The sequence below is a fragment of the Ramlibacter sp. GCM10027632 genome (assembly GCF_042675325.1).
Lineage (GTDB): Bacteria > Pseudomonadota > Gammaproteobacteria > Burkholderiales > Burkholderiaceae_C > Ramlibacter.
Map to the genome: position 1 here is coordinate 1 of NZ_JBHTGW010000015.1, position 54718 is coordinate 54718.

The 54718-nt window shown below is 71.5% G+C and carries 52 protein-coding genes, 1 tRNA gene and 1 riboswitch (1 of these 54 cut by a window edge); of the genes, 30 read left to right on the plus strand and 23 right to left on the minus strand.

The genetic code is table 11. The annotated features are described in order from the left end of the window. Positions 1-169 precede the first annotated feature (169 nt). From ACFQZY_RS17870 to ACFQZY_RS17880, 3 genes are all read right to left on the minus strand, one after another. Positions 170-580 (minus strand): hypothetical protein, encoded by a 411-nt coding sequence (locus ACFQZY_RS17870; RefSeq protein WP_377418435.1) that lies wholly within the window; start codon positions 578-580, stop codon positions 170-172. 165 nt (positions 581-745) lie between these two features. After that, complete coding sequence (locus ACFQZY_RS17875) at positions 746-988, minus strand: hypothetical protein (RefSeq protein WP_377418438.1); 243 nt, start codon at positions 986-988, stop codon at positions 746-748. 86 nt (positions 989-1074) lie between these two features. Beyond that, entirely contained in the window at positions 1075-1809 is a 735-nt protein-coding gene (locus tag ACFQZY_RS17880; protein ID WP_377418441.1) for a tyrosine-protein phosphatase, read from the minus strand. 97 nt (positions 1810-1906) lie between these two features. On the opposite strand from ACFQZY_RS17880, the gene ACFQZY_RS17885 reads away from it, so the two are divergent. Continuing rightward, positions 1907-2914: a DUF72 domain-containing protein gene (locus ACFQZY_RS17885; protein WP_377418444.1), complete on the plus strand. Its 1008-nt coding sequence runs from the start codon at positions 1907-1909 to the stop codon at positions 2912-2914. 61 nt (positions 2915-2975) lie between these two features. On the opposite strand, the gene ACFQZY_RS17890 is transcribed toward ACFQZY_RS17885, so the two are convergent. From ACFQZY_RS17890 to ACFQZY_RS17900, 3 genes are all read right to left on the minus strand, one after another. Then, entirely contained in the window at positions 2976-3719 is a 744-nt protein-coding gene (locus ACFQZY_RS17890; RefSeq protein ID WP_377418447.1) for a DUF4142 domain-containing protein, read from the minus strand. A 26-nt stretch (positions 3720-3745) separates the two neighbouring features. Then, a complete protein-coding gene (locus tag ACFQZY_RS17895) occupies positions 3746-4693 on the minus strand; it encodes a hypothetical protein (RefSeq protein ID WP_377418450.1) in 948 nt (315 codons plus the stop codon). A gap of 154 nt (positions 4694-4847) precedes the next feature. After that, complete coding sequence (locus ACFQZY_RS17900; protein WP_377418452.1) at positions 4848-5696, minus strand: ZIP family metal transporter; 849 nt, start codon at positions 5694-5696, stop codon at positions 4848-4850. A gap of 138 nt (positions 5697-5834) precedes the next feature. On the opposite strand from ACFQZY_RS17900, the gene ACFQZY_RS17905 reads away from it, so the two are divergent. Together ACFQZY_RS17905 and ACFQZY_RS17910 are read left to right on the plus strand one after the other, a co-directional pair. Next, the gene (locus ACFQZY_RS17905; RefSeq protein ID WP_377418455.1) at positions 5835-6023 is read left to right on the plus strand and encodes a 4-oxalocrotonate tautomerase; all 189 of its coding nucleotides are present in this window, start codon (positions 5835-5837) and stop codon (positions 6021-6023) included. Further along, a complete protein-coding gene (locus tag ACFQZY_RS17910; protein ID WP_377418458.1) occupies positions 6005-6343 on the plus strand; it encodes an I78 family peptidase inhibitor in 339 nt (112 codons plus the stop codon). The genes ACFQZY_RS17905 and ACFQZY_RS17910 overlap by 19 nt, the downstream gene beginning before the upstream one ends. A gap of 26 nt (positions 6344-6369) precedes the next feature. Here the strand turns inward: ACFQZY_RS17910 and ACFQZY_RS17915 are convergent, their stop codons facing one another. After that, positions 6370-7065: a LuxR C-terminal-related transcriptional regulator gene (locus ACFQZY_RS17915; protein ID WP_377418461.1), complete on the minus strand. Its 696-nt coding sequence runs from the start codon at positions 7063-7065 to the stop codon at positions 6370-6372. 185 nt (positions 7066-7250) lie between these two features. Between ACFQZY_RS17915 and ACFQZY_RS17920 the strand changes: the two genes are divergently transcribed. The 13 genes from ACFQZY_RS17920 to ACFQZY_RS17980 all read left to right on the plus strand — a co-directional run bounded on the left by ACFQZY_RS17920 (position 7251) and on the right by ACFQZY_RS17980 (position 18363). After that, complete coding sequence (locus ACFQZY_RS17920) at positions 7251-7553, plus strand: PilZ domain-containing protein (protein WP_377418463.1); 303 nt, start codon at positions 7251-7253, stop codon at positions 7551-7553. 222 nt (positions 7554-7775) lie between these two features. Then, a complete protein-coding gene (locus tag ACFQZY_RS17925; protein ID WP_377418466.1) occupies positions 7776-8318 on the plus strand; it encodes a prepilin peptidase in 543 nt (180 codons plus the stop codon). Positions 8319-8345: 27 nt separating this feature from the next. Further along, positions 8346-9218 (plus strand): Flp pilus assembly protein CpaB, encoded by an 873-nt coding sequence (cpaB, locus tag ACFQZY_RS17930; protein ID WP_377418632.1) that lies wholly within the window; start codon positions 8346-8348, stop codon positions 9216-9218. 32 nt (positions 9219-9250) lie between these two features. Then, positions 9251-10918 carry a type II and III secretion system protein family protein gene (locus tag ACFQZY_RS17935; RefSeq protein ID WP_377418469.1) on the plus strand — a complete coding sequence of 556 codons (1668 nt, stop codon included), beginning with the start codon at positions 9251-9253 and terminating at the stop codon, positions 10916-10918. 16 nt (positions 10919-10934) lie between these two features. Then, on the plus strand, positions 10935-11210 hold the full coding sequence (locus ACFQZY_RS17940; RefSeq protein WP_377418472.1) for a hypothetical protein: 276 nt from the start codon (positions 10935-10937) through the stop codon (positions 11208-11210). Between the two features lie 105 nt (positions 11211-11315). Then, complete coding sequence (locus tag ACFQZY_RS17945; RefSeq protein ID WP_377418475.1) at positions 11316-11504, plus strand: Flp family type IVb pilin; 189 nt, start codon at positions 11316-11318, stop codon at positions 11502-11504. 78 nt (positions 11505-11582) lie between these two features. Continuing rightward, positions 11583-12875 (plus strand): pilus assembly protein TadG-related protein, encoded by a 1293-nt coding sequence (locus tag ACFQZY_RS17950; RefSeq protein WP_377418478.1) that lies wholly within the window; start codon positions 11583-11585, stop codon positions 12873-12875. A gap of 9 nt (positions 12876-12884) precedes the next feature. Then, the gene (locus tag ACFQZY_RS17955; protein ID WP_377418481.1) at positions 12885-13340 is read left to right on the plus strand and encodes a TadE/TadG family type IV pilus assembly protein; all 456 of its coding nucleotides are present in this window, start codon (positions 12885-12887) and stop codon (positions 13338-13340) included. Then, positions 13337-13774 carry a TadE/TadG family type IV pilus assembly protein gene (locus tag ACFQZY_RS17960; RefSeq protein WP_377418484.1) on the plus strand — a complete coding sequence of 146 codons (438 nt, stop codon included), beginning with the start codon at positions 13337-13339 and terminating at the stop codon, positions 13772-13774. Before ACFQZY_RS17955 ends, ACFQZY_RS17960 begins: the two co-directional genes overlap by 4 nt. 10 nt (positions 13775-13784) lie before the next feature. Continuing rightward, positions 13785-14936: an AAA family ATPase gene (locus tag ACFQZY_RS17965; RefSeq protein ID WP_377418487.1), complete on the plus strand. Its 1152-nt coding sequence runs from the start codon at positions 13785-13787 to the stop codon at positions 14934-14936. A gap of 86 nt (positions 14937-15022) precedes the next feature. Continuing rightward, on the plus strand, positions 15023-16417 hold the full coding sequence (locus ACFQZY_RS17970) for a CpaF family protein (RefSeq protein ID WP_377418635.1): 1395 nt from the start codon (positions 15023-15025) through the stop codon (positions 16415-16417). A 28-nt stretch (positions 16418-16445) separates the two neighbouring features. Continuing rightward, a complete protein-coding gene (locus tag ACFQZY_RS17975) occupies positions 16446-17435 on the plus strand; it encodes a type II secretion system F family protein (protein WP_377418490.1) in 990 nt (329 codons plus the stop codon). Positions 17436-17445: 10 nt separating this feature from the next. Then, positions 17446-18363, plus strand: a complete 918-nt coding sequence (locus tag ACFQZY_RS17980) for a type II secretion system F family protein (protein WP_377418493.1) — start codon at positions 17446-17448, stop codon at positions 18361-18363. A gap of 24 nt (positions 18364-18387) precedes the next feature. Here ACFQZY_RS17980 and polA read toward each other — a convergent pair whose 3' ends face one another. Next, positions 18388-21222, minus strand: coding sequence for a DNA polymerase I (polA, locus tag ACFQZY_RS17985; RefSeq protein WP_377418496.1), 2835 nt, complete (start codon positions 21220-21222; stop codon positions 18388-18390). A 43-nt stretch (positions 21223-21265) separates the two neighbouring features. Here polA and ACFQZY_RS17990 point away from each other — a divergent pair, with 43 nt between their 5' ends. From ACFQZY_RS17990 to ACFQZY_RS18005, 4 genes are all read left to right on the plus strand, one after another. Continuing rightward, positions 21266-21583 (plus strand): hypothetical protein, encoded by a 318-nt coding sequence (locus ACFQZY_RS17990; protein ID WP_377418498.1) that lies wholly within the window; start codon positions 21266-21268, stop codon positions 21581-21583. 18 nt (positions 21584-21601) lie between these two features. Further along, positions 21602-22576: a homoserine kinase gene (locus tag ACFQZY_RS17995; protein ID WP_377418501.1), complete on the plus strand. Its 975-nt coding sequence runs from the start codon at positions 21602-21604 to the stop codon at positions 22574-22576. Positions 22577-22601: 25 nt separating this feature from the next. After that, entirely contained in the window at positions 22602-23372 is a 771-nt protein-coding gene (locus ACFQZY_RS18000) for a BPSS1780 family membrane protein (RefSeq protein WP_377418504.1), read from the plus strand. Positions 23373-23467: 95 nt separating this feature from the next. Further along, complete coding sequence (locus ACFQZY_RS18005) at positions 23468-23677, plus strand: hypothetical protein (protein WP_377418507.1); 210 nt, start codon at positions 23468-23470, stop codon at positions 23675-23677. A gap of 36 nt (positions 23678-23713) precedes the next feature. Here ACFQZY_RS18005 and ACFQZY_RS18010 read toward each other — a convergent pair whose 3' ends face one another. Then, positions 23714-26131, minus strand: a complete 2418-nt coding sequence (locus ACFQZY_RS18010) for a UvrD-helicase domain-containing protein (RefSeq protein ID WP_377418510.1) — start codon at positions 26129-26131, stop codon at positions 23714-23716. Positions 26132-26338: 207 nt separating this feature from the next. Between ACFQZY_RS18010 and ACFQZY_RS18015 the strand changes: the two genes are divergently transcribed. Both ACFQZY_RS18015 and ACFQZY_RS18020 read left to right on the plus strand, forming a co-directional pair. After that, on the plus strand, positions 26339-27316 hold the full coding sequence (locus ACFQZY_RS18015; protein WP_377418513.1) for a GMP reductase: 978 nt from the start codon (positions 26339-26341) through the stop codon (positions 27314-27316). 53 nt (positions 27317-27369) lie between these two features. After that, complete coding sequence (locus ACFQZY_RS18020) at positions 27370-31023, plus strand: DUF748 domain-containing protein (protein WP_377418516.1); 3654 nt, start codon at positions 27370-27372, stop codon at positions 31021-31023. Here the strand turns inward: ACFQZY_RS18020 and ACFQZY_RS18025 are convergent. Together ACFQZY_RS18025 and ACFQZY_RS18030 are read right to left on the minus strand one after the other, a co-directional pair. Continuing rightward, positions 30995-31840, minus strand: a complete 846-nt coding sequence (locus ACFQZY_RS18025; protein ID WP_377418519.1) for an alpha/beta hydrolase — start codon at positions 31838-31840, stop codon at positions 30995-30997. The two genes, ACFQZY_RS18020 and ACFQZY_RS18025, sit on opposite strands and share 29 nt — an antisense overlap. 46 nt (positions 31841-31886) lie before the next feature. Then, complete coding sequence (locus ACFQZY_RS18030) at positions 31887-33992, minus strand: hypothetical protein (protein WP_377418522.1); 2106 nt, start codon at positions 33990-33992, stop codon at positions 31887-31889. A gap of 203 nt (positions 33993-34195) precedes the next feature. Here ACFQZY_RS18030 and ACFQZY_RS18035 point away from each other — a divergent pair. After that, a tRNA-Ala gene (locus ACFQZY_RS18035) sits at positions 34196-34271 on the plus strand. Positions 34272-34352: 81 nt separating this feature from the next. On the opposite strand, the gene ACFQZY_RS18040 is transcribed toward ACFQZY_RS18035, so the two are convergent. Beyond that, positions 34353-35252 carry a LysR family transcriptional regulator gene (locus tag ACFQZY_RS18040; protein ID WP_377418525.1) on the minus strand — a complete coding sequence of 300 codons (900 nt, stop codon included), beginning with the start codon at positions 35250-35252 and terminating at the stop codon, positions 34353-34355. Positions 35253-35389: 137 nt separating this feature from the next. Between ACFQZY_RS18040 and ACFQZY_RS18045 the strand changes: the two genes are divergently transcribed. From ACFQZY_RS18045 to ACFQZY_RS18055, 3 genes are all read left to right on the plus strand, one after another. Beyond that, on the plus strand, positions 35390-36388 hold the full coding sequence (locus tag ACFQZY_RS18045; protein WP_377418528.1) for a Bug family tripartite tricarboxylate transporter substrate binding protein: 999 nt from the start codon (positions 35390-35392) through the stop codon (positions 36386-36388). 8 nt (positions 36389-36396) lie between these two features. Next, a complete protein-coding gene (locus ACFQZY_RS18050) occupies positions 36397-37590 on the plus strand; it encodes a M20 aminoacylase family protein (protein ID WP_377418531.1) in 1194 nt (397 codons plus the stop codon). An 11-nt stretch (positions 37591-37601) separates the two neighbouring features. Further along, a riboswitch (glycine riboswitch) is annotated at positions 37602-37692 on the plus strand. Positions 37693-37854: 162 nt separating this feature from the next. Then, positions 37855-39129, plus strand: a complete 1275-nt coding sequence (locus tag ACFQZY_RS18055) for a D-amino acid dehydrogenase (RefSeq protein WP_377418534.1) — start codon at positions 37855-37857, stop codon at positions 39127-39129. Between the two features lie 69 nt (positions 39130-39198). On the opposite strand, the gene ACFQZY_RS18060 is transcribed toward ACFQZY_RS18055, so the two are convergent. Together ACFQZY_RS18060 and ACFQZY_RS18065 are read right to left on the minus strand one after the other, a co-directional pair. Then, a complete protein-coding gene (locus ACFQZY_RS18060) occupies positions 39199-40284 on the minus strand; it encodes a TRAP transporter substrate-binding protein (RefSeq protein WP_377418537.1) in 1086 nt (361 codons plus the stop codon). A 36-nt stretch (positions 40285-40320) separates the two neighbouring features. Continuing rightward, positions 40321-41253 carry a dioxygenase gene (locus tag ACFQZY_RS18065; protein ID WP_377418540.1) on the minus strand — a complete coding sequence of 311 codons (933 nt, stop codon included), beginning with the start codon at positions 41251-41253 and terminating at the stop codon, positions 40321-40323. A gap of 158 nt (positions 41254-41411) precedes the next feature. On the opposite strand from ACFQZY_RS18065, the gene ACFQZY_RS18070 reads away from it, so the two are divergent. Beyond that, entirely contained in the window at positions 41412-42299 is an 888-nt protein-coding gene (locus ACFQZY_RS18070) for a LysR substrate-binding domain-containing protein (RefSeq protein ID WP_377418543.1), read from the plus strand. Between the two features lie 40 nt (positions 42300-42339). Here ACFQZY_RS18070 and ACFQZY_RS18075 read toward each other — a convergent pair whose 3' ends face one another. Beyond that, entirely contained in the window at positions 42340-43116 is a 777-nt protein-coding gene (locus ACFQZY_RS18075; protein WP_377418546.1) for an alpha/beta fold hydrolase, read from the minus strand. Between the two features lie 199 nt (positions 43117-43315). Beyond that, positions 43316-44227: a LysR family transcriptional regulator gene (locus tag ACFQZY_RS18080; protein WP_377418549.1), complete on the minus strand. Its 912-nt coding sequence runs from the start codon at positions 44225-44227 to the stop codon at positions 43316-43318. 130 nt (positions 44228-44357) lie between these two features. Between ACFQZY_RS18080 and ACFQZY_RS18085 the strand changes: the two genes are divergently transcribed. Both ACFQZY_RS18085 and ACFQZY_RS18090 read left to right on the plus strand, forming a co-directional pair. Then, complete coding sequence (locus tag ACFQZY_RS18085) at positions 44358-45659, plus strand: sulfatase-like hydrolase/transferase (protein ID WP_377418552.1); 1302 nt, start codon at positions 44358-44360, stop codon at positions 45657-45659. A 60-nt stretch (positions 45660-45719) separates the two neighbouring features. Beyond that, positions 45720-46712 (plus strand): Bug family tripartite tricarboxylate transporter substrate binding protein, encoded by a 993-nt coding sequence (locus ACFQZY_RS18090; protein WP_377418555.1) that lies wholly within the window; start codon positions 45720-45722, stop codon positions 46710-46712. 49 nt (positions 46713-46761) lie between these two features. On the opposite strand, the gene ACFQZY_RS18095 is transcribed toward ACFQZY_RS18090, so the two are convergent. The 7 genes from ACFQZY_RS18095 to catA all read right to left on the minus strand — a co-directional run bounded on the left by ACFQZY_RS18095 (position 46762) and on the right by catA (position 53881). Beyond that, positions 46762-47586, minus strand: a complete 825-nt coding sequence (locus tag ACFQZY_RS18095) for a 3-keto-5-aminohexanoate cleavage protein (protein WP_377418558.1) — start codon at positions 47584-47586, stop codon at positions 46762-46764. 76 nt (positions 47587-47662) lie between these two features. Continuing rightward, positions 47663-49018, minus strand: a complete 1356-nt coding sequence (locus ACFQZY_RS18100) for an MFS transporter (RefSeq protein WP_377418561.1) — start codon at positions 49016-49018, stop codon at positions 47663-47665. A gap of 48 nt (positions 49019-49066) precedes the next feature. Continuing rightward, on the minus strand, positions 49067-49843 hold the full coding sequence (locus tag ACFQZY_RS18105) for a 1,6-dihydroxycyclohexa-2,4-diene-1-carboxylate dehydrogenase (RefSeq protein ID WP_377418564.1): 777 nt from the start codon (positions 49841-49843) through the stop codon (positions 49067-49069). A 10-nt stretch (positions 49844-49853) separates the two neighbouring features. Continuing rightward, positions 49854-50861, minus strand: a complete 1008-nt coding sequence (gene benC, locus ACFQZY_RS18110; RefSeq protein ID WP_377418568.1) for a benzoate 1,2-dioxygenase electron transfer component BenC — start codon at positions 50859-50861, stop codon at positions 49854-49856. A 58-nt stretch (positions 50862-50919) separates the two neighbouring features. After that, positions 50920-51405: a benzoate 1,2-dioxygenase small subunit gene (gene benB / locus ACFQZY_RS18115; RefSeq protein ID WP_377418571.1), complete on the minus strand. Its 486-nt coding sequence runs from the start codon at positions 51403-51405 to the stop codon at positions 50920-50922. Positions 51406-51417: 12 nt separating this feature from the next. After that, positions 51418-52833, minus strand: a complete 1416-nt coding sequence (gene benA / locus ACFQZY_RS18120) for a benzoate 1,2-dioxygenase large subunit (RefSeq protein ID WP_377418574.1) — start codon at positions 52831-52833, stop codon at positions 51418-51420. Between the two features lie 133 nt (positions 52834-52966). Continuing rightward, positions 52967-53881 carry a catechol 1,2-dioxygenase gene (gene catA / locus ACFQZY_RS18125; protein WP_377418577.1) on the minus strand — a complete coding sequence of 305 codons (915 nt, stop codon included), beginning with the start codon at positions 53879-53881 and terminating at the stop codon, positions 52967-52969. A gap of 108 nt (positions 53882-53989) precedes the next feature. Between catA and ACFQZY_RS18130 the strand changes: the two genes are divergently transcribed. Further along, positions 53990-54718, plus strand: the 5' portion of a protein-coding gene (locus tag ACFQZY_RS18130) for a LysR family transcriptional regulator (protein WP_377418580.1). Its footprint extends 216 nt past the window's final position; only the first 729 of its 945 coding nucleotides appear in the window; it begins with the start codon at positions 53990-53992; its stop codon lies off the right edge, out of view.

The following is a 54718-nucleotide window of genomic DNA, read 5'->3' on the forward strand; positions in this document are numbered from 1 at the left end:
TTCGCCGGCGCGCGCATCGGGCTGCTGCGGCGCGGCGGTCTCGCGGGCGCCGGAGGCGGGCGGCCCGCGGCCCTCGCCGCCGCGGCCGCAGCCCGCCAGCGCGAGGACTGCCACCGCGCAGGGCAGGACCACGGCCGGCCAGGCCGGGCCGGCGGCAGGCGCGCGCATCTCAGCGCACCGGCGGGGTGCCCGTGGTGCCGGTCGTGCCCGTGGCAGTGGAGGGCATCGAGGTGCCGGGGGCCGAGGCGCCGCCCATCGTGGCGCCGCCGGGGGTCGTTCCCGTGGTGCCCGAAGTCCCGGCCGTGCCGCCCGCGCCCGAGGTACCTGCCGTGCCCGTGCTGCCCGTGCTGCCCGTGCTGCCCGTGCTGCCCGTGCTGCCCGTGCTGCCCGTGCTGCCCGTGCTGCCCGTGCTGCCCGTGCTGCCGGGGGAGGTGGCGGTGCTGCCGGCGGTGCCCCCTCCCGGGGTGCCCGAGCCGCCGGTGGTGGTGTCGGAGCCGCCGCGGTTGCAGGCGGACAGCACGAGGCAGGCGCCCAGGACGGCGGCCAGCGCGGCGCCGCGGGTGACGGGGGATTGCTTCATCGGGACACTCCTTGGGTCATGGTGGTGAGGCGACGCCCTCGCCCTCGCGACGGCGACCGCGGCACCGTAGGTCGAGGTCGGCCGCGGCCGTGTCGGCACGGGCTGCGGGGCGGTGTAGGAGCGTTGCGCCCTCGGCTGCCCCGCGGCACGCGCCCGGCCGCCGCATCAGCGCCGCTCGCGCTCGCGGCCAGGACCTTCGCGCGGCGGCGCCGCCCCCGATGACGGGGCGGCGGCCGGGGGCGGAGACGGGGACGCGCGGGGCTCGTCGTCGGGCGCATCGACGCTGCTGGCGTCCTCGGGCTGCATGTCGGCGGCGGGCGTGGTCTTGGCGCTGTCGTCGCGAGCCGCGCCCGGGCCGTTCGCCTGGGGATGGGGCTGTCCGTGGACGTTGTCCTGCGGCTGGTGCATGGCGCGCTCCTCGTCGATCCGGACTGCCGATGCTCGCCGCGCAGCAAGCGCGCGGCGTCGGCCGGCCGCGCGCCAGGGCGTAGGCGTCAGCCTTGCAGGTACAGCGCGCGCAGGCGCTCGTGCTCCCGGGGCCCCAGGCCGAGCGCCTCGCGCAGGTAGGCGTCGAGGCTGCCGTGGTCGGCCTCGACGGCCTCGAAGGCGGCGGTCAGGAACTCCGGCTGCACGCCCCACAGCACCGCCGCGACCTCGGGCGCGAGCGTCCCGCCGATGCCCGGCGGCGGGCGCAGGCGCTGGTTGGTCAGGAGGTAGTCGGCCAGGATCTCCTCGCGGCTGGCGCCCAGCGCATGCAGCAGCAGCGCCGCGGCGAAGCCGGTGCGGTCCTTGCCCGCGGTGCAGTGGAACACCGTGGGCTCGCCCGAGGCCAGCAGCAGCCCGAAGAACTCGGCGAAGCGCGCCGAGTTGTGCTGCACGAAGCCCCGGTAGGTGTCCTGCATGTGGTGCACCACGTCGGCCGGGGTGAGGCGGTGGCCGGCCGCGGACAGGTCGGCCAGCACCTGCACGATGGTGGGCTCGATCGCCAGCGAGTGCACCGTCACGCCCGGCACCGCGCAGGCGGCGGCCTCGCGCTCGCGCTCGCCGCGGAAGTCGATCACCCGGACCAGGCGCAGCGCCTGCAGCCGCTCGATGTCGCCCGGGGTGAGGCGGCCGAGGTGGTCAGAGCGGAACAGGGTGTCGCGGCGCAGCGGCACGCGCGGGTGCACGGCGTCGCTGAGGTCACGGAAGTTGGTGGGCGAACGGGTGGAGGCACGCGCGGCGGTCATGGGGACCATTGTGGGCCAGCCGCACGGCCGGCCCGTGTCGCCCGCGTTGCGGCCGCCGCCCCTGCGCCCCACGCACGCCTTGCGCTCTAATGGCGCCATGGACAACATCCGCGTCGGCACCGCCTCGTGGACGGACAAGAGCCTCATCGACTGCGGCCGCTTCTACCCGCGCAAGACCCTCAGCGCCGAGGAGCGCCTGCGGTTCTACGCCTCGCGCTTCCCGCTGGTGGAGGTCGACTCGAGCTACTACGCCATCCCCTCGCCCGCCAACGCCCGCCTGTGGGCCGAGCGCACCCCGCCGGGCTTCGAGTTCAACGTCAAGGCCTTCCGCCTCTTCACCGGCCACCAGACGCCCCCGGTGGTCCTGCACAAGGACATCCGGCAGGCGCTGGGGCCGCGCGTACCGCAGGTCCTGTACTACCGTCAGCTGCCGCCCGAGCTCCGCGACGAGCTGTGGCGGCGCTTCCACGAGGCGCTGGCGCCGCTGCAGGCGGCCGGCAAGCTGGTGGCGGTGCACTTCCAGTTCGCGCCCTGGGTGCGCAACACCCGCGAGGGCCGCGCCCAGGTGGCCCACTGCGTCGAGCGCATGGGCGGGCAGCTGGTGTCGGTGGAGTTCCGCCACCGCAGCTGGTTCGAGGGCGCGCAGTACGAGGCCACGCTGGACTTCGAACGCTCGCTGCAGGTGGCCCACACCATCGTCGACGCGCCGCAGGGCTTCGACAACAGCGTGCCCCCGGTGTGGGCGGTGACCGACCCGCGCCTGGCGCTGCTGCGCCTGCATGGCCGCAATGCCGCGACCTGGAACGTCCAGGGCGCCAGCGCGGCCTCGGACCGCTTCAACTACCTGTACTCGCACGAGGAGCTGGCCGGGCTGGTGCCGCCCCTGCGCGAGGTGGCGGCGCTGGCGCGGCGCGCCCATGTCCTGTTCAACAACAACATGGAGGACCAGGGGCAGGTCTGCGCCCGCGAGATGCGGGCGCTGCTGGACGCTGCGCAGGCAGCGCAGGCAGCGCAGGCGCCGAACCCCGCGGGTGCCGCGAGTTCTGCAGGACACCCGGGCCACGCGGACCGCGGCGCGGCGGCGGCCGGGCCCGGCCGCGCCTAGGGCCTGTCAGCAAATTCCCCGGGCCCGCGAGAAATTCGCTGACAGGCCCTGGCGCATCGCCTCAGCTGCCGCCGCGGTTGGCGCCGTTGCCGCCCCCCGTGCCGCCGGGCCCGCCCATGCTGCGCGTGGCCCCGCCCGAGCGGGCCGAGTCGGCCGCCTTGGCGCCGGCCTGCGGCAGGTTCTGGGCCGCCGCGAGGTGCTGCTGCAGCATCGGCAGCTGCTTGTCGATCCAGGCCTTGAGCTGGGGATCCTTGACGTCCTTGGCGGCCTTCTGGAAGGCCTTGATGTCCTTCTCGTGCTCCTTCACGCCGACCTCGCGGACGAACTCGCGGTCGAAATCGGCGCCGGTCTTCTTGCCCAGCTTCTCGATCTCGTTGCGCATCGCGCGCTTGGGCGCGGGCGGCAGCTCCAGGCCGAGGCTGTTGGCGAGCTGGTTCAACTCGCCGTTGGCGCTCGCGTGGTGGTCGGCCATCTTGCTGGCCAGCGCCTTCACCGCGGGGTCGGTGGCCCGGGTGCTGGCGAGTTGCGCGGCCTGCACCTCGAACTGGCCGCTGGCGGCCGCGTCCTCGATGAACTTGCGGTCGCCGCGCGAGAGCTTCGCGTCGGTCTTCGGCGTGTTGCGCGTGCCCGTGCCGGGCTGGACGGCCGGCGGGGTCGGCGCAGCCGCGCCGGCCCCGGTACCGGTACCGGTGCTGCCCGCGCCCGTGGCGCCGGTGCCCGAGCCGTAGCCGGACTGCGCCCAGGCCGCGCCCAGCGCGAGGGCCAGCACGCCAGCCGAGAAGGTTCGTGTGATGCGTCGGTTCATGGGATCTCCTGGCAGGGGGGTGGGGGTCACTTGGACTTGCCGGCCGGGTTCGAGGCCGGGTTCGCGCTGGCGGAGGCGCCGCTGCCCGCGGCGCCAGGCTCGCTGCCCGGCGTGGCACCGGACGACGCCGAGGCGCTGCCGAAGTTGCCGCCGGTGCTGGACGAGGGCGTGCCGGACTGGCGCGCGGCACGCCAGGTGCTGAACTCGTCGGAGAACTTGCGATAGCGGTCCTGCCGCCACTGGTGGTAGTCGGCATCGAGGTTGCGAAGCTGCTCCTCGCGCCACTGGTGGTAGTCGTGGTCGTGCAGGTAGGGGGCCTGCCCCTGGCCTGGGCCCGGTCCCGGCGCGTAGCCCGGCATGCCGCCCTGCGGCGGCGCGACCTGGCCCGCGCCCGGCCCGCCGTGCAAACCGCCGGACGGGACGTAGGTGGAGGTGCCGGACTGCGCCGACCCGCCGTGGCTGCCGCCGTAGCCGCCCGCCCCCGGGCCGGCCTGACCACCGCCGGCCGGCGAGCCGCCCCAGGCCGGCCCGCCCTGCTGCCCCTGGGCCCCGCCCCAGCTGCCTTGCTGGCCGCTGCCGTAGGCCGCGCCCTGCAGGCTGCCGCCGTAGCCGCCGCCCAGGCCGGCTCCCTGGGTGCTGCCCCAGCCGCCGCCGCGGCCCGGCTCGCCGCCCCACTCGCCGCGGCCCGGCCCGGCGCCGCCATGCTCGGGGCCGCCGCGGCCATAGCCATGCGCCTCGCCGCCGTAACCGCCGTAGCCGCCGGACGAGGGCGAGCCGAACTCGCCGCCGCGCCCGGAGCCCGGCGCGCCCATGCCGCCCTGCGCCTGCCCGCCCTCGCGGCGGCCCTCCGGGCGCTGCTCGCCGCTCCAGCCGCCCGGACCGCGGCCCGGGCCCTGGCCCTGGCCAGGTGAGGGCTCCTCCCAGCGACCGGCCTGCGCGTGCCGCTCGCGGTCCTCGAACTCGCGTGATGCCATTCAAGCTCTCCTTGGAAAGCCGCCACCTTAGGCAGCGGCCGCAAGGCGGGCCTGTCGGACGCGGGCGGGCCCGGCGTAGGAAAAGCGAGCCAGCCGGCGCGCGCGGGCGCCGGCGCCGGCCTCGGCCGGGCCGCTCAGGGCGTGCCCGCCGGCCTCAATGGAAATGGGCGAGGCGGCTGGCCAGCGCGACGAGGCCGATGCCCGCCAGCAGCCAGGCCACCTGGAGCACCGTGGCGCGCGCACCCAGGCGCTTTTGCAGCTGCGGGATCAGGTCGGCCAGGGCCACGTAGATGAAGCTGCTGCTGGCGACCGTGAGGAAGAACGGCAGGTAGGCCTGGAGGTGCTCCACCAGCCACCAGCCGGCCAGGCCGCCCAGCGGCGTGACCGCGCCCGCCAGCGAGACCTTCACCAGCGCGGCGCGGCGGCTGCCGCCGGTGCGGGCCAGCACGATCAGGTCGCCGATGTGGTGCGGCACCTCGTGCGCCAGCACCGACAGCGCCGCGACCACGCCCAGGCGCAGGTCGGCCATGAAGGCCGAGGCGATGAGGATGCCGTCGCCGAAGCAGTGCACGCTGTCGCCCGTGAGCAGGGTCCAGCCGCCGGAGCGGGCGCCATGGTCATGGCCATGACCGTGGTGGTGGGCGTGGCCATGGCCGCCGTGGGCATGGTCGCGGGCCTGGGACGGCGCCTCGTGGCCTTGGTGGTGCTCGTGGCCGTGGTGCCAGAGTTCGGCCTTGTCCAGGAGGAAGAAGAACACCAGCCCGACCAGCAGCACGGGGAACAGCACATGGGCCTCGACCGCGCCCTCGAAGGCCTCGGGCAGCAGGTGCATGAAGGCGGTGGCCAGCAGCGCGCCGGCCGCCAGGCTCAGGAGGTGCTGGGCGCCGACGCCGGCCTGGCCATCGTCGGCGCTGCGCACGCCCAGGCGCATCATCAGCGCGGCCAGCCAGACGCTGCCGATGCCGGCGGACAGGGTGGCGGCGAGGATGGCGATCAATTGCATCGTTGTTCTTGTCGTGAGTCGGCGGGGCCGGGTGCGATCTTAGCAACCGGGTCGGGCGCCCCGCCGACACCGGGACGCGGCGCCCGCCGGATAATCCCCGCGCAGACTCCCTCAACCCCGCACCGAAAGGATCCCCGAATGCCCACCCTCCGCGTCGAACTCATGGAAGGCCGCACCGTCGAACAGAAACGCGCCCTGGCGCAGGCGCTCACGCAGGCCGTGGTCGAGACCCTGGGCAGCAAGCCCGAGTCGGTCGATATCCTCATGTTCGACATCAAGCGCCACGACTGGGCCACCGGGGGCGAGCTGTGGGTCGACAAGTCCTGAACCTCGTCGCCTGGGGCCTGGCGCTGGCGCTGCCGGCCTGTGCCCAGGCGCCCTCGTCCGGGCCGCAACCGGCCTCGCTCACCGGCCAGACCGTGCACGCGGCCACGCCGCCGAACCGCTGCGAGGCGGGGCCGGCGGTCAAGGCCATCGTCGGCCAGCGCGCCACGCGCGAGCTGCTGGAGCAGGCCCGCGCCCGGGCCGGCGCGCGCATCCTGCGCGTGATCGGCCACGACCAGATGGTCACCCAGGAATTCAATGACTCGCGCCTGTCGGTGCTGCTCGATGCGCAGGGGCGCGTCGCCGAGGTGAGCTGCGGCTGAACGCCGCGGCGCCCGGCGTCCGGCGTTCAGAACTGCGAGCCGCGCGCGTCCAGCAGGTCCTGCCGGTGGCGGGTGGCGAAGGCGAACAGCTCGAGCCGGTTGCTCAGGCCCAGCTTGCCGTAGATGGAGCTGAGGTGGTTGCGCAGGGTGTGCTCGCTGATGCACAGGTGCTGCGCGATCACCTTGCCCGGGGCGCCGGTTTCCCGGGCGACGGCGCGGATCATCTCGCGCTCGCGCAGCGTGAGCGAGCGGATGCGGGCCAGCTCCGGGTCGCTCTTCTCGTGCGCCTTGCGGCGCATCAGGTCCATGAAGATGCGGCTGGTGGCGCCGCGATCGATCCACAGCTCGCCGCTGCACACGCGGTCGAGGGCCTTGAGCAGCACCTGCGGCGCGTCGTCGCGGCCGACGATGCCGTGCACGCCCGAGATCACCGCATGGTCCAGCGTGGCCTCGTCCTGGCAGCCGGTGACCAGCACCACGCGCGCCGGGGTCCAGCGGGCGATCCGGTCGATGAGGCCCTCGGGCGGCACGCCGTCGAGGTCCATCACCAGCGCATCGGCGTCGGGCAGGACCGCCAGGTCCTCCAGGTCGGCGGGCCGGGCCACCGAAGCCAGGTGCTCGAAGGCGGGCGCGCCCGATTCGATGAGCCGCTCCAGCCCCCAGCATGTGAGCTGGGGCGCAACGAGGATGACGCGAAACGGGTGTCCGGCTAGCTCTCTCATCGTCGTACCCACCTGGCAATAGCGATCGGGCTATTCATGCTATTCATATTGAAGAGCGAGTCAACAGCCTGTTGCAATTTTTCTGGCGCCTTGCATTCGCGGCGGAATGACCTATGACAACAAGCCTGCCCCGGCTGGGTGCGTCCTCCCTGTCGACGCGTGCCCGGCCCGACCAGACTTGCACGATGACCGAACGCCGCGTCGAACCCAGGACCTTCCTGCGCCTGCCGCTGGAGGTGGAGGGCGTGGGCACGGCGGTCACCCGGGACGTCAGCCCCGGCGGGCTGTACGTGTATGTGCCCAATGGCCTGCGCTTCGTGGGGCCTCTGGTGTTCGAGGTCGAATTCGGCGCGGCCGGCCTGGGCGCTCGGGCGTATGCCGAGGTGGTCCGCATCGAGCCGGGCCAGCTGCGCACCGGCATGGCGCTGCGGCTTCGCGACCTGGAGCTGACGCCGGTGGCCTCGCGCCGCCGCGCGCGTCGCCGCTGACCTCTAAGAAATTTCCGAAGTAGTGAATCGCGTCGCCCTCGCCGGGCGAGGCGCAGCGGCCTGCGCATGCCCTCCTGCGCATGTCCTTCCCTGCCTGGACGATCCGGGGCATGACATCCCATGACAAGCCACCCATCGCGATCGGGACGATCGACTGATGCCGCCGCCGCGGGCGCTTCCTAGAGTCAATGCCATCGCAACGACCCTTCACCGCGCACCGCCATGTCCCTCCTGCCCGACTTCGTATCCACCACGCTGTGGCCCCTGGCCAGCAGCCCGGGATGGGGCGGCCTGATCGCGCTGCTGGCCCTCGCCGCGGTGATCGACCTGCGCAGCGGGCGCATCCCCAACTGGCTCACCGTCACCGGCATGGGCTGGGGGCTGGCGTTCAGCGCCAGCCAGGGCCTGGGCACGGGCGCCGGCCTGGCTACCGGCCTGGCGGGACTGGCCACCGGCCTGGCGGTGATGCTGCCCCTGTACCTGCTGCGCGCCACAGGGGCCGGCGACGTGAAGCTGATGGCCATGACCGGCGCCTTCCTCGGCACGCAGCCGATGCTGGTCACGACGCTGTTCGTGTTCATCGCGGGCGGCGTGATGGCGTTGCTGCACCTGGCCCTGCGGGCCGCCGCACGCCAGGCGGCCGCCCGCCCGCAGGCCGGGCCCGCAACGCCGGCGCCCGCATCCCTCGGCCGCATCCGCTACGGCGCCAGCATCTTCGCCGGCACCCTGGCCTTCCTCGTGCTGCGCCAGCTGGCGCAGCGGTGAAACACGCTCCCAGGAGGCAACATGATCATCCGGAACATCAAGGCCCTCTCCCTGCTGGTGCTGGCGGTGCTCACCGCCCTGGCCGCGGCGGCCTACGCCTCGCGCTGGATCTCGCAGCGAGGCAGCACGCAGACCGTGCAGGTGGTGGTGGCCGCGGTCGACATCGAGCTGGGCAGCCGCATCAACCCGCAGATGCTCACCACGGTGGCCTGGCCCGCCAGCGCCGTGCCCACCGGCACATTCGCCGACCTGTCCAAGCTGCGCGAGCGCGTGGTCAAGGTGGCCATCCCCCGCGGCGACGCGATCCTCGAGCGCAAGCTCGCGCCCGCCGGGACGCAGGGCGGCCTGTCGGCGGTGATCGCCGAGGGCAAGCGTGCGATGACCGTGCGGGTCAACGACGTGGTCGGCGTGGCCGGCTTCGCCCTCCCCGGCAACTACGTGGACGTGATGGTCAACATGCCGCAGGACCGCCAGGGCGGCAAGGACAGCCAGATCAGCCTGACCGTTCTCGAGCAGGTGCTGGTGCTCGCCGTGGCCCAGGAGGCCAGCCGCGACGACCTCAAGCCCAAGGTCGTGAGTGCCGTGACCCTGGAGCTGTCGCCGCAGGACGCCGAGAAGCTGGACCTGGCGCGCAGCGTGGGCACGCTGTCCCTGGTCCTGCGCAACCAGCTGGACAAGGAGTCGGTCGCCACCCAGGGCATCACGCGGGACCAGCTGCTCTCGCTGAAGCAGGTCGTGCAGCGCCCGGTGGCTGCAGCCGCGGCGCCCGCCGCGCCGGCACGGCCCCGCCCCGCGGCGCCGGCCCGGGTCGCCGCCGCGCCGGTCCCCGCCCCCGCCGCCGAAGCCCGGGACTGCGTGGAGGTGATCTCGCACGGCACCCGCACCCAGTCGTGCTTCTGACCCCTGGCAACAACGACAAGGACAGGACGACCATGACACATCCCGCTGCGCGACGCCTGCAGACTCCCGCCCGCCGTGCGCTCGCCGCGCTCGGCGCCCTGCCCGCCCTGTGGTGCGTCCAGGCCCTGGCGCAGGCCCCCGCGCCTGCACCGGCTCCCGCGGCATCCCCCGCGCCGGCACGCGCCGCAGCAGCCGGGCCGCGCACCGCCCCCACCACCGCCACCGCATCCCCGGCGCCCTCGCGCACCGCCTGCACCAGCCTGGTCCAGGGCCCCGCCGCCCAGGTGCCCCTGGGCAAGTCGCAGGTGATCGCGCTGGGCGCGCCGGCGGCCCGCCTGATCGGCGCGGGCCGCCCGACCAGCTGGATCGGCCAGCCGGTGGAAGTGGAGGAGCAGGCGCCCGCCCGCGGCCGCGCCAATACCGAGCGCCCCCTGCCGGCCACCAGCGACGGCGTGGCCGACACCGAGATCACCCTGCTGTCCCCCACCGAGCTGCTGGTGGTGGGCCGCCGCCCCGGCACGGCCAACGTGATCGTGCAGGACCGCGAGGGCCGCTGCACGGTGCGCGACATCGTCGTCACCATCGACCCCGCCGCGCTGCAGGCCAAGCTGGGCGAGCTGATGCCCGCCGAGCGCGAGATCCGCGTCAGCGGCGCCGACAACGCCATCGTGCTGACCGGCACCGCCAGCGACGCGATGGCGATGGACCAGGCCGTCACCGTCGCCACCGCCTACGGCGACGGCAAGAAGGTGGTCAACCTGATGCGCGTGAGCAGCCCCAGCCAGGTGATGCTGGAGGTGAAGATCGCCGAGGTCAGCAAGAACATCATCGACCGCTTCGGCCTGGACTACAGCCGCGCCTTCAGCAGCGGCAATGCGACCAACGTCATCTCCGGCATCGTGGGCGCGACGCCCGGTGCCTTCGGCCGCTTCAGCCCGCTGACCGGCGGCGGCGCCATCAGCGGCTCGGCCGGCGCCTCGGTCACCGGCGGCATCGGCGGCGCCTCCGCGGGCGTGGCCACCACCTCGCGCGGCGCCACCCTGCTGGGGCTGGACCTGCAGAAGCAGGACGGCATCGTGCGCGTGCTGGCCGAGCCCAACATCCTCGCCGTCAGCGGCCAGACCGCCAGCTTCCTGTCCGGCGGCAAGATCTTCATCCCGGTGGCCCAGAACAACTCGCTGGGCCTGGCCACGATCACGCTGGCGGAGAAGGAATTCGGCGTGGGCCTGAAGTTCACGCCCACCGTCCTGGATGGCGGGCGCATCAACCTCAAGCTGGTATCCGAGGCCTCGGAGCTGTCGCAGACCGGCTCACCCTTCACCACCGTGGGCAACGCCACGGCGATCCTGCCCTCGATGACCACGCGCCGCGTCGACACCACGGTGCAACTGGGCGACGGCCAGAGCTTCGTGGTCGCCGGGCTGGTGAAGAACAACCTGAACGAGACCCTCAAGCGCGTCCCCGGCCTGGGCGAGGTGCCGGTGCTCGGTGCCCTGTTCCGCTCCAACGAATTCCAGACCGACCAGACCGAACTGATGTTCGTGGTGACCCCGCGCCTGGTACGCCCGCTGCCGGCGCCCACGGCCCTGCCCACCGACCGCCACCAGGCGCCGGACCGCCACCAGGCCATCTTCGGCAACGCCGGCGAGGCCCCCGCCGCGCCGGCCGCCCCCGCGCAGGACAGCCCCGCCAAGCCCTGAGCCTAGGAGAACCGCCATGAAGACCGCTTCGATCCTCCTGCTGGCCGCGGCCGCCGCCAGCGCCGGCTGCGCCACCTCGGTGACCCCGAACTACGACGCCCGCTTCGGCCTGTCGGTGCGCGAGGCGCGCGCCGCGCAGACCCTCAACCCCGCGCCGGCGGCAGCGCCCGCGCAGGGCCTGGACGGCCGCGCCGCGCGCGAGGCCATGGGTCGCTACCAGGAGTCCTTCAAGTCGCCGCCGCCGGTGGCCAACGTGATCCACATCGGCAACACGGAGGCAGGCGGCCGCTGAGGCCGCGCCCCCAGGAAGGAGAGCCGCCATGACCTAGCTGCGCCCGCCCCACCCCTCGCAACCATCGAGAAAGCCTTCACAGAACCCCTATCGAGGACCGAGACCATGAACCACATCATCACCTTCCTGCGCAACCTGGCCGTCGAGGACGACGGCGCGCAGGTCATCGAGTACGCGTTGATCATCGCCGTCGTCTCCATCGGACTGGTCGTCGCGCTCGACGGCGTCGGCGGCAATTTCGCCACCTTCGTCGCCAACGTCGGCACCTGCCTGACCACCGGGACCTGCCCCTGAGCCCCGCGCCGCAGCCTGATCGAACGCTGCCCTTTCCAACCCGGGCCGGGCCCGCCCCGGCCTCCACCTTCCCATACCATGAAGCCTCCTGCCTGCCGGACCGGTCGCCAGCGCGGCGCCGTGATCATCACCGTCTGCCTGACGCTGGTGTTCCTCCTCGGCTTCATGGGTTTCGCGCTGGACCTGGGCCGGCTGTTCATCGTCAAGCACGAGTTGCAGACCGCCCTGGACAGCTGCGCCCTCGCCGCGGCCCAGGAGCTGGACGGCCAGCCCACCGCCATCGCGCGCGCGGTGTCGGCCGGCCAGTCCGCCGGCAACGCCAACCGGGTGAACCTGCAGTCCGCCAACTGGGACGGCAAGGGGCAGCTGACCGCCGCCTCGTTCCAGTTCTTCGACGCCAGCCTGACCCCCACTACCACGCCGGACCTGGCGCGCTACGTCGAGTGCAGCCACACCCAGCCCGCGGTGCGCCTGTGGCTGCTGCAGGCGATGAACGCCTTCCTGGGCGAGGCGCAGGCCGGCCCGGCGACGCAGAACGTCGGCGCCCGCGCGGTGGCCACGCGCACCAGCGCGCAGACCACCTGCCCGGTGCCGCTGATGCTGCGGCCCAAGGTCACGGGCGCCGGCGCGCCGGACTACGGCTACACCCGCGGTGACTGGGTCAAGCTGCTGGCCGACCCCGCGGGCGCGACCAGCAACTTCGTGGGCTGGGCCAACCTCGACGGCACCAGCAGCGCCAGTTCGACCGAGAGCGAGCTGCTGCGCGGCTACTGCGACGTCCGCCTGGACGTTCCCCTGGGCACCCCCGGCGTGCAGAACGCCATCGCCGACGCCTGGAACGCCCGCTTCGGCATCTACCGCAACCAGGGCTCGCCCTCGCAGCCCTTCATGCAGCCGGACATGACCGGCTATGCCTACAGCACCGCGAACTGGCCCAGCGGGCGCGCCGCCTACGACGGCCCGGTACCGCCCGGCGCGCACCCGACGGCGGCGAACTTCGAGACCAAGCGCGCCAGCTTCGCGTCCTGCGCCGACACCGGCACCCAGGTGACCGGCGCCAACAGCTGCAGCACCATCTCGCAGCGCCCCATCGGCGGCGGCTTCAACAAGTTGGCCGAGCCCGGCGCCGGCGCCGACGGGCACTGGAAGTACGGCGTGAACAAGCGCCTGGTGATCGTTCCCGTGAGCACCACCTACCCCGGCAAGGTGGAGGACTACGCCTGCATGCTGATGCTGCAGCCCATGACCATTCCGATGACGGACGTGGCACTGGAGTTCATCGGCAACGCCGGCGCGATCGACAGCCCCTGCACCACCAACGGCATCCCCGGCGGCACCGCCGGGCCGCAGGTGCCGGTGCTGGTGCGTTAGGAGACCGCCATGGCCACTACGCCCCGCCCTGCGCACCGCCGCCTCCCGCAGCGCGGCGTGGCGCTGATCGAGTTCGCGCTGATCCTGCCGATGCTGCTGGTGCTGACGTTCATCACCACCGAATTCGGCCGCGCCGTCTACGAGTACAGCGTGGTCACGCAATCGGTGCGCGACGCGGCGCGCTACCTGTCCATGGTCACGCCGAACAGCCACCAGGCCCAGGCCGCCAACATCGCCGTCTATGGCAACGCCGCCGGGACCGGCCGGCCGCTGGCGCGCGGCCTGTCCACCGGCCTGGTGCAAAGCGAGTGGCTGCCCCCCACGGGCAGCAGCCCGGCGATCCGCATCGTCCGGGTCCGCGTGGCCGGCTACCAGTTCCAGTCCCTGTTCACCACGGCCTTCGGTCAGGACTTCGGCGTGCTCGAGTTCCCCGCGATCAGCGCGTCGATGAGGAGCTACCTGTGAAGCGGCGGCAGCTCGGCGCCACCGCCATCGAGTTCGCCCTGGTGCTGCTCGTGTTCCTGATGTTCCTGCTCGGCGTGCTGGACTTCGCCCGGATGCTGTTCACCTGGAGCGGCGCCGCGCAGGCCGCGCGCGCGGGCGCCCGCTACGCGGCAGCGTGCATGGACACCTCCGGCGACACCGCGCCGGTGCTGGCGCGCATGCAGGGACTGCTGCCGCAGGTGCAGTCGGTGGACGTGAGCTGGGAGCCCGCCGGCTGCTCGCCCGCCACCTGCGAGCGGGTGCGGGTCGGCATCACCGACCTGCAATACCGCTGGATGGCCCCGGTCCCCGGCCTGGCCTCGGTCGCGGCCCTGGCCATGCCCCGCTTCGACACGACCCTGCCGCGCGAGTCCATGCGGCAGGACACCCACAGCAGCACCCTGTGCAACCCCTGAAGGCCGCGCCATGAAGATCGCCCTCATCTCGCCCAACCCCCAGCACCTGGCCCAGATGGCGCAGGCGCTGCAGGACGCCTCCCACGAGGTCAGCACCTTCGAGGGCGGCAAGAGCCGCCTGCCGGAAATCGTCGAACGCTTCCAGCCCGAGCTGGCGCTGGTGGACGGCCTGTGCCTCGACGTCTGCGAGCTGGCCGCGGTGGAACAGGCCACCGCGAGCGACCCGCAGCTGACGGTGGTCCTGACCTGCCCCACCCACTCGCAGGACTTCCTGCTGCAGGCGATGCGCGCCGGCGTGCGCGAGATCCTGCCCTCGCCCCCGACGTCCCAGGCGCTGCTGGCGACGGTGGAGCGCCTCGAGGCCAAGCGCCGCCCCGGCAAGGCGCGCCAGGGCGGGCGCGTGCTGGCCTTCATGGCCTGCAAGGGCGGCAGCGGCGCGACCTTCCTGGCGACCAACCTGGGCAGCGAGCTGGCCGAGACCCACCAGGTGCTGCTGCTGGACCTGAACCTGCAGTTCGGCGACGCGCTGTCCTTCGTGCATGACGGGCCGGCCCGCACCTCCATCGCCGACGTGGCCCGCGAGATCCGCCGGCTCGACACCGCGCTGCTCGCCAGCAGCACGGTCAAGGTCAGCCCCGGCTACCACGTGCTGCCCGCGCCGGACGACCTGCGCGACGCCGCCGAGGTCCGGCCCGAGGTGGTCTCGGCCCTGCTGGCGGTGGCCGTCACCCACTACGACTACGTGGTGGTGGACCTGCCGCGCGACCTCGACGGCATCGGCATCGCGGTGCTCGACCGGGCCTGGCGCATCTACCCCGTGCTGCAGGCCGGCATCCCCGAGCTGCGCCACGCCACGCGCCTGGCGGCGACCTTCCGTTCGCTGGGCTACCCGGACGACCGAATCGAGTTCATCCTCAATCGCTGCCACCGCGGGCAGGACATCGGCGTGTCCGAGCTCAGACGCGCGCTCGGCCCGGTCAAGGTGCACCAGGTGGCCAACGACTGGCGCGACGTGCATGCCGCCATCACCACGGGCGCGCCGCTGGCGCGCAACGCCCGGGGCAGCGGCGTGGCGCGCCAGCTGCACGACTTCGCGCACTCGATCGACCCCCGGCACGAAGCGCCCCGCAGCCTGATCGACAAGTTCTTCCGCAAGGCCTGACCATGTACCACCCCACACCGTCCCCTGCGGGCACAGACCCGGGCGCCCCCTCGCTGCGCCTGAGCCTGGGCGCGCTGGCCGGCTCCATGCCCGGCCCGTTCCCCACCCTCGACCCGGAGGCCGGGCGGGACGACGCCGGCCCCGGTGGCGGCGCCCCGCCCGCGGCGAACCCGGCGTCGCTGGGCGCGCGCGCCGCGGCCGCCGACCCCTACCTCCAGGTCAAGGGCCGCATCCACCTGAAGCTGCTCGATCGGCTCGACCTGCCCGCCCTGGAGGCGATGACGCCGGAGGCCCTGCGCCAGGAACTGGCGACGGCGGTGGAGCAGCTGCTGGCGGAGGAGGCGGTCGCCCTCAACGTGGCCGAGCGCGCCACCCTGATCCGCGACATCCAGCACGAGATGCTGGGGTTCGGCCCGCTGGAGCTGCTGATGGCGGACCCGGCGGTCTCCGACATCCTGGTCAACTCCTGGCACCAGGTCTACGTGGAGCGGCGCGGCAGGCTGGAGCCGACCGACGTGACCTTCACCGACGAGATGCACCTGCGACGCATCATCGACAAGATCGTCTCGCGCGTCGGCCGGCGCATCGACGAGTCCAGCCCCATGGTGGACGCGCGCCTGCCCGATGGCTCGCGGGTGAACGCGGTGATCCCGCCGGTGGCCCTGGACGGGCCGATGGTCTCGATCCGCCGCTTCTCGCGCGTGCCCCTGCGCATGGACAACCTCACCGGCGAGGGGCTCAAGACGCTCACCCCCGAGATGGCGCGCCTGCTCGAGGGCCTGGTCAAGGCCAAGGTGAACATGCTGATCTCCGGCGGCACCGGCGCCGGCAAGACCACGCTGCTGAACATCCTCTCCGGGTTCATCCCGGAGAACGAGCGGGTGGTGACCATCGAGGACGCGGCCGAACTGCAGATGCAGCAGCCCCACGTGGTGCGCCTGGAGACGCGGCCCGCCAACCTCGAGGGCCTGGGCGAGATCAGCCAGCGCGCGCTGGTGCGCAACGCGCTGCGGATGCGGCCGGACCGCATCGTCATCGGCGAGGTGCGCGGCGCCGAGGCCTTCGACATGCTGCAGGCGATGAACACCGGCCACGAGGGCTCGCTGACCACCATCCACGCCAATACGCCGCGCGACGCGCTGGCGCGGCTGGAGAACATGATCGGCATGGCCAACCTGAACCTGCCGCACCGCGCCGCGCGCCAGCAGATCGCCTCGGCGATCACGGTGGTGGTGCAGGTGCTGCGCCTGATCGACGGGCGCCGGCGCGTGACCAGCATCCAGGAGGTCACCGGCATGGAGGGCGAGGTCGTCACCATGCAGGAGCTGTTCGCCTTCCGCCAGACCGGCGTGGAGGCCGGCGGCCAGGTGGTGGGTCACTTCCAGGCCAGCGGCGTGCGGCCGCGGTTCTCCGAGCGCCTGCAGGCCTTTGGCGTGCAGCTGCCGGAGGACATGTTCGACCCGCAGCGGCGCATCCACTAGGACCGGCCGGTCCCGAGGAGCCCTCACCATGGACGCAACGAACCTGAGCCAGTCCCAGTGGCTGCTGGGACTCATGGTCTTCATCGCCCTGATGCTGGGCGTGGAGGGCCTGTACCTGCTGTGGCGCAACCACCATGGGCCCGAGGCCCGCCGCCTGCGCAGGCGGCTGGAGGCGATCGCCTCGCCCGGCGAGGAATCCGGCGGCGGCGCGATCAAGCCGCGCCTGGCCCGCGAGCTGCCCTGGATGCGCGCCTGGCTGGAACGCATGCCGCGCCTGCGCGCCCTCGACCGGTTACTGGTGCAATCCGGCCTGCCCTGGTCGCTCGGGCGGGTGGCGCTGGCGATGACGGGCCTGGCGCTGGCGGGCGCGGTCCTCGGACAGCTCGCCGCGGGGCTGCACGCCCTGGCGCCGGTGGCGGCCGTGGCCGCCGCGCCGGCGGCGCTGGCGGGCTACATCGCCGTGGTGCGCGCGCGCCGCCTGCAGCGGCTGGAGCGGCAGCTGCCCGACGCGCTGGACCTGCTCACGCGCGCGCTGCGCGCCGGCCATGCCTTCGGCTCGGCGCTGAAGATCACCGCCGACGAGGCGGTCGAGCCTATGGGCGCGGAGCTGGCCCAGGTGCACGAGGAGACCAACTACGGCGTGCCGCTGGAGCAGGCCCTGGAGCACCTGTGCGAGCGGGTGCCGCTGACATCGGTGCGCTACTTCACCGTGGCGGTCCTGATCCAGCGCACCGCCGGCGGCAACCTCACCGAGATCCTCGGCGGCCTCAGCCGCCTGCTGCGCCAGCGGGTGAAGCTCCTGGACCGGATCCATGTGCTGTCCGCGGAAGGTCGCCTGTCAGCGTGGATCCTGGTGGTCCTGCCGTTCGCGCTGGCGGGCCTGCTGTACCTGATCAACCCGCAGTTCATGAGCCCGCTGTGGCAGGACCCGATCGGCCGCTCCATGATCCAGGTGCTGCTCCTGATGATGGCCGTCGGCGGCGTGGTCATGCGCCGAATCATCAAGATCCGCGTGTAGGAGGCAAGCCATGCTGGTTCTTTCCATCCTCGTGTTCGTGGCCGTCACGCTGGCGGCGGCCAGCCTGTACCTGTTCCTCGCCCCCAGCCGCGCGCAGGAGCGGATCCGCCAGCTGGCGCCGGAGGCGGCGCCACCCGCGACCTCCTGGCACGAGACCGCGCAACGCCTGGCGGGCCCGCTGGCGCGGCTGTCCCTGCCCTCGGGCGACTGGGACCAGTCGCACCTGCGGCTGCAGCTGCTGCAGGCCGGCCTGCGCAGCGACAGCGCGCGCCTGTGGTACCTGGCGGCCAAGACCGCGCTGCCGGTGCTCCTGGGGGCGGCGGCGCTGGGGCTGGTGCAGGCGCACGGCGACCTGAATGCGACGAAGCAGCTGTTCGCCGTGGCCTGCGCGGCGCTCGCCGGCGTCTACCTGCCCAACGCGGTGGTGCGCGCGCTGCGCCGCTCGCGACAGCGGGAGATCTTCGAGAGCTTCCCGGACGCGGCCGACCTGCTGCTGGTGTGCGTCGAGGCGGGCCTGGGCCTGGACGCGGCGCTGGTCCGGGTGACCGACGAGATGGCCACGCGCAGCCCGGTGCTTGCCGGCGAACTGCACCTGGCCAACCTGGAGCTGCGCGCCGGCGCCACCCGCGCGATGACGCTGAAGAACCTGGCGCTGCGCACCGGCGTCGACGAGGTGGCCACCTTCGCCGCCATGCTCACGCAGGCCGACCGCTTCGGCACCAGCCTGGGCGACTCGCTGCGCGTGTTCTCGGACGACCTGCGCCACAAGCGCGAGGCGCGCGCCGAGGAGGCGGCCGCCAAGATCCCCACCAAGCTGCTGTTCCCGCTGGTGGTGTTCATCTTTCCCTCGGTGATCATGGTGATCCTGGGGCCGGCCATCATCCAGATCATCCGGACGGTGCTGCCGAAGATCACGGGGACGGGTTGAGCCGCGGCGTCGGTAGGCCGGAGGTCAGTGGGCCTGGTCCCAGTTCGGGCCCACGCCCACCTCCGCCAGCAGCGGCACCCGCAGCTGCGCCACCTGGGCCATCAGGCGCGGGATCTCCACGCGCAGCCAGTCGACCTCGCCCTCGGGCACCTCGAACACCAACTCGTCATGCACCTGCATGATGACCCTGGTCTTCTTGCCCAGCGTGTCCAGCGCCTCCTGCACCTTCACCATGGAAAGCTTGATCAGGTCGGCCGCCGTGCCCTGCATCGGCGCGTTGATCGCGGCGCGCTCGGCGCCGGCGCGGCGCGGGCCGTTGGGCGAGTTGATCTCGGGCAGGTACAGGCGCCGGCCGAACACGGTCTCCACGTAGCCCTGGCTCTTCGCCATCAGGCGGGTCTCGTCCATGTAGCGCTTCACGCCGGGGTAGCGCTGGAAGTAGCGGTCGATGTAGTTCTTGGCCGCGGTGTTGTCGATGCCCAGGTTCTTGGCCAGGCCGTAGCTGCTCATGCCGTAGATCAGTCCGAAGTTGATCACCTTGGCATAGCGGCGCTGCTCGGTGGAGACCTGCTGCGGCGTCACGCCGAAGACCTCGGCGGCGGTGGCGCGGTGCACGTCCTGGCCCTCGTTGAAGGCGCGCAGCAGGGCCTCGTCCTCGCTGAGGTGGGCCATGATGCGCAGCTCGATCTGGCTGTAGTCCGCGCTGGCGATCACATGGCCCGGCGGGGCCACGAAGGCCTCGCGCACGCGCCGGCCCTCGGGCGTGCGGATCGGGATGTTCTGCAGGTTCGGGTCGTTGCTGGAGAGGCGCCCGGTGACCGCCACCGCCTGCGCGTAATGCGTGTGGACCCGGCCGGTGCGCGGGTGGGCCAGCTGCGCCAGCTTGTCGGTGTAGGTGCCCTTGAGCTTGGACAGGCCGCGCCATTCGAGCAGCTTGGCCGGCAGGGGGTAGTCCTCGGCCAGCTTCTCCAGCACCTCCTCGTCGGTGGAGGGCGCGCCGGTGGCGGTCTTCTTGACCACCGGCAGGCCCAGCTTGCCGAAGAAGATCTCGCCGATCTGCTTGGGGCTGCCCAGGTTGAAGGGCTGGCCGGCGAGTTCATGCGCCTCCTGCTCCAGCTGCACGATGCGCGCGCCCAGCTCGGCGCTCTGGCGGGCCAGCGTGGGGCCGTCGATCAGCACGCCATTGCGCTCGATGCGGTACAGCGCCTCGCTGGTGGCGATTTCCAGCTCGTAGATGAAGCGCAGCTTGGCGTCGGCCTCCAGCTTGGGCCACAGCACGCGGTGCACGTCCAGGGTCTGGTCGGAGTCCTCGCTGGAGTACTCGGCGGCCTTGTCGACGGCCACCTGGGAGAACGGGATCTGGTGCGCGCCCTTGCCCGCCACGTCCTCGTAGGAGATGCCGGTGCGTCCCAGGTGGCGCTCGGCCAGGCTGGCCAGGCTGTGGGGCTTGTGGACCTCGAGCACGTAGCTTTCGAGCATCGTGTCGTGGCGGTAGCCGCGCACCTCGATGCCGTGGTTGGCGAAGACATGGCGGTCGTACTTCACGTGCTGGCCCAGCTTGGCGCGCGAGGCGTCCTCCAGCCAGGGCTTGAGGCGCGCCAGCACCTCGTCGAGCGGCAGCTGCGCGGGGGCATCGGGATAGGCATGGCCCAGGGGGATGTAGCAGGCCTCGCCCGGCACCACGCTGAAGGACAGGCCGACGATCTGCGCCACCATCTCGTCCAGCGAGGTGGTCTCGGTGTCCAGGGCCACCAGGTCGGCGGCCTGGATCTTCGCCAGCCAGTGGTCGAACTGCGCCCAGGTGAAGACGGTGTCGTACCGCACCTGGCTAGCGGCCGCCGGCGTATCGCCGGCCGGCTCGTCGAACAGGCCGCCCTGGCCGGGGGATGGCGCGGCGGCGCGGCCGCGGCCCCGCGCCTCGGCAGCCGCCTCGGGCGCGCCCACCTGCCTGGCCAGGCTCTTGAAGCCGTAGCGCTCGTAGAACTCGCGCAGCCTGTCGGTGTCCTGCTCGCCCAGGGCGATGTCGTCGAAGGCGGGCAGGCCGGGGATGTACTCGCGCAGGTCGCAGTCGGTGCGCATGGTGACCAGCGCGCGGCCGGTGGGCAGCCAGTCCAGCGCGGCGCGCAGGTGCTCGCCCACCGCGCCCTTGACCTCGGCGGCGCGGGCGATCAGCGCGTCCAGCGAGCCGTACTCGGTGAGCAGCTTCACCGCGGTCTTGGGGCCGACCTTGTTCACGCCGGGCACGTTGTCCACGGTGTCGCCGACCAGGGCCTGGTAGTCCACCATGCGCTCGGGCGGCACGCCGAATTCGGCCAGCACGCCGGCGACGTCGCGCTTGCGGTCGTTCATGGTGTCGATGACCATGACCTGCGCGTTGACCAGCTGGCTCAGGTCCTTGTCGCCCGAGGAGATCACGGTGTTCACGCCCTGCGCGGTGGCCAGGCAGGACAGGGTGGCGATGACGTCGTCGGCCTCCACGCCGGGCACGTCCAGCACCTTCCAGCCCAGGAGCCGCACCACCTCGTGGATCGGCGGGATCTGCGCGCGCAGGTCGTCGGGCATGGGCGAGCGGTTGGCCTTGTACTGCGGGTACAGGTCGTCGCGGAAGGTCTTGCCCGGCGCGTCGAACACGCAGACGGCGTAGTCGGCCCGCACGTCCTTGCGCAGCTTCTGCATCATGTTGATCATCCCGCGGATCGCGCCGGTGGCCGGGCTGGTGGGATCGCCCGGGTCGGCCCGCAGGTCGGGCATGGCGTGGAAGGCGCGGTACAGGTAGCTGGAGCCGTCGACCAGCAACAGGGTGCGGGGTTCGGTGCGCGGCTCGGTGGGGGCGCTGTCGTTCGGGGCGCTGTCGTTCATGGGGCCCGATTGTGCCCGCCGGGGGCCTCCTACAATCCGGTGGATGCGCCTTCCCTTCCTCCTTGGCGGCCTGATGCTGGCCGCCGTCCAAGCCCAGGCCCAACCCGGCCAGGCGCTCGCGCGCGAGCCGCTGGACCCGCGCCAGAACCAGAAGGTCGAGCGCATCGTCCACGAGGACGCCGGCAGCCGCATCGAGGAGCGCCGCTACGGCGGCCAGACCGAGCGGATCACGGTGCAGCCCAAGGGCGGGATGCCGGCCTACGAGGTCGCCCCCGATGCCACCGGCCGCAGCCGCCCCGCCGACACCCGGGACACGCCCGCCCCCGGCGGCCAGCGCCGATGGAACGTGCTGAATTTCTGAGAAGCTGATCCCCCCACCATGGCCGTCTTTACCGAAGTCTCCGCCGACGCGGCGAGCGCCCTGCTGCGCGATCTGGACCTGGGCGAGCTGCGCGAGCTGCGCGGCATCCAGGGCGGCATCGAGAACACCAACTACTTCGTCACCAGCGAGAAGGACGGCCAGGCCCGCGAATGGGTGCTGACCCTGTTCGAGCGCCTGACCCGCGAGCAGCTGCCGTTCTATCTGTACCTGATGAAGCACCTGGCCCAGCGCGGCATCCCGGTTCCCGACCCGCAGGGCAATGCCGACGGCGACATCCTTCACAGCGTCTGCGGCAAGCCCGCCGCCCTGGTGGACCGCCTGCGTGGCCGCAGCGAGCTGGCCCCCGCGCCGGTGCACTGCGCCCAGGTGGGCGCGATGCTGGCGCGCATGCACCTGGCCGGCCGCGACTACCCGCGCAGCCAGCCGAACCTGCGCGGCCTGGCCTGGTGGAACGAGACCGTGCCGGTGGTGCTGCCCTACATCGACGCCGCCCAGGCCGACCTGCTTCGCAGCGAGCTGGCCTACCAGAACCACGTGGCCGAGAGCCCGGCCTACACCGCCCTGCCGCGCGGCCCGGTGCATGCCGACCTGTTCCGCGACAACGTGATGTTCGACCAGGGTCCCGACGGGCCGGCGCTGTCCGGCTTCTTCGACTTCTACTTCGCCGGTGTCGACACCTGGCTGTTCGACGTGGCGGTGTGCCTGAACGACTGGTGCATCGACCTGGCCACCGGCGCGCACGACGAGGCCCGCGCCAGCGCCTTCCTCTCGGCCTACCAGGCCGAGCGCGCCTTCCTGCCAGTGGAGCACCGCCTGCTGCCGGCGATGCTGCGCGCCGGCGCCCTGCGCTTCTGGCTCTCGCGCCTGTGGGACTTCCACCTGCCGCGCGAGGCCAGCATGCTCAAGCCGCACGACCCGGCGCACTTCGAGCGCGTGTTGCGCCAGCGCCTGGACAACCCGGTCCACCCCTGAGAAGCTCGCGCGCTGGAACCGAACGATGAAACTGAACGTCGTCCCGCCCCGCAACGGCCTGGCCTGGGTCCGCGCCGGCATGCGCACCTTCATGCGCCAGCCGCTGGCCATGTCGGGCCTGTTCTTCATGTACATGGCCGCGGTGATGCTGCTGTCGGTCCTGCCCGTGATCGGGCCGGTGGTGGGCGGCATGCTGGTGCCCGCCGCGACCCTGGGCCTGATGGCCGCGAGCGCCGAGGCCAACAAGGGCCGTTTTCCCATGCCCTCGGTGCTCCTGAGCGCGTTCCGCGCCGGCCGCCAGGAACTGCGCGCGATGCTCGTGCTCGGCGCGATCTACGCTGCCGGCTCGGTGCTGGCCTCGGGCCTGGCCGGCCTGCTGGCCGGCCCCCCGGCCGAGCCCCGCCCCGGCGAGCTCGACGCCTCGCTGATGCTGGCGCTGGCCCTGCACCTGCCGCTGTTCCTGGCCTTCTGGCATGCGCCGGCGCTGGTGCACTGGCACGGCGTGAGCCCGGTCAAGAGCCTGTTCTTCAGCGTGGTCGCCGTGCTGCGCAACTTCGGCGCGCACATGGTCTACGGCCTGGGCTGGCTCGCCGTGTTCCTGGGCACCGGCACCGTCTTCGGCGTGCTGGGCGGCCTGGTCGGCGGCCCCTCGCTGGCCCGCGCGGTGATGATGCCGGTGGCGCTGCTGCTGGCCGCGATGTTCTCCACCTCGATCTGGTTCAGCTTCCGCGACTGCTTCGAGGCGCCGGACCTGCCGCCCGGTACGCCGCCCGAAACCTCGACCGGCGGCGCCTGACCGTCGGCCCCGGCGGGGCCGGCGCGCATTCCTTCACGGACAGGCCGGCGCGGCCGGCCGCATGCTCGGGCACCGTCCACTCGCCCGCCCACGCCATGTCCAGCCGCCTTCCGCGCCACCGGGCCCAGCCTGCCCACGCCATCTCCCCCCTGCACGACGAGCGCCTGCCGGTGCCGGACGTCACCGAGACCGACTGCGAGCAGGTGTGGGCCGAGTTCCAGCGCCTGCACGGCGCCGGCGAGCCGGACTTCCCGCCGACACAGCCGCTGCCGCGCGACGTGGTGCCGCGGCGGCAGCGGCGGTGAGGCGCCGCCCCGGAGGGTTCGCGGCGCCGCGGAAGCTCAGGTCACCGGCGTGAGCTTGGCCACGCTCAGGGCCAGCCACTTCACGCCATGGCGGTTGAACTTCACCTGGGCGCGGGCGTCGTCGCCGGTGCCCTCCAGCGTGAGCACCACGCCCTCGCCGAACTTGGTGTGGAAGACCTTCATGTTCGCCTTCAGGCCGTGCGCGGGCGCGGCCTTCTGCGGCGGCACCGGCGGGCTGGCGAACTGGGTGGAGGCCGGCTCGCGCGAGGAGCCGCCGCCCCAGCCGCCGCGGCCGCCGCTGCTGCCGCCGCCACTGCTGCCCCAGCGGTTGCCGCCGCTGAAGCCGCCGCCGAAGCCGGGTGAGGCGAAGCCCTGGTTCTTCGGCGTGAGCCACTTCAGGCAGTGCTCGGGCAGCTCGTCGAAGAAGCGGCTGCGGATGTTGTAGCGGGTCTGGCCATGCAGCAGGCGGGTCTGCGAGTGGCTCAGGTACAGGCGCTTGCGCGCGCGGGTGATGGCCACGTACATCAGCCGGCGCTCCTCCTCCAGGCCGTCGTGGTCGGCCATCGAGCGCTCGCTGGGGAACAGGCCCTCCTCCAGGCCGGTGACGAAGACGCCGTCGAACTCCAGGCCCTTGGCGGCATGCACCGTCATCAGCTGCACCGCGTCCTGGCCCGCCTGGGCCTGGTTGTCGCCGGACTCCAGCGCCGCGTGGGTGAGGAAGGCGGCCAGGGGCGAGAGCGTCTCGCCGGTCTCGAGGTCGGGGGCGGGCAGGCCCTGCGGGTCCTGCACCGGCAGGTCCGGGTCCAGCCCCTGGCTCACGGGGGACTGCGAGAGCTCGTCGACCGGCAGGGCCACCGCGTCGCGGCCGAAGCCTTCCTGGGTGACGAAGCTCTCTGCGGCGGAGGCCAGTTCCTCCAGGTTCTCGATGCGGTCGGCGCCCTCGCGGTCGGCGCGGTAATGCTCGACGAGGCCCGAGTGCTCCAGCACCAGCTCGATGATCTCGCGCAGGGTGCGGCCCTGGGTCTGCTCGCGCAGGACATCGAGCCTGGCCACGAAGCCGCCCAGGCTGGCGCCGGCCCGCCCGGTGGTGGCGCTCACCGCGTCGTGCAGCGAGCAGCCGGCGGCGCGCGCCGCGTCCTGCAGTTGCTCCACGCTGCGCGCGCCGATGCCGCGCGGCGGGAAGTTGACCACGCGCAGGAAGGAGGTGTCGTCGTTCGGGTTCTCCAGCAGGCGCAGGTAGGCCAGCGCGTGCTTGATCTCGGCGCGCTCGAAGAAGCGCAGGCCGCCGTACACGCGGTACGGCACGCCGGCGTTGAACAGCGCGGTCTCGATCACCCGGCTCTGCGCGTTGCTGCGATAGAGGATGGCGATCTCCTTGCGCTCGAAGCCCTCGCCGCGTTCGAGCTGGCGCGCCTCCTCCACGATCCACTGCGCCTCGGCCAGGTCCGTGGGCGCCTCGTAGACGCGCACCGGCTCGCCCGGGCCCTGGTCGGTGCGCAGGTTCTTGCCGAGGCGGCCGCGGTTGTGGGAGATCAGCTCGTTGGCCGAATCCAGGATGTTGCTGTAGCTGCGGTAGTTCTGCTCCAGCTTGATCTGGTGCTTCACCGAGAACTCGCGCACGAAGTCGGCCATGTTACCCACGCGCGCGCCGCGGAAGGCGTAGATGCTCTGGTCGTCGTCGCCCACCGCGAACACGGCGTTGCCGCCGCCGCTGAACACCTTGAGCCAGGCGTACTGCAGGCGGTTGGTGTCCTGGAATTCGTCCACCAGGATGTGGCGGAAGCGGCGCTGGTAGTGCTCGCGCACCGCGGGCTGGTCCCGCATCAGCTCGTAGCTGCGAAGCATCAGCTCGCCGAAGTCGACCACGCCCTCGCGCTGGCACTGCTCCTCGTACAGCTGGTAGAACTCCACGCGGTGGCGGTCCTCGGCGGTGCGCACGGTCACGTCGCCGGGGCGCTGGCCGTCCTCCTTGCAGCCGCTGATGAACCACTGCAGCTCCTTGGCGGGGAAGCGCTCGTCGTCCACCCCGTGCTGCTTCATCAGGCGCTTGATCGCGGAGAGCTGGTCCTGCGTGTCCAGGATCTGGAAGGTGGCCGGCAGGCGGGCCAGCTTGTGGTGGGCGCGCAGGAAGCGGTTGCACAGGCCGTGGAAGGTGCCGATCCACATGCCGCGCACGTTCACCGGCAGCATGGCGCCCAGGCGGGTCATCATCTCCTTGGCGGCCTTGTTGGTGAAGGTCACCGCCATCACGCCGCCGGGCGAGACCTGGCCGGTGGACAGCAGCCAGGCGATGCGGGTGGTCAGCACCCGCGTCTTGCCCGAGCCGGCGCCGGCCAGGATCAGGGCGTGCTCGGCGGGCAGGCTGACGGCGGCGCGCTGTTCCTCGTTCAGGCCTCGCAGCAGGGGGGAGTCGAGGGAAGCGGGCGAGGAGAACGGGTCGTCATCTGGAAACATGCGGCATTGTAGGAATGCCCGCGGCCGTATGAGGCCCATAACGTCCGGCGGATGCCGCCGCCCCGGGGGCTGGCCGTAGAATCAATCACCGGGCCCAAGCATCTTGGCCCGGTTTTCTTTTGGCGCGCCGGCTTGCCCGCGCCGCGCCGGCCGGGTCGACATCCAAGCGCTCTCCCTGTTCTTCAACAGCTTCCTGGAGCCCTGGTCATGGAAATCTTCGACTACGACAACATCCTGCTGCTGCCGCGCAAGTGCCGCGTGGAAAGCCGCTCCGAGTGCGACGCCAGCGTCACCCTCGGCGGGCGCAGCTTCCGCATCCCCGTCGTCCCCGCCAACATGAAGACGGTGGTGGACGAGAAGATCTGCCTGTGGATGGCGCAGAACGGCTACTTCTACGTGATGCACCGCTTCGACCTGGACAACGTGGCCTTCGTGCGCGCCATGCATGCCCAGGGCGCCTTCGCCTCGATCTCGCTGGGCGTGAAGGCCGCCGACTACGAGACCGTGGACAAGCTGGTGGCCGAGGGCCTGGTGCCCGAGTACATCACCATCGACATCGCCCACGGCCATGCCGACACGGTGCAGCGCATGATCGGCTACCTGAAGCAGAAGCTGCCGGCCAGCTTCGTCATCGCCGGCAACGTGGGCACGCCCGAGGCCATCATCGACCTGGAGAACTGGGGCGCCGACGCCACCAAGGTCGGCATCGGCCCGGGCAAGGTCTGCATCACCCGCCTGAAGACCGGCTTCGGCACCGGCGGCTGGCAGCTCTCGGCGCTGAAGTGGTGCGCCCGCGTGGCGACCAAGCCCATCATCGCCGACGGCGGCATCCGCGAGCACGGCGACATCGCCAAGAGCATCCGCTTCGGCGCCACCATGGTCATGATCGGCTCCATGCTGGCCGGCCACGAGGAGTCCCCGGGGCAGACGGTGGAAGTCGACGGCCGCCTGTACAAGGAGTACTACGGCAGCGCCTCGGACTTCAACAAGGGCGAGTACAAGCACGTCGAGGGCAAGCGCATCCTCGAGCCGGTCAAGGGCAAGCTGGCCGACACCCTGCGCGAGATGCGCGAGGACGTGCAAAGCTCGATCAGCTACGCCGGCGGCACGAAGCTGATGGACATCCGCAAGGTGAACTACGTGATCCTCGGCGGCGACAACGCGGGCGAGCACCTGCTGATGTGACGTGCTGATGTAGCGCAACGCGCCGGCGCGGCGCTGGAGGCCATACTTCGTCCATGAGCCTCACGCCGAGCCCCGCACCGGCCGCCGACGCGGCGCCCGGCCCCGCCACCGCCACCCCGGCGGCTCCCAGGCCTCCCGGCCGCCACGGCGCCCGGCTCGGCTGGAGCGGGCGTCTCCTGCTGGCGCTGGGCCTGCTGCTGGCCCTGCATGCCGGCTTCGCCTACCTGGCCTTCGAGCCGCTGGTGCGCGCCTCCCTGCCCCGCCTCGCCCAGGAGAAGCTCGCGAGCCGCGCCGAGGTCGGCCGGGTGGCGCTGGACCCGTGGCGGCTGCGCCTCACCGTCGAGGGCCTGCGGCTCACGCGCCCCGACGGCGGGCCGCTGGCGGGCTTCGACCGGCTCGAAGCCGACTTCCAGGCCGACAGCCTCCTGCGCTGGGCCTGGCACTTCCGCGAGATCCGCCTGGCCGGGCCGCGGGTGCACCTGGAAACCGATGGCGAGGGCCGCCTGAACTGGGCCGGCCTGCTCGCCGCCCTGGCCGGCGACGGCCCGCCGCCGCCGCCCGCCACCACCCTGCCCCGCCTGCGGGTGGACCGCCTCGAACTCACCGGCGGCGGCATCGACTACGTGCAGGCGCGACCCGCATCGCCCCTGCGCGCCGCGCTGCAGCCGCTGGACCTCACGCTCGAGGAACTCTCCACCCTGCCCGACGACCGCGGCCACCACCTGCTGCAGGCCAGGCTGCCGCAGCAGGGCGGCAGCCTGCGCTGGAAGGGCGACTTCGCGCTGAACCCGCCGGCCTCGCAGGGCGAGGTCGATCTGCAGGGCCTGCAACTGGCCCGCCTGCTGGAACTGGTGAAGGCGCCCGGCCTGCCGGTGGCCGGCGTCTCCGGCGAGGCCGGCGCGCGTTTCGGCTACCGGGTGGACCTCGTGCAGGGCACGCCGGCGCCCTACCTGCAGGCGCGCCTCCAGGACCTCACGCTCACGCTGGAAGGCCCCGGCGCCGACCTGCAGGCACCGCCATCCGCGCCGGCCCGCGTGCAGGCGCATCAGGTGCAGGTGCGCGCCCCGCGCGTCGCGCTGGACCTGCGCGAGCCGGCGGCGTTCGCCGTCCAGGACCTCGCCCTGGCGCTGCGCGACGTGCGGCTGTCGCGGCAGGGGCGCGACCTGTTCAGCCTCGCGCAGGGCCAGGCCGCCGGCGTGGCCTTCGATCTCGCGTCGCGCCGCCTGCGGGCGGCCGACGTCGTGCTGCAGGAGGGGCGCGTGCAGTCGCGGCGGGATGCCTCCGGCGCCCTGGACTGGCAGGCGCTGGCCGAGGCCCTGGCCGCCCCCGGGCAGCCCCCCCGCGCCGCCCCCTCGGCCCCGGCGGCGGCCCAGGCCGGCCCCCTGCGCATCGCCGTGGAGCGGGTGCGCCTGGAGCGCTGGCAGGCGCAGCACCGCGACGACGCCTTCAAGGCGCCGCTGGACATCGCCGTCAGCGGCATCGACCTGGCCTTCGGCATCGGCGAGGCGGACGGCGGGATCGCGCTCACAGGGCTGGCCGGCGACGTGACCGGCGTTTCGCTGAAGTCGGCGCTCGAGCCGCAGCCCGCGGCGACCCTGGCCCGCCTGCGCCTCGAGGGCGGTCGCGCCAGCCTGGCGGCACGCACGGCGCGGCTGGACAGCCTGGTGCTTTCGGGCCTGCGCTCGCGGGTGCTGCGCCCCGGCGTCGACCAGCCCCTGAACTGGCAGGCCCTGCTGGAGCCGCGCACCCCGGCGGCGCCACGCGCCGCGTCCGCCCGGCGTGGCGCGGCCCCGCAGGCCGCGGCCTCCGGCGGGCCGGGCTGGACGGCCAGCCTCGGCCGCCTCGCCCTCGAGGACGCCGGCCTGCGCCTCGAGGACCGCGGCCTGGCCACACCGGCCTCGCTGGAGTTGCGCGGTGGCCGGCTCGAGCTGCGTGAACTCTCCCTGGCCGGCGAGCGCCCGGTGGCGGTGAACGCGCGGCTGCCCCTGGCATCGGGCGGGACGCTGGAAGCCTCCGGCCGCTGGAGCCCGCAGCCCCTGCGGGCCGACCTGCAACTGCGCGCGAACGGCGTGGACCTGCGCCCGCTGGGCCCCTACCTCTCGCAATTCGCACTGCTGCGGCTGGACGGCGGCACCCTCGACGTCCGCGGCCGCGTCACCCTCGCGCCGGGCCAGGCCGGGGACGCCCTGGCCGGCGGCTTCCGCGGCCGCGTCGCGGTGCGCCAGCTGGCCATCTCGGAGGAGGCCACGCGCGCCTCCTTCCTCGCCTGGCAGGAGGTCTCCAGCGACACCGTGCGCCTGGACCTCGCGCCGCGGCGGCTGCAGGTCGACAGCCTGCGGCTGGTGCGGCCGGTGGGCAAGTTCCTCGTCGACGCGGACGGCACCCTCAACGCCACGCACCTGCTGCGGCCGCAGCCGGCGGGCCAGGCGCCGAAGCCGCAGGCCCCCGCCGCCGCGCCGGCCGCGCCCTTCGCCGTCGCGGTGGACCGCGTCCACGTGGACAACGCCAGCCTGGAGTTCGCGGACCTGTCCCTGCGCCCGCAGTTCGGCACGCACATCGACGCGCTGTCGGGCGTCATCAACGGGCTGTCGAACGACCCGGCCACCACCGCGCAGGTGGAGCTCGACGGCCGGGTCGAGGAGTTCGGCTCGGCGCGCGTGCGCGGCACGGTGCAGCCGTTCCGCGCCACCGAGTCCACCGACCTGCGGCTGTCGTTCCGCAACCTGGAGATGGCCAGCCTCACGCCCTACTCCGGCAAGTTCGCCGGCCGGCGCATCGACGCAGGCCGGCTCTCGGTGGACCTCGCCTACAAAGTCAAGGACCGCCAGCTCGCGGGCGAGAACCGCTTCGTGATCGAGCGCATCAAGCTCGGCGAGCGGGTGGACAGCCCCGACGCGGTGAACCTGCCGCTGGACCTGGCCATCGCCATCCTCCAGGACAGCGATGGCGTGATCGACCTGGACCTGCCCGTCACCGGCAACCTGGACGACCCGCAATTCAGCTACGGGCGCGTGATCTGGCGGGCCTTCACCAACGTGCTCACGCGCCTGGTGACCGCGCCGTTCCGCGCGCTGGGGCGGCTGCTGGGAGTGGAGTCGGACACGCTGCAGGCGGTGGCCTTCGACCCGGCGAGCGCCGCCCTCGCGCCGCAGGAGCAGGAGAAGCTGGTCACGGTGGCCCGCGCGCTGGAGCGGCGGCCGGGCCTGCGCCTGGCCATCGTCCCCAACTACGACCCCGCGCGGGACAGCACCGCGCTGCAGGAGCAGGCCATGCGCCGTGCGGTGCTGGCCGAGGCCGGCGTCCGCCTCGGGCCGAACGAGCAGCCGGGCCCGCTGGACCTGTTCAACACGAAGGTGCAGTCCGCCATCGAGCGCCAGCTCAAGGCCCGCACGGGCGGCGGCTTCAGCCTCAAGCTGCTGGACGACGTGAAGGATGCGCTGCGCAGCGCGAAGCCGGAGGACGCGGCGCGCTACGCGAAGCTGCTGGAGCAGCTGCGGCCCACCTACCCGGTGACGCCCGCGCAGCTCGCCGGCCTGGCCCGCCAGCGCGGCGAGGCCGTGCGCGCGCACCTGGAGCAGGCCGGCCGCCTGGCGGCGCAGCGCATCGAGGTGGCCGAGCCGGCGCCGGCCGGGGGCGGCCCCGCCGGCGGGCAGCCGCAGGTGCCCCTGCGGCTGGAGCTCAAAGCAGCGACAGCGCGAGCTGGTTGAGGCGGCTGCCCGGCTCCACCAGCGAGTCGAGGATGCTGAAGTGGTTCAGGCCCGGCAGGGCCTCCACCACCGGCACCCGCGCCGCGCCCCAGGCCTGGCGGATCAACTCGTTGTGCCGCAGGAACTCCATGCTCTCCTTGCCGCCGGCGACCGCGTAGAGCGAGCCCAGGCGCGGCGCCGGCAGCAGCGCGGGGCTGGCGCGCAGGGCGTCCTCGGGCGTGAGGCGCAGCGCCGCCTGCAGCGAGGGCGTGTGGCGCAGCGGCTCCAGGTCGAACAGGCCGGAGATCGACAGCGCGCGCGTCACCAGGTCGGAGGGCAGCGAGCGGTCGAAGTCGTTGAAGTAGCAGGCCAGCATCATGGCCGCCAGGTGGCCGCCGGCCGAGTGGCCCGCCAGGGTGATGCGGCGCGGGTCGCCGCCGAAATCGGCGATGTGCTTCCAGGTCCAGGCCAGCGCCCGCACCATCTGCATCGTGATCTCGGGCAGGGTGACCGCCGGGCACAGGTCGTAGTTGGGCACCACCACGCAGGCGCCGGCCTGGGTGAACGCGGGCGCGATGAAGGAGTGGTCGGCCTTGTCCAGCGAACGCCAGTAGCCGCCGTGGATGAAGACCACCACCGGCGCGCGGGCGCGCTGCGCGGGGAACACGTCGAGTGCCTGGCCGGGCGTGGGGCCGTAGGCGATGTCGAGCGTGCAGGGCGCGCTGGCGCGCACCCGCTGCGAGTCACGCGCCCAGCGGGCGAGGTGCTCGCCGTGCTCGGGCACGCGGGCGCGGTTGTTGTACTGCTGCTCCAGCCACTCGGTGTCGTCGTACTTCATGCGGGGTCTCCTCGAACCCCGGCTTTATAGCGCGCCGCGGGACGACTCAGGCGCCCGGGCGGCGCGGGTGCTTGCGGTCCTGCGTGCCGGCGCCCGGCTCGCGGCCGGGCCGGCCGGGCGCGCCGCCCGCGGCACCGGCATCGTCGGCGTCTTCGGCGCCCTCGCCCATGTCCATGAGCAGGTCCACGCGCCGGCGGTGGGCCACGGCGTCGTCCTCGAAGGGATGGATCGCGCGGTCCAGGCCGATGGCCAGGTCGAGCCGCCGCAGGCCCTGCGCCCCGCCGCCGGCCAGCGGCAGGCGCGCGGCGAGCCACGCCTGCAGGTGGGGGCTGTCGGCCGCGTCGAGGCTGGTGGCCAGGCCCTCCATCAGCAGGGTCACCGTGGCCCGTTCGGTCGTGGCCGGCAGGGTGGCCAGCCAGGTGACCAGCCGTTCCCGCAGGGGCAGCGGCATGGCCGGCCCCGCCAGGCCCAGGCCCAGGCCCTGCATCGCCGCCAGGCAAGCCTCGTCCCCGAGCGCCGGGGCGGCACCGGCCAGGCGCTGCACCAGCATGCCGAGCGCGGGCAGCGTCAGGTCCACGCCGCCGACGGCCTCGACGACCGCCTGGACCGCCTCGGCGCGCGGCTCCGCCGCGAGGGGAGCCTGCGGCGCGAGCACCACCTGGAGCAGGGCCCCGCCCACGTCCGGCGGCACGGGCGCGCCGCCCAGGGCGGCCACCAGGCGGTCGATCGAGACCAGCACCAGGTGCGGCGCGCGGGACAGCGACAGGGCCAGCACCTCCTGCGCGAAGCGCGCCGTCGCCGGCCCGTCGCCGGCCTCGATGCCCAGCACCTGCAGCGCGGTGCGGACCACGGCGGCGGCCGGCTCGGCGGACAGGCCCGGCAGGTGGCGCGCGAGCACGTCCACCAGGGCCTGGCGGGCGGCCCCGGCCTGCGCCTCGTCCGGCTCGCTGCCCTGGAAGCCGGCCAGGACGCCGGCCAGGGCGGCCTCGCGCTGCGGCGGTGCGAGCATCGGCAGGTGCATCAGCACGCGCCCGAGCACGGCCCGCTCGAAGGGGTGCGGGGCGGCCAATTGGACAGGCGCGTCGAAGTCGGCCTGGGTGGCGTCGCAGATGCCTTCGGCCAGGCCCCGCAGCGCGTCGTGCAGCGCCTGGGCCTCGAGCTGCGGCGCGGCGGCCAGCGCCTGGCCGCACAGGGCGTGCGCCATCTCCACCTGCAGCGTGGGCCGGGCCTGCGCCAGGACGCAGGCCGCGACCATCGCCACGAAGCGGTCACCCTGCACCTGCGCGCGGGCCTCGAGGGTGCGGGCCAGCAGCCAGGGGCCGAGGCCGCTGCCCGCGTCGCCGCCGGCGGCGGCTTCGGACAGGCCCTCGATGGCCTCGCCCAAGCCGTCGGCGTCGAGCCGGCCGGCCGAGGCCGCCTCGGCCAGGGCATCGAATAGCCAACCCCGCAGGTCGCGCCCCTGGCCGTCCAGCTCCAGCGCCAGGCCATAGGCCTCCACCAGGGCGGTGAGCGTGCCGTCCTCTATGTCGCCGCGCGGGACGCTGGCGAAGGCCTCGAGCACGTCGTCCAGGCAGGCCTGGCGCAGGGCCGGGCCGGCGCTGGCCAGGCCGAAGGTGGACAGGACCGCCTCCACGCAGGCCGCCGCCGGGACCGGCGCCAGGCCGGGGCTGGCGTCCAGCGCGGTGGCTCGCACCACGGTGGCGACGAGTTCGCTGCGGGTCGCGGCGGCCAGGTGGCGGCCGCCCAGGCCCTCGGCCACGCCGGCCATGAGGTCGCGGATCACGGGCGGGGACAGCGACTCGCCGGCCCGCGCCAGGGCCTCGAAGGCCTCGCGCCAGCCGCCGGCGCCGGCCACCAGGGCCTGCATCGCGGCGGTGCGCTGGGCCGCGGTCAGGTGCGAGGCCGCGGCCACCAGCCGCACGGCCACGCGCGCGGCGATCTCGGCCCGCGCTGGCGCGTCGGCCTCACGCGGGAACTGGCCGGCGATCGCCACGGCCACGGCGCCCGGCGATTCGCCGATGGCGGGGCCGAACAGGTCGGCCTCGGCGGGCGTGCCGCGGTCGTGGGTGGGGTCGGAGAAGCTGCGCATGCGCCCGGCGGAGGGCGGGGACAGCCCCGGGACGCTGGGGGAAATCTTGCGGTCGCCGTCCATGAGGGACTCCTTCGCAGCATGCGCTGCGGCGGCCTGACGGGCCGCCCGGGACTCTCCCTGGAGTTGCTGGCCCTGTGGACAACGGGTCTGTCCTGCGCATCCTAACCATGAACACCAAAGGACTCAACAGTTCGCAACGCGCGCGCAAAAAGGCGCGCAGGCCGATCCGCCGCCGGACTTGGGGTTACAATGAAGCTCTCCGTGGGGGGGTAGCTCAGCTGGGAGAGCGTCGCGTTCGCAATGCGAAGGTCGGGAGTTCGATCCTCCTCCTCTCCACCACACATTCGAAAAAGTCCTTGCATGCCAAGGACTTTTTTTTGGCCCGCCATTCGACGCGCAGTCCGGCCTCTCGCCCAGGCGTCAATCCACCATGCGCTGCGCCACGAACTGGCGCAGCAGCGACATCACCGGCGCTTCGCTGCGCCCGGCCAGGGTCACGTAGACGAACCGTGCGGTCGCCTTCAGGACGGGCCGCACCGGCAGCACGGCCAGGGAGCCCGCCTCGATCCGCTCCCGCGCGGTCGCCAGCACGCCCAGCAGCACCGCATCGGTGCGCTCGGTCACGTCGATCAGGCTTTCGATGTCATCGCACTCCAGCGTCCGGAACTGCGCCGGATTGGCTTTGGGGCCGTACTGGCCGACCAGGAGCCGGGCCACCTCATCGGACAGGGGCGTGGAGGCGATGGGATAGGCCAGCAGGTCATCCAGCGTCACCACCTTCTCCCTCAGCAGGGGGTGCCCGTTGCGCACCATCCAGCCGCCGGCCATCTCGGCGACCGGCTCGATGTTCAGGTCTTCCGCCGGCGGAACCAGACGCATGTCCACCACCAGCGCATCCAGCTGGCGGTCCCGCAGCTGGATCAGCTGCAATTGCGTCGGCCCCCGCACCACCTTGACCCTCACCTGGGGATGCGCCAGCGCCATGTGGCACATCAGCGGCGTCATCAGGATGGCGCCGGGCCCGGAGCCCAGGCCCACCCGCATCACGCCGGCATGGGACTCGCGCATCAACTCGGCACCGCGTTTGAGCTCGGAGGCCTCCAGGACGATGCGCCGCGCCCGCTGCAGCAGCTGGCGGCCCAGCACCGACAGCTCGTTGCGCTTGCCGACGCGGTCCAGCAGCAGCCCGCCGACCTCGGACTCCAGCGCCTGGATGCTGCGGCTCAGTGCCGACTGGGTCAGGTGCAGCTTCTCCGCCGCGCGGCTGAAGGACCCGGTTTCGGCGACAGCCAGGAAGTGTTCGAGGTGGCGGATGTTCATGTCACGCTAAAGCAAGAAAGATGCGCTCCCCGAATGATGAACAGGAAAATAATGCATTGGACACATCGTTTTCCCCTCCCTAGCATGGGTCTTACCTGCTGATCCGGCAGGCAACCCCCGCACACGAGACCCGCTCCATGACCGCCAGCAAACGCCACTTCCTCCGCCGCGCCGCGGCCACCCTCGCCGGCCTGTCGCTGGCCGGCGCCGCCGCCGCGCAGACCTTCCCGTCCAAGCCGGTGACGCTGATGGTTCCCTACCCGGCGGGCGGCGTGTCCGACGTGGTCGCCCGCACCCTGAGCACCACCCTGGGCAAGCACCTGGGCCAGCCGGTGATCGTGGAGAACCTGGGCGGCGCCAGCGGCGGCATCGCGGCGCAGAAGGTGCTGGCCAGCCCGGCCGACGGCCATGTCATCTTCCAGGGCTCGCCCAACGAGCTGATCCTGGCGCCCCTGTCGAACGCCGCCATCAAGTACAAGCCCGAGGACTTCCGCCTGGTCCAGATGATCACCATCAACCCGATGGCGATGTTCGCGCGCAGGGACCTGCCCGCCAGCAACGGGGACGAGCTGCTGGCCTATGCCCGCAAGGGCGCGGCCGACGGCAAGCCCCTGACCTATGCCAGCGTGGGCCCCGGCTCCATGTACCACCTCCTGGGCGAGCACATGTCCAGGCAGACCGGCATCCCGATGACCCACGTGCCGTACAAGGGCGCGGCCCCGGCCTTCCAGGACCTGATGGCCGGGCTGGTGGACGTGTTCATCTCCCCCTACGGCAAGGGCCAGATCGCGCTCGTCGACGAGGGCAAGCTCAAGGCGGTGGCAGTGCTGTCGGCCGATCGCCAGGAGCCTCTGAAGAAGGCCCCGCCGCTGCACGATGCCGCGCCGCTCAAGACCTTCGTCTTCGACACCTGGTCGGGCTACTTCGTGCGCAAGGACACGCCCGAGCCCATCGTGCAGGCCCTGCACAGGGCCCTGAGCGAAGTGGCCAACGACCCCGGCGTCCGCTCGGCCCTGGAGGCGCAGGCCATGATCGTGCCGCGACCGCAGCCGCTGGCGGCGATGGGCAAGGTCTACGCCGACAACACCGACAAGTACCGCGCCATCGCCCGCTCGATGAACCTGCAGCCCCAGTGAGTGCGGCCATGAAGGAGACCTACCTGGGGCACTCGCTGTCGCAGCGCGTCGGCGAGTTCATCCAGATCCGCCGCGACATCCACGCCCATCCCGAGATGGCTTTCCAGGAGCACCGCACGGCGGCCCTGGTGGCGGCCAAGCTGGCCGGCTGGGGCTACGAGGTCACGACGGGCATCGGCGGCACGGGCGTGGTGGGCCGCCTGCAGCGCGGCGCCGGTTCCCGGGCCCTGGGCCTGCGGGCCGACATGGACGCGCTTCCCATCACCGAGGACAACGGGCGCGAATGGAGCAGCCGCCATGCCGGCGTGATGCATGCCTGCGGGCATGACGGCCACACCGCCACCCTCCTGGCGGCGGCCCGCCTGATCGCGGAGGACGTGGACTTCGACGGCACCCTGAACCTGATCTTCCAGCCCGCGGAAGAAGGCGCCGGTGGCGCCTTGCGCATGATGGAGGACGGCCTGTTCGAGCGCTTCCCCTGCGACGCGGTGTTCGCGCTCCACAACATGCCGGGCCTGGAGGCCGGGTCCTTCCACTTCCGGGTGGGGCCGACCATGGCGTCCAGCGACAACGTCACCATCACGCTGCGCGGCGTGGGCGGCCACGGGGCCATGCCGCAGACCACCGCCGACACCGTGGTCGCCACGGCGGCCATCGTCACGGCGCTCCAGACCGTGGTGTCGCGCAACGTGGACCCCTTGAAATCCGCGGTGGTCACCGTCGGCGCCATGCATGCCGGAACGGCCAACAACATCATCCCGGACCTCGCCACGCTCGAATTGAGCGTGCGCGCCCTGGACCCGCAGGTGCGCACGCTGCTCAAGGAGCGCATCTGCGACCTGGTGAACCTGCAGGCCGCCAGCTTCAAGGTGAAGGCCGACATCGACTGGCGTGACGGCTACGCCGTGCTGGTGAACACGCCGGACGAAACCCGCCTGGCGACCCAGGTGGCGCTGGACCTGTTCGGGCCGGACCGGGTGAATCCCGAGGGCCAGCCGCTGACCGCCAGCGAGGACTTCGCTTTCATGCTGGAAAAGGTGCCTGGCAGCTATGTCTATGTCGGCAACGGCGGCCCGGGGACCCCGGGCGCCTGCATGGTCCACAACCCGGGCTACGACTTCAACGACGAGATCATCGAGCCGGGCGCGCGCTTCTGGGCGGGCCTGGTGGCCCGATACCTGAAGGAGCCCGCTGGCGCCTGACCCCTCCACCACTGCGCGAGCCGGGAGAGACCGCGTCACGGCGCGGCGCCGAAGGAGCAACCGCCCCGGAAACTCTCAGGTACCCAGGACCGGCCCGCGCACCCGAATACTCTGAAGAGCCGCTGGCCTCGTCCGCCGGCGCACCGAAGGAGCAAGCCCGCGGCGCCTCGCGACCGCAGGTGAATCTCTCAGGTTCCGAACAGAGGGGGCGTTCGACGCGCGACTGGCGCGGCGGACTCCCTTCTCGACGTCTGGAGCAACCTGATGAAGACCTTTGCAGTGATCGGTGGCGGCATCACCGGCGTGACCACCGCCTACGCCCTGGCCCAACGCGGATACGGCGTCACCGTCATCGAGCGGCACCGCTATGCCGCCATGGAGACCTCGTTCGCCAACGGCGGCCAGCTCTCGGCGTCCAACGCCGAGACCTGGACCCATCCGTCCACCCTCCTCAAGGGCCTCAAGTGGATGCTGCGCCAGGATGCGCCGCTGCTGGTCAACCCCAAACCCTCCTGGCACAAGATCTCGTGGTTCGCCGAGTTCATCGCCAGCATCCCCAAGTACGAGTCCAACACCATCGAGACGGCGCGCCTGGCGATCGTCGCGCGGGACCACCTGTTTTCCTGGGCCGCGGCCGAAGGCATCGACTTCGACCATCGCCGCGAAGGCATCCTCCACATCTACCGGGACCGCAAGGGCTTCGAGCATGCGGGGAAGGTCTCGCAGCTGCTGGCCGCCGGCGGCCTGCAGCGCCGGGCCGTCACGCCCCAGGAAATGCGCGCCATCGAGCCGACGCTGGCGGGCGACTACTACGGCGGCTACTACACCGAGAGCGATTCCACCGGGGACATCCACAAGTTCACGCAGGGCCTGGCCGCGGCCTGCGCGCGAATGGGCGTGAAATTCCTCTACGGCGAGGACGTGCTGTCACTCGATTGCGACGGCCGCCGCGCGCGCGTGGACCTGGACGACGGCACGGGCTCGCGGACCGAATCCTTCGACGCCGTCGTGGTGTGCGCCGGCGTGGGCAGCCGGGCGCTGGCGGCGCAGCTGGGCGACCGCATCAACGTCTATCCGGTCAAGGGCTACTCGATCACGGTGAACCTGCTGGACGACGCCAGCCAGGCGGCGGCGCCCACCGTGAGCCTGCTGGACGATGAGACCAAGCTGGTCACCAGCCGCCTCGGGGCCGACCGCTTCCGGGTGGCGGGAACCGCTGAGTTCAACGGCTTCAATCGCGACATCCGGGCCGACCGCATCAGGCCGCTGGTCGAGTGGGTGCAGCAATGCTTCCCCGGGGTCAGCACGCGCCAGGTGGTGCCCTGGGCTGGCCTGCGGCCGATGATGCCGGACATGATGCCCCGCGTCGGCCGGGGCCGGCAGGCCAACGTGTTCTACAACACCGGGCATGGCCACCTGGGATGGACGCTGAGCGCAGCGACCGCCGATCTCCTGGGGGAGCTGGTGGCGCAGGGCGCGAAGCCGGCCGGAAGTCGCCTGCCGATCACGGCGACGGCTTCGGCGGCCCAGGCCAGCTGAAACGAGAGGCGCCCCGCCGGCGGCATGCCGCCGGCGGGGCGCCGTGGTGGCCCGTGGCGCCGGGCGTCGTCAGGCCGGAGACTTCACCGACTGCATGTAGCGGTCGAACGGGGTCTCGGTGAAGCGGAACCACATGTGCGCGTCGGCCGCGAACCGGGTGTAGTCGGTGTAGATCTTCTTCCAGTCGGGATTGGTGTCGCTCAGCTGGTCGAACAGCGCCAGCGCGTGCTTGTGCGCGCCGGCGACGACGTCCTGCGGGAAGGGCCGCAGCTTGGCGCCACTGGCGACCAGCTGCTTGAGCGCGGTCGGGTTCCGGCTGTCGTACCGCGAGATCATGGTCTGGTGCGCCGCCAGCGACGCGCTTTCGACGATGGCCTTGTTCTCGGGGGACAGCGCCTCGAACGCCTTCTGGTTGATCAGGAAGTCGACCTGGCCCGTGCCTTCCCAGTAGCCCGGGTAGTAGTAGTTGGGCGCCACCTTGTGGAAGCCCAGCTTCTGGTCGTCATAGGGGCCCACGAATTCGGCGGCGTCGATGGTGCCCTTCTCCAGGGAGGCGTACACGTCGCCCCCGGGGATGTTCTGCGGGACCACGCCCATGCGCTCGAGGATCTTGCCGTTGAAGCCGCCCACGCGGAACTTCAGGCCCTTGAAGTCGGCCGCCGACTTGATCTCCTTGCGGAACCAGCCCCCCATCTGCGCGCAGGTGTTGCCGCCCAGGAAGTTGACGATGTTGTACTTGGCGAAGAGTTCGCGCATCAGCTTCATGCCGTTGCCATCGAGCATCCAGGCGGTCATCTGCCGGGTGTTCATGCCGAAGGGGACATTGGTGCCGATGGCAAACGCCTCGTTCTTGCCGAAGAAGTACAGCGAGGCCGTGTGGCAGGCCTCGACCGTGCCGTTCTGCACGCCATCGAGCACGCTCAGGGCGGGCATCAGCTCGCCCGCCGGGTGCACCGACACCTCGAACTTGCCGCCCGACATCTGGCGCACCTTCTGTGCGAAGACTTCAGCGCCGCCGAAGATGGTGTCCAGCGACTTGGGAAAGCTCGAGGCCAGGCGCCAGCGCACCGTGGCCTGCGCGTGCACCGCGGGCGCGACGCCGGCGGCCAGGACACCGGCGATGCCGCCGGTCTTGAGGAGGGAGCGACGATCCATGCGAATGTGCCTTTCCTTGTCCGGGGTCCGCGCCGGTCAGGCCGCAGCCACGCGGGCCATGCGGGTGAGCGGGCTGGCCTCGTCCTCGTCGCGGGCCTTCTGCATCACGAAATCGAACTTCGACAGGGCGACCGGCGTGCCGGCGGCGATGCCCAGGGATTCGTAGCCGGCGGGCGCGGCGACGCGCTGCAGGTCGATCACCAGGCCGTCACGGGTGGCGAAGGCGAAGTCGTCGTCCAGGTAAGTGTCGCCCGGCACGTTGATCTGCGTGGTCAGGGTGCGCAGGCCCGGGGCCACGATGAAGAAGTGAACGTGCGCCGGGCGATGGCCGTGGCGGCCCAGCGCGTCGAACAGCTCCGAGGTCGGGCTGTTGGGGGGAATCGCATAGCCCGGGGGCAGGACGGAGCGGAAGCGGTAGCGGCCCTGGGCGTCGGTCTCGATCTTGCGGCGCAGCTCGAACTCCTTGAGGCCCGGGAAGAAGTGGGAGTAGCCGCCCACCTCGTTGGCGTGCCAGACGTCCATCAGGGCATTCGCCACCGGCTTGCCGTCGGTGTCGAGCACACGGCCCTCCATCACGAACACCTCGCCCTTGGAGGGGCTGTCCTCGCTGAGCCAGGCTTCGCCCTTGGACAGCGGTGCGCCGGGCACATACAGCGGGCCCTCGATGGCGCGGGGCGTGCCGGCGGCGCGGCCGGCCTGGGCATCCGCCTCGTCCAGCTTGATGTCCAGCAGGCGGTCGAAGCCCAGGCCGGCGGTGATCAGGCCCATCTGGCCGGAGGCGCCCAGGCGGCTGAGCCAGTCGGTCGCAGCCCAGAACTCGTCGGGAGTGACGTTCATCCTGTCGATGGTCTTGAACAGGTCGCTCACGATGCTGGCCACCAGGGCCCGGACCCGCGGATTGCCTTCGGCGATGTGCACGGTGTTGACGCGGTCCAGAAGCTGCGCCACGGTGAATTCGTTCTTGCTCACTTGTCTCTCCTTGTGATGGTGGATGGGGAATCTGCGGGTGTGAGGGAGCCCTGGGGCTCGATGACGAGGGAGCGTAAGTGGGCCCAAAGAATGAATCCAATGATTAATTTCCGATGGAGCGTTCGCCTCAGTCGAACGATCGGGCTACCATCCCGGCCATGGAAATCCGTCAGCTGCGCTACTTCCTGGACATCGCGGAGACCGAGCACCTCACGCAGTCCGCCCAGAACCTGTTCGTCACGCAGTCCACGCTCTCGCATGGCCTGCGGCAGCTGGAGCAGGAGCTGGACGTGGCCCTGTTCGACCGCCTGGGCCGGGGCCTGCGCCTGTCACAGGCCGGAGCGCAGTTCCGGGACTACGCGCTGCGGGCCCTGAAGGAGCTGGAAGCCGGGCGGATGGCGCTGGCCGACCTGACCGGGCTGCAGTCCGGCCAGCTCACGATGGGCATCTTCCCGACCTTCCTCAACACGGTGGTGCCGACCACCCTGGCCGCCTTTCACCACGACTACCCGCGCGTGTCCGTGGTCGTGAGGGCCTTGCGCGCCGGGCCCATCGAGGAGCAGCTGCTGCGCGGGGAGATCGACCTGGGGATCGGCTTCCATCCGACGGTGCACGAGGACATCGAGACCGAGCCGCTGTTCGATGAGCGACTCATGCTGGCCGTCCACCCGCAGCACCCCCTGGCCACGCGAGCGACGCACCCGCTGCAGGCGCTGGCGGGTGTGCCGCTGGCGCTGCTGTCGCGCAGCTATGCCACCCGGCGCCAGATCGACGAGCAATTCCGCCTCGCGGGGGTGACGCCCACGGTGCCGGTGGAGATGGAGTCGGTGGAGGCCCTGCTGGGCGTGTGCCGGTGGAGCCGGGACCTGGCGACCCTCGTGCCCGAGCGGGCCACCTGGCAGTACCCCGACCTGCGCGCCCTCGCGCTGGACGCGCCGGGCATGGTGCGCAGTGCGGGCCTGCTGTGGCGCCGCGGCGCCTCACGCAGCGCGGCCGCGCAGGAGTTCGCGCGTCGCCTGCGCGAACTGGATTGGCAACGGCCGTAGGCCGCGCCCTGCCCTGTCCAGCCGGCCCGCCGGCGCCGCGTCAGGCCGCCAGGCTGCGCCAGAACTCATCGAGCAAGTCGGCAAAGACCTGCGGCTTCTCGACGGCGCTCAGGTGGGCCGCGTCGATGCTGCACAGCCGAGCCCCCGGGATGGCCTGGGCGATGCGCTCCGACAGGGCCGGCGGCGTCGCCTCATCACGGCTGCCGGCGATGACCAGGGTCGGGCAGTCGATGGTCGCATTGCCGGCGTCCAGCTCGATGCGGGCCACCGCGTCGCAGGCCGCCGCGTACGGCCCCGGGGCGGTCGCCTCGAGGACAGCGCGCAAGGCGGCCACGCGCGCGGCGCCGCCCTGCGCCTGGTCCGCCCGGAATTCGGGGGTGAACCAGCGCTGCATCGCACCCTCGGCGATCGCGGCCATCCCCTGCGCCTTGACGGTGTCGATCCGTGCCTGCCACAGGGCGCGCGCGGCCTCGTCATAGGCACTGGCCGAGTTCGCGATCACCAGGCTGCGGGCCAACCCGGGGTGGCGCGCGCCCAGGGCCTGGGCCGTCATGCCGCCCATGGACAGCCCGACGAAATGCGCCGGCTCGCCCTGGGCCCGGATCAATGCCGCGGCGTCATCGGCCAGGTCGGCCATGGTGTAGGCCTCGCCGGTGGCGGGCGAGCGTCCGTGGCCCCGGTGGTCATAGCGCAGCACGGTGTAGCGGTCCTGCAGGGCGTCGGCGACACCGTCCCACATCGTCAGGTCGCAGCCCAAGGCATGGCTGAGGATCACCAGCGGGCCCTGGCCCTGTCGCACGGTATTCAAGGGAAGCATCGGTATCGGTCGTGTTGAAGGAAAGCGTGGGCGATCGCCGGGCGCCAGGGCCGCGTGTGGCCGTGCCCCGGTGGCCTGGCTGGCATGTGCCCGGCCCAGGCGCATGGATCCTAAGCAGCCCCGTCTCGCTCGTCCAATGACGTGTTTCGGATGGACCGATCGACTGAATCGATCAGACCGGCGACTCCCCGGTGGGGACTCAGAGGGGCTTCGCGCCCGGCAGCGACCGGCTGACCGTACGGATCGCCGAGTACAGCGCCTGGCCTGCCGGCGTGAGGATCGACTGGCTGGGCTGCACCAGGGAAATCCGCATCGGCGGGGTGGGCTCCGCGATGTCCACGAGGGTGACGAGCCGGCTTTGCTCGAACGCTTCGGCGATGGGGCGTGGCACGAAGCTGGCGGCATCGCTGTGGGCAACGAAGTGCACGGCCGCAGCGACCGACTCGCAGTGCGTGCGGCACACGGGCGGCTCCAGGCCGGCGTCCCGGAAGGCCCGGTCGTGAATGGCCCCGGGGCCGTTCTTCGGGCCACTGAGGATCCACTGCAGGTCGGTCAGGGCCTGAAGCGACTTCCGCCTGGCCAGCGGATGCCCCCGCCGCAGGACCACGGTCAGCGCGACCTCGAACAGCGGCTGGCAGGTGAACTCGGCGCCCAGGCCCTCCGCGGGCACCGGCCCGATCGCGAAGTCGATCGATCCGTCGCGAAACAGGCCCAGGACCGTGGGGTAGACAGCCTCCTGCAGGCGCACGTCGAGCCCCGGGAACTGTCGCCGGACGAGCTCCAGCGCGCTCGGGAGCACCAGCATGAAGGGCGTGGCGGAAGAAGCCACGGACAAGGTGCCGCCACGCGCATCGACCATCTGCGAGATGTGCTGGTCCGCCTTGTCCGCCGCCTTGACGATCAGGCGGGCATGGGCCAGCAAGGCGGTGCCGTAGTCGGTCAGGGCAACGCCCGCGCTGTGGCGGTACAGCAGGGTGGCCCTGACGTCGATCTCCAGTTGCTTGAGTGCCCGCGTGACGGCGGGCTGGGACACGCCCAGGCTGCGGGCCGCCGCGCTGACGCTGCCGGCATCGGCGACCGCGACCAGTGCACGCAGTTGGTACAGCTGCATGGTCAATCCATGTTCATTGGTTATGGGTAAGACGATTTTCAACCTATTCTTGCATGCCCTTTCCGGGGACACTGCCGCCCGGCGCAGGGCTTGTCAGCCCGCCTTGATCACCGAATCGCGAGACCTTGCAGTGACCGGAAAGCCCAACATCATCTTCATCCTGGCCGACGACCTCGGTTATGCCGACCTCGGCTGCTACGGCGGACGCGAGCCCGTCTCGCCCCATCTCGACCGGATGGCCAGCGAAGGCATCCGCTTCACCCAGGGCTATGCCAACTCGCCCGTCTGCTCGCCCACGCGGTTCGCGCTCATGACCGGCCGCTACCAGTACCACTTCCGCGGCGCGCAGGACGAACCCCTGCATGGCCCCAACGCCACGCGCAGCACGCACGGCCTGCCGCCGTCGCACCAGACGCTGCCGTCCCTGCTGCGCGAAGCCGGCTACCGGACCGCCCTGGTCGGCAAATGGCACCTGGGCCACGAGCCGCATTTCGGGCCGCTGAAGAGCGGCTATGACGAGCACTTCGGGCTCATGTCGGGGGGCATCGATTACTTCACCCACACGGCGCCGAACGGCAAGAAGGACCTCTGGCACAACGGCGTGCCGGTGGACGACGACACCTACCTGACCGACCTGCTGTCGGACCGCAGCGTGGAGTTCATCCAGCGCTGCGCCGGCCAGGACCAGCCGTTCTTCCTGTCGCTGCACTACACGGCCCCGCACTGGCCCTGGGAAACCCGGGAGGACCACGCGCTGGCCAAGACCCTGGTGGGCAAGACCTTCCACCTCGATGGCGGCTCGGTGCAGACCTACCACCGCATGATCCACCACATGGACGAAGGCATCGGCAAGATCATGGCCGAGCTCAAGCGCCTCGGGCTGGACGAGAACACGCTGGTGGTCTTCACCAGCGACAACGGCGGTGAGCGTTTCAGCGACAGCTGGCCCCTGGTGGGTGGAAAGATGGACCTGACCGAAGGCGGCATCCGGGTTCCCTACATCGTCCGGTGGCCGGCCGTGATCCCGGCTGGCGGTGTGAGCGAGCAAATGATCATCACCATGGACTGGGTGCCCACCCTGCTGGAAGCCGCCCAGGCCCGGCCGCAGCTGGACCACCCGTTCGACGGCCTGTCCATCCTGCCCCACCTGCGCGATGCCGCACGGGTGCAGGAGCGCCAGTTGTGCTGGCGCATGAATTACCGCCAGCAGCGGGCACTGCGCCGCGGCAACTGGAAGTACCTGCGCGTGGAGGGACACGAGTACCTGTTCGACCTCGCCGCCGACGCGCGGGAGCGCGCCAACCAGATGCACCGCCACCCGGACAAGCTGGCCGAGATGCGTGACAGCTTCGAGCAGTGGGACCGCTCGCTGCCCCCCATCCCGGAGGACGCCTCGGTCACGCTGGTCTACACGAAGAAAGACATGCCTTGAGCGCGCCGTGCGCCAGGCCCCCGGACCCGCAATTTCATGATGACAACAAGGAGACAAGCCATGACCCCTTCTCACTCGAGCCAACGGCGCAGCGTGCTGCGCGGCATGACGGTCCTTGCGCTGGGCGCGAGCCTGGCCGGCGCCAGCCTGGCCCAGGCCTGGCCCGTCAAGCCGCTGCGGCTGCTCGTGCCCTACACCGCCGGCTCGCCACCGGACCTGTCCTCGCGCGTCGTGGCCACCTACCTCGCCACGGCCCTGCAGCAGCCGGTCGTGGTCGAGAACAAGCCGGGCGCCATCGGCCTGGTGGCGCTCCAGGAGCTCCTGCGGCAACCCGCGGACGGCTACACGCTCTACTGCCTCCTCACGCCGGTGACGACGGCGTCGGCGCTGCTGCCGGCCCAGAAGGTCGATCTGGCCAAGGAGCTGCAGCCGGTCTCGCAGATCAGCCGCATCGGTACCGTCCTGGTCGTCAACAACGACCTGCCGGCCACCGACATGAAGTCGTTCGTGGCCTTGCTGCGCGCGAAACCCAACCAGCTGAACTTCGCCTCTACCGGCAACGGGACTCCGGCCCACCTGGCGGGTGAGCTGTTCAAGAACCAGGAGAAGGTCCAGGCCTCGCATGTGCCCTACCAGTCGTTCTCCCAGTCGGTGCCCGACCTCCTGAGCAATCGCGTGCAGTTCATGTTCATGACCAGCAGCGTGGCCGCTCCGCTGGTCAACACCGGCAAGGTGCGGGCGCTGGGCATCGTGGGCCCGAACCGCCTGCCGATCCTGCCCAGCGTTCCCACGCTGTCGGAGCAGGGCATGGGCAAGCTCGACACCAGCAGCTGGGACGCGATCGTGGTGAAGGCCGGGACGCCCAGGCCGATCGTCGAGCGGCTCCACACCGAGATCGCGCGCATCATGGCCAAGCCGGAAGTCAAGGCGAAGTTCGTCGAGATGGGGATGGCCGCCGTCAGTTCCACGCCCGAGGAGCTGGGCGCGCTGATCGAGGCCGAGACGGCCCGCTGGGGCGCCGTGATCAAGGCCGCCAACATCACCGCAAACTGAACCGCCGCGAGGTCATGGCCGCCGGCCTGACCTCGCAAGGGCGCCCGGTTCAGTGCAGGCCGAGCAGCTGGCGGGCCTGCCGGGCGCTGGCGACGGGGCGGCCGTGCGCCTCGCACAGCCGGACCACGGCACGCACCAGCGCCGCGTTGGACGGTGCCAGCGTGTCCTTGTCGAGGCGCACGTTGTCTTCCATGCCCGTGCGGCAGTGGCCACCCAGCTCCAGCGACCAGCGCGCCATCGTCATCTGGTCGCGGCCGATGCCGGCGCCGGTCCAGGTGGCGCCCGGGGCCACGCGCTGCAGGGTGCGCACGTAGAACTCCAGCACCTCGCGGTCGACCGGCATCGCGTTGCGGATGCCCATCACGAACTGCACATGCAGGGGGCCCTGGATGAGGCCCCGCTGCTGCAGGTTCGCGGCCTGGAAGATCATCGACAGGTCGAAGGCCTCGATCTCCGGCTTGATGCCGTGCTCGCGCATCTCGGTGGCCAGCCACTCCACCAGGTCCGGGCTGTTGTCGTAGACCCGGGTCGGGAAGTTCACCGAGCCGGTGGCCAGCGAGCCCATGTCGGGCTTGAGGGCCAGGTGCGCGCCGCGCTCGCGGCCGGCGCCGGAGCGGCCGCCCGTCGAGAACTGGATGATCATGTCCGGGCAGTGCTTGCGGATCCCGTCCATGACCTGCGCGAAGCGCTCGGGCGACGAGGTCGCGGTCCCGTCGTCGTTGCGCACATGCAGGTGCACCAGGGAAGCGCCGGCCTCGAAGGCCTCGTGGGTGGATTCGATCTGCTCCTGGACGGTGATGGGCACGGCCGGGTTGTCGCGCTTCTGGGGCAGCGAGCCCGTGATCGCGACGGTGATGATGCAGGGGGTGGTCATGGAGCGTGTCTGCGTGGGACACCGGCCGGCGCGCCGCGCCCTGCCGGTGGGATCATGGGATGCGCCTGGAACCGGCTCACTGGGAGGCGGTCATGGCGACTGCGGGCGACGCGGCCTGCGCCCGGGCCGAGGCCGAGCGACCATGGTTGATCATGGCCACGGCGACTGCGGCGATCACCGCGGGGATCGCGATGGCGATGAAGTTCTGCTGCAGCGGCAGGGCCATCGCCACCAGCGAGCCGATCACGATCGGGGCCAGGATGGCGCCGCTGCGGCCCATGCCGGAGGCGAAGCCGATGCCGGTGGAGCGGATCGCCATGGGATAGAACTGGCCGGCATAGGCATAGGTCACGATCTGCGTGCCGATCGTCGACGCACCGGCCAGGCCGACCACGACGAACAGCGCCCCGGTGGCCATCGGCACGCCCAGCAGCGTGATCGACACCGCAGCCAGCACGTACATCGAGACCAGCACCCACTTGATGTTGAAGCGGTCGGCCAGCCAGCCGCCGCCGATCGCGCCGACCATGGCGCCGAAGTTCAGCGTCAGCACGAAGGTCAGCGCCGAGCCCAGGCTGTAGCCGGCACCAGCCATCAGCTTGGTCAGCCAGGAGCTGAGCGCGTAGACCATGAACAGGCACATGAAGAACGCGGTCCAGAACATCACCGTGCTGAAGCCGCGGCCGTCCTGGAACAGCTGGCTCACCGGCGCGTCCGTGGCCTTGTCGACGGCGGGCAGCGCAAAACGGTCCTCGGCGGTCGGCTTGAAGGCCGGGTCGAGCCGGGCGATGATGGCCTTGAGCTCGTCATGCCGCCCCTTCTTCAGCAGGAAGGGCATCGATTCCGGCAGCGATTTGAGAATGAACGGGATGAGCACCACCGGCGCGGCGGCGGCCAGGAAGACCGACTGCCAGCCGTGGCTCTCGATCAGGCCCTTGCCCAGCACCGCAGCCAGCATGCCGCCCACCGCATAGCCGCTGAACATCAGCGTGACCATGGTCGAGCGCACCTTGCGCGGCGAGTACTCGGTCATCTGCGCCACCACGTTGGGCATGACGCCACCGATGCCCAGGCCGGCCAGGAAGCGGGTGACGCTGAACATCACCGGGTCGTCCGTCAGGCCCGCCGCCGCCGTGAAGAGGCTGAACAGCACGATGCAGGCGACGATGGCCCATCGGCGGCCGATGCGGTCGGCGATCGTGCCCATGAAGATGGCCCCGAACATCATCCCGAACAGCGCCGAACTCACCATGAAGCCGGCCTGGGTGGCCTGGACCCCCATCTGCTTCATGATCGACGGCAGCGCGATGCCGGCCACGGCCAGGTCATAGCCGTCGAAGATGATGATCAGCGCGCACCAGAACAGCACCATGCCGTGGAAGCGGTTGAATCGCGCCTCGTCGGCGACCTTGTGAACGTCGATGTGTCTCATGCTTGTCTCCTGAATGATTTCTTGTGTGGGGAGGAAAGACCGGGCCCTTCAGCCCAGGTCGCCGCCGCCCACCGGCAGCGTGACGCCGGTGATGTAGCTGGCCTCGTCGGAGGCGAGGAAGAGGATCGCGCCGACCTGCTCGTCGATGGTCCCGTAGCGCTTCATCAGGCTGGACTCCACCGTCTGGTCGACGATCTGCTGGTACCAGGCCTTCTCCTGCTCGGTGGGCTGCTCGGTGTTGCGCGGGATGCGCCGCGGCGGCGCCTCGGTGCCGCCGGGGGCGGTGGCGTTGACGCGGATGCCGCGCCCGGCGTTCTCGAAGGCCAGGCAGGCGGTGAGCGCATTGACGCCGCCCTTGGCCGCTCCATAGGGAACGCGGTTGACGCCACGGGTGGCGATCGACGAGACGTTGACGATGGCGCCGCTGCCCTGCGCCAGCATGGCCGGCAGCGCGGCATGGCAGCACCACAGCGTGGGGAACAGCGAGCGGCGCACCTCGGCTTCGATCTCGTGCTCGCGGTAGTGCTCGAAGGGCTTGGCCCAGATCGTGCCGCCGACGTTGTTCACGAGGATGTCCAGGCGGCCGAATCGCCCGGTCGTCTCGGCCATCACGCGCTCGGCGTCGGCGTTGCGCTCCAGGTCGGCCGTCAGCGTCAGCAGCCGGTCGGCGGCGCCCGGCAGGCTGCGCAGCTCGTGGACCAGCTCGGAGCGGTCGACGGCCGCCACGCGACCGCCCTCTTCGAGCATGCGCTCGACCACGCGCCGGCCGATGCCCTGCGCGGCGCCGGTGATGACGGCGACCTTGTCGTTGAAACGGGGATGCATGGCAGGGTCCTCAGGCGCTGGCCGCGAACTTCTCGTAGTGGAAGCTGGCCGGTTGGACGCCGCATTCGCGGATGAACTGGCTGACCGCCTCCACCATCGGCGGCGGGCCGCACAGGTAGACATCGACCTCGCCGTCGTTCAGCTGCGCCGGCGTGATGTGGTGGGTGACGTAGCCCTTGTTCGGGTACGTGCTCTCGGGGCTGGCGACGCAGGCGGTGTAGCTGAAGTTCGGGATGCGCTGCGCGTACTCGGCCAGCCGGTCCATCTCCACCAGGTCGGTGTCGTGCGTGACGCCGTAGACCAGGTGCAGCGGGTGGGCGCTGCCTTCGGCGGCGATCTTGTCCAGCATGGCGGTGAAGGGCGCCAGGCCGGTGCCGCCGGCCAGGAGCAGCAGCGGGCGCTGGATGGCGCGCAGGTAGAACGTGCCCAGCGGGCCGGTCAGCGTCATGCGGTCGCCCGGTTTCGCGGCGCCGGTGAGGTAGGCGCTCATGAGGCCGCCCGGCACGTTGCGGATCAGGAACGACACGGTGCCGTCCTTCACCAGCGAGCTGAACGAGTAGGCCCGCGTCTGGTCGGTGCCCGGCACCTGCAGGTTCACGTACTGGCCCGGCAGGAAGGCCAGCTTGTCGAGCGACGGATCCTGCAGCGTCAGGGACACCGTGCTCGGCGACAGCTGGCGCACCTCGCGTATGGCGGCGGACACCGCCGCCTGCGGCGTGCGGCACACCGACGAGGAGGCCGGCACCTGCACCACGCAGTCGCCCTGGGCCCGCATCTGGCAGGTCAGCACGTAGCCACGGGCCGCCTCCTCCTCGCTGAGCGCGTCCTCGATGTACTCGCCCATCTCGAAACGGCCGGACTCCGCCAGGCACTTGCAGGTGCCGCAGGCGCCGTCGCGGCAGTCCAGCGGGATGTTCACGCCCTGGCGGTAGGCGGCGTCGGCCACCGTCTCGGTCGGGTTGGCCTCGATGAAGCGGGTGACACCGTCCTCGAAGCAAAGGGCAATCTGGTGGGGCATGGCTTGTCTCCTCGTCATGGCCGGCGCCTGCGCCTGCAGGCCGCCGGCGTCGGCAGCGTCAGATGTGATAGACGTCCAGCACGTGGTGGATGTAGTCGTTCTTCAGCACCACGTACTTGCGCCGAATGAGCGGCTGGCCGCTGCTCAGGTCCAGCGTGTAGTGGCTGGTGCCGAAGTAGCTGTCCACCGTCTGGTAGCGGTAGCTCAGGGTGTGCCAGTTGAAGCGCACCTCGACCTGCTCGCCCTTCGCCGACACGATCTCGACGTTGTGGATGTTGTGGCCCGTGCGCGGCTCGGGCATGCTGGCCGCCGAGCGTTCGGTCTTGATGCGGAACACCCGGTCTTCCAGCCCGCCCTTGTTCGGGTAATAGATCAGCGAGATCTCGCGCTGCGGGTCGGTGGTCAGCTGGCCGTCGTCGTCCCACGAGGGCATCCAGAACTCGGCAGCCGGGTGGTAGCAGGCCAGCCACTCGTCCCACTGGCGGTCATCCAGCAGCCGGGCCTCGCGGTACAGGAAGGCCTGCACCTGTTCGATCGTCATCATGGTGTGTCTCCTTCAGGCGTGGTCACAGGCATGGCTGTGCTCGCACACGGGGTGCTGCGCGCCGGTGGCCTGGCGGGCTTCTTCTTTGGCGACGGCGCGCTGCATCGTCTCCAGCCAGTAGCGGTGCTGCACGGTGTAGAGGCCCTCGTCCTCGGTCTTCACGCCCGACAGCGTCGGGTTCAGGCCGATTTCCTTGGCGGCGGCGTCGGGGCCGGCCACCCACTGGGTCGAGCCGCGGCACATGTCATTCCACTCCAGCGCGATGCCGGCGTAGCCCTGCTGGCAGGCCCGGAACTCCTCGAGGTCGTCGGGGGTGGCCATGCCGGTGGCGTTGAAGAAGTCCTCGTACTGGCGGATGCGCCGGGCGCGCGCCTCGGCCGCCTCGCCCTTGGGCGCGATGCAGTAGATGGTGACCTCGGTCTTGTCGACGCTGATCGGGCGCAGCACGCGGAGCTGCGAGCTGAACTGGTCCATCAGGTAGACGTTCGGGTACAGGCACAGGTTGCGCGAGTGCCCGATCATCCAGTCGGCGCGGGCCTGGCCGAACTGCGCCACGAGCTGGTCGCGGATCGGGTAGGCGGGCCGGTCTTCCGGGTTGGCCCACTTCGTCCACAGCAGCATGTGGCCGTGCTCGAACGAATAGAAGCCGCCGCCCTGCTTGGCCCAGCTGCCGGCATCCATCGCCTTGATGGTGTCGCCCGCGGCCGCCTGCTTGCGCTGGTTGGTGGTGGCTGCGTAGTTCCAGTGCACCGAGCTCACGTGGTAGCCGTCGGCGCCGTTCTCGGCCTGCAGCTTCCAGTTGCCGTCGAAGGTGTAGGTCGACGAGCCGCGCAGCACCTCCAGGCCCTCCGGCGACTGGTCCACGATCATGTCGATGATCTTGGTGGACTCGCCGAGGAACTCGGTCAGCGGCGCCACATCGGGATTCAGGCTGCCGAACAGGAAGCCGCGGTAGCTCTCGAAGCGGGCGACCTTCTTCAGGTCGTGGCTGCCGTCCTGGTTGAAGGTGTCGGGGTAGCCGGCGCCGTTGGCGTCCTTCACCTTGAGCAGCTTGCCGGAGTTGTTGAAGGTCCAGCCATGGAAGGTGCAGGTGAAGCTGGCCTTGTTGCCCTTCTTGTGGCGGCACAGCGTGGCGCCCCGGTGCGAGCAGGCGTTGATGATCGCGTTCAGCTCACCGCCCTTGTTGCGGGTGATGACGATGGGCTGGCGGCCGATGTAGGTGGTGAGGTAGTCGTTCGGGTTGGGGATCTGGCTCTCGTGGGCCAGGTAGATCCAGTTGCCCTCGAAGATGTGCTTCATCTCCAGGTCGAACAGGGCCTCGTCGGTGAAGGCGCTGCGATGCAGGCGGTAGACGTGCCGGTCGGTGTCCTCCACCAACATGCCGGCCAGGCGCTGCTTGACGCCTTCAAGGGATGCGGAAGTGTTCATGCTTGTCTCCATGCCCTGTCATGCGGGCTGATTCAGTCAAGGCTTCGCCCGACCCGGGCACGGGCGTGCGCCGGGAGGAGAAGGTGCTTGCGGGGGGATGGGCGCCGCCGCCGGCGGCGCCCGGGTCGCCGTATCAGGCGGCCGCGCGGGGACGGGCGATGTCCGCGGTCGGCGCGCTGGGCTGCTCGGCATGCAGCGTGAAGTCGAACTTGATTTCGTAGAACGGCTTGTCGACGTTCAGCGCGTTCATCGCTGCGCGGTCGTTGTTCGTGTAGACCTTGGGCACCAGGCCTTCACGCGTGCCGAAGGCGAAGTCGTCCCAGAGATGCGGGTCGTTCTCGATGTTGATCTGCGTGGTCAGCTTGCGGTGGCCGGGCGCCGACACGAAGAAGTGGATGTGCGCCGGGCGATGGCCGTGGCGGCCGAGCTTCTGCAGCAGGCGGTCGGTGGCGCCGCCCGGAGGGCAGCTGTAGCCCACCGGCATCACGCTGCGGAACTTGTAGCGGCCCTGCGCGTCGGCGATGAGGGTGCGACGCAGGTTGAAGGCGCTCTGGGTCGGGTCGAAATAGGAGTAGTTGCCCTTGTCATTGGCATGCCACACCTCGACCTGGGCGTTGGGGATGGGCTGGCCGTCGATGCCGCGCACCACGCCCTGCATCACCACCACTTCGCCAGCGGTCTGGCCGTCGTCCAGGCGCGCCTCGCCTTGCGCCACGGGAGCGCCCGCCACGTACAGCGGGCCTTCGATGGTGCGGGGCGTGCCGCCCTTCAGGCCGGCACGGGCTTCTGCCTCGTCCATGCGCAGGTCCAGGAAGTGCTCCAGGCCGATGCCGGGGGCGATCAGCCCCAGTTCGCCGTTGCGGCCGGCTTCCGCGAAGAAATTCAGGCCCGACCAGAACTCCTCGGGGGTGATGTCCAGCTCTTCGATGGCGACCATCAGGTCACGCACCAGGCGATGGACGATCTGCTTGATGCGGGCATCGCCCTCGCCGACGACGCCGGTCTTCTCGAAACGGTCCAGCAGCTGGTCGATGGTCTTCGTATCCATGGGTTGTCTCCTCAGGGGGGGGTGGGAAGGAATGGACCGAATCCTAGGAATTTGCTGGTGCCAAGTCCAAGATGCTTTTAGACTGTATACATACTCTTAAGGTATGGAATGGAACTGCGACACCTGCGCTACTTCGTTGCCGTCGCCGACGAGCAGAGCTTCACGCGAGCCGCCGGGCGGCTGCACATCTCGCAGCCCCCGCTGAGCCGGCAGATCCAGGATCTGGAAGAGGAACTGGGGACGCCGCTGTTCGAGCGCGGCTCACGCCCGCTGAAACTGACGGAGCCGGGGCGCTTCTTCTACAGCCATGCCACGCGCCTGCTGGAGCAGGCGGCCCAGGCCGCGCGGGCCACGCGCCGCGTGGCGCGAATGGAGCGCAGGCTGGTGATCGGCTTCGTCGCGTCGACGATGTACGGCGCGCTGCCGCGGCTGGTGCGGCTGTTCCGGGCCGAACTGCCGCAGGTGGAAATCGCGCTGGAGGAGATGTCGACGCTGGACCAGACGGAGGCCCTGAAGGCCGGGCGCATCGACGTGGGATTCGGACGCGTCCGGCTGGACGATCCGAGCATCCAGCGGGAGGTGCTGCGCGAGGAACGCCTGGTGGTGGCGATACCCTTGGAGCATAGTCTCGCGATTTCAGAAAAGCCGGTCATTCTCGCCGCGCTCGAGAATTACGACATCCTGGTTTACCCGAAGCGACCGCGTCCGAGCTACGCGGACCAGGTGCTGTCGCTGTTCCGCGACCAGGGCCTTCAACCCGCCAACGTGCATGAGGTCCAGGAAATCCAGACCGCGCTGGGCCTGGTGGCGGCGGGCATGGGCATCTGCGTGGTGCCC

What these genes read in the sequence shown, in the direction of transcription:
- ACFQZY_RS18030 (WP_377418522.1), bottom strand. Translation starts at nt 33,992, where the DNA reads ATGGACGGCGACCGCAAGATTTCCCCCAGCGTCCCGGGGCTGTCCCCG.
- ACFQZY_RS17890 (WP_377418447.1), bottom strand. Translation starts at nt 3,719, where the DNA reads ATGAACCGACGCATCACACGAACCTTCTCGGCTGGCGTGCTGGCCCTC.
- ACFQZY_RS17955 (WP_377418481.1), top strand. Translation starts at nt 12,885, where the DNA reads ATGGCCACTACGCCCCGCCCTGCGCACCGCCGCCTCCCGCAGCGCGGC.
- ACFQZY_RS18075 (WP_377418546.1), bottom strand. Translation starts at nt 43,116, where the DNA reads ATGCTTCCCTTGAATACCGTGCGACAGGGCCAGGGCCCGCTGGTGATC.
- ACFQZY_RS17950 (WP_377418478.1), top strand. Translation starts at nt 11,583, where the DNA reads ATGAAGCCTCCTGCCTGCCGGACCGGTCGCCAGCGCGGCGCCGTGATC.
- ACFQZY_RS18080 (WP_377418549.1), bottom strand. Translation starts at nt 44,227, where the DNA reads ATGCAGCTGTACCAACTGCGTGCACTGGTCGCGGTCGCCGATGCCGGC.
- ACFQZY_RS18010 (WP_377418510.1), bottom strand. Translation starts at nt 26,131, where the DNA reads ATGTTTCCAGATGACGACCCGTTCTCCTCGCCCGCTTCCCTCGACTCC.
- benC (WP_377418568.1), bottom strand. Translation starts at nt 50,861, where the DNA reads ATGCCCCACCAGATTGCCCTTTGCTTCGAGGACGGTGTCACCCGCTTC.
- ACFQZY_RS18100 (WP_377418561.1), bottom strand. Translation starts at nt 49,018, where the DNA reads ATGAGACACATCGACGTTCACAAGGTCGCCGACGAGGCGCGATTCAAC.
- ACFQZY_RS18070 (WP_377418543.1), top strand. Translation starts at nt 41,412, where the DNA reads ATGGAAATCCGTCAGCTGCGCTACTTCCTGGACATCGCGGAGACCGAG.
- ACFQZY_RS18090 (WP_377418555.1), top strand. Translation starts at nt 45,720, where the DNA reads ATGACCCCTTCTCACTCGAGCCAACGGCGCAGCGTGCTGCGCGGCATG.
- ACFQZY_RS18020 (WP_377418516.1), top strand. Translation starts at nt 27,370, where the DNA reads ATGAGCCTCACGCCGAGCCCCGCACCGGCCGCCGACGCGGCGCCCGGC.
- ACFQZY_RS18105 (WP_377418564.1), bottom strand. Translation starts at nt 49,843, where the DNA reads ATGCATCCCCGTTTCAACGACAAGGTCGCCGTCATCACCGGCGCCGCG.
- ACFQZY_RS18000 (WP_377418504.1), top strand. Translation starts at nt 22,602, where the DNA reads ATGAAACTGAACGTCGTCCCGCCCCGCAACGGCCTGGCCTGGGTCCGC.
- ACFQZY_RS18045 (WP_377418528.1), top strand. Translation starts at nt 35,390, where the DNA reads ATGACCGCCAGCAAACGCCACTTCCTCCGCCGCGCCGCGGCCACCCTC.
- ACFQZY_RS18005 (WP_377418507.1), top strand. Translation starts at nt 23,468, where the DNA reads ATGTCCAGCCGCCTTCCGCGCCACCGGGCCCAGCCTGCCCACGCCATC.
- ACFQZY_RS17885 (WP_377418444.1), top strand. Translation starts at nt 1,907, where the DNA reads ATGGACAACATCCGCGTCGGCACCGCCTCGTGGACGGACAAGAGCCTC.
- ACFQZY_RS17880 (WP_377418441.1), bottom strand. Translation starts at nt 1,809, where the DNA reads ATGACCGCCGCGCGTGCCTCCACCCGTTCGCCCACCAACTTCCGTGAC.
- ACFQZY_RS18050 (WP_377418531.1), top strand. Translation starts at nt 36,397, where the DNA reads ATGAAGGAGACCTACCTGGGGCACTCGCTGTCGCAGCGCGTCGGCGAG.
- ACFQZY_RS17895 (WP_377418450.1), bottom strand. Translation starts at nt 4,693, where the DNA reads ATGGCATCACGCGAGTTCGAGGACCGCGAGCGGCACGCGCAGGCCGGT.
- ACFQZY_RS17870 (WP_377418435.1), bottom strand. Translation starts at nt 580, where the DNA reads ATGAAGCAATCCCCCGTCACCCGCGGCGCCGCGCTGGCCGCCGTCCTG.
- ACFQZY_RS17875 (WP_377418438.1), bottom strand. Translation starts at nt 988, where the DNA reads ATGCACCAGCCGCAGGACAACGTCCACGGACAGCCCCATCCCCAGGCG.
- ACFQZY_RS17920 (WP_377418463.1), top strand. Translation starts at nt 7,251, where the DNA reads ATGACCGAACGCCGCGTCGAACCCAGGACCTTCCTGCGCCTGCCGCTG.
- ACFQZY_RS17915 (WP_377418461.1), bottom strand. Translation starts at nt 7,065, where the DNA reads ATGAGAGAGCTAGCCGGACACCCGTTTCGCGTCATCCTCGTTGCGCCC.
- ACFQZY_RS18055 (WP_377418534.1), top strand. Translation starts at nt 37,855, where the DNA reads ATGAAGACCTTTGCAGTGATCGGTGGCGGCATCACCGGCGTGACCACC.
- ACFQZY_RS17965 (WP_377418487.1), top strand. Translation starts at nt 13,785, where the DNA reads ATGAAGATCGCCCTCATCTCGCCCAACCCCCAGCACCTGGCCCAGATG.
- ACFQZY_RS17935 (WP_377418469.1), top strand. Translation starts at nt 9,251, where the DNA reads ATGACACATCCCGCTGCGCGACGCCTGCAGACTCCCGCCCGCCGTGCG.
- ACFQZY_RS17900 (WP_377418452.1), bottom strand. Translation starts at nt 5,696, where the DNA reads ATGCAATTGATCGCCATCCTCGCCGCCACCCTGTCCGCCGGCATCGGC.
- ACFQZY_RS17995 (WP_377418501.1), top strand. Translation starts at nt 21,602, where the DNA reads ATGGCCGTCTTTACCGAAGTCTCCGCCGACGCGGCGAGCGCCCTGCTG.
- ACFQZY_RS17925 (WP_377418466.1), top strand. Translation starts at nt 7,776, where the DNA reads ATGTCCCTCCTGCCCGACTTCGTATCCACCACGCTGTGGCCCCTGGCC.
- ACFQZY_RS18040 (WP_377418525.1), bottom strand. Translation starts at nt 35,252, where the DNA reads ATGAACATCCGCCACCTCGAACACTTCCTGGCTGTCGCCGAAACCGGG.
- ACFQZY_RS18060 (WP_377418537.1), bottom strand. Translation starts at nt 40,284, where the DNA reads ATGGATCGTCGCTCCCTCCTCAAGACCGGCGGCATCGCCGGTGTCCTG.
- ACFQZY_RS17975 (WP_377418490.1), top strand. Translation starts at nt 16,446, where the DNA reads ATGGACGCAACGAACCTGAGCCAGTCCCAGTGGCTGCTGGGACTCATG.
- ACFQZY_RS18025 (WP_377418519.1), bottom strand. Translation starts at nt 31,840, where the DNA reads ATGAAGTACGACGACACCGAGTGGCTGGAGCAGCAGTACAACAACCGC.
- ACFQZY_RS17990 (WP_377418498.1), top strand. Translation starts at nt 21,266, where the DNA reads ATGCGCCTTCCCTTCCTCCTTGGCGGCCTGATGCTGGCCGCCGTCCAA.
- ACFQZY_RS17940 (WP_377418472.1), top strand. Translation starts at nt 10,935, where the DNA reads ATGAAGACCGCTTCGATCCTCCTGCTGGCCGCGGCCGCCGCCAGCGCC.
- ACFQZY_RS18095 (WP_377418558.1), bottom strand. Translation starts at nt 47,586, where the DNA reads ATGACCACCCCCTGCATCATCACCGTCGCGATCACGGGCTCGCTGCCC.
- ACFQZY_RS17905 (WP_377418455.1), top strand. Translation starts at nt 5,835, where the DNA reads ATGCCCACCCTCCGCGTCGAACTCATGGAAGGCCGCACCGTCGAACAG.
- catA (WP_377418577.1), bottom strand. Translation starts at nt 53,881, where the DNA reads ATGGATACGAAGACCATCGACCAGCTGCTGGACCGTTTCGAGAAGACC.
- ACFQZY_RS17970 (WP_377418635.1), top strand. Translation starts at nt 15,023, where the DNA reads ATGCCCGGCCCGTTCCCCACCCTCGACCCGGAGGCCGGGCGGGACGAC.
- polA (WP_377418496.1), bottom strand. Translation starts at nt 21,222, where the DNA reads ATGAACGACAGCGCCCCGAACGACAGCGCCCCCACCGAGCCGCGCACC.
- ACFQZY_RS17980 (WP_377418493.1), top strand. Translation starts at nt 17,446, where the DNA reads ATGCTGGTTCTTTCCATCCTCGTGTTCGTGGCCGTCACGCTGGCGGCG.
- ACFQZY_RS18015 (WP_377418513.1), top strand. Translation starts at nt 26,339, where the DNA reads ATGGAAATCTTCGACTACGACAACATCCTGCTGCTGCCGCGCAAGTGC.
- benA (WP_377418574.1), bottom strand. Translation starts at nt 52,833, where the DNA reads ATGAACACTTCCGCATCCCTTGAAGGCGTCAAGCAGCGCCTGGCCGGC.
- ACFQZY_RS17945 (WP_377418475.1), top strand. Translation starts at nt 11,316, where the DNA reads ATGAACCACATCATCACCTTCCTGCGCAACCTGGCCGTCGAGGACGAC.
- benB (WP_377418571.1), bottom strand. Translation starts at nt 51,405, where the DNA reads ATGATGACGATCGAACAGGTGCAGGCCTTCCTGTACCGCGAGGCCCGG.